This is a genomic window from Geojedonia litorea, from assembly GCF_042654525.1.
In the GTDB taxonomy this organism is placed as follows: Bacteria; Bacteroidota; Bacteroidia; order Flavobacteriales; family Flavobacteriaceae; genus Geojedonia; species Geojedonia litorea.
In genome coordinates this window covers 57,672-115,342 of the sequence record NZ_JBHSGP010000005.1, presented here as the reverse complement: position 1 = coordinate 115,342, position 57,671 = coordinate 57,672, and the positions used below count along the sequence as shown (strand labels likewise).

Here is a 57,671-nt window from a genome sequence, read left to right as displayed (position 1 = left end):
CTGGAGCACGAGAAAGTGCAACAATATCTCTAGCCACTAATGTAAAGAGTACAATTAGAGTATTGTATTACAACTTTAGCCCAGAATGGATCATTTATTTTTTAACCTTTATTATTTCGTTTTTTATAATTAGGAAGAGTCAGAGGTCAGTATTCTTATTTTTTATATGCCTTACACCAATAATACAAGTGGTATCTCAAATTTATTCTAATTCGAAATATCATATTGATTTAATTAATCCAAGATATTTTATTGTTCTTACCCCTTTATTAGTTTTGTTGATAATTCTAATTTTTAAAGAGACAAATAAGGGAAAAAATGTCATCTATCGATCCTACTTTTTATTTATAACTCTTATCTTAAGCAACCTTTTTCTATTAAAAAAGCGAGATGCTTTCATAAATAACGAACCTCAAGCTTCTTATAGTAAAATTAAGCTTTTAGTTTCTGATTTACCTGAAAAATCGAAAATTGGTGTGTTTGTAAAAAATACAGTGTTTCTACAATCTGAATTAATTTTGGCTTCCAAAATTATTCCTGATAATCACTGTCAAAGTTATGCAATTAAAAATGATGTTAATTCTAAAGATACAAGTTTCATTCCTAAATGTACTCGTTTAAATGGTCACACTTACATACCAATCAAGTATAATACTAATAACAAGCCGGACTATGTATTAATTGATAAAAATGGATTAAATGAAGATTGGAAAAAATATTTTATCAATTATAACATAATAGATCTTAATTCTCATTATGTTTTAATCAAAAATTCAATAAAATAATAAATGAAAATATTTTACAATTTATTGAATATTATTCCACCTATAAATAACAGGATATAACCAAATATTCCTTTTTTGTGTACTCAAAAAACTTCTTGTTTTAGATCTGGGCTAAAATAACAATATTAAATAAAGAATAGTTTCCAAAAATAGTCTTTTGGATAATCGAAAAAAGCGAAAAATTGTAGAAATAAAAAGTCGTACTAACTAGTGCGATAGTAGTAGCATGATAGTAAATGGATAGACCTATAGACCATCTTTAGTAAAATAATAATTAAGCCTAGTGCTCAATTGCATATGGAACCTTGTTAATCATATTAAATACCTCTTCATAAGGTAATCCTTCATAGTCACAAAATTCTTTGATAGTGACCAGCTGACGCTTAGATTTGCCATGGGCGTCCTTGATCAGGCGAATCAAAGCTCGCGATGAACTCAAACTTTTGCCTGTAATAGTGGCCACTTCTTTAGGGTAAATGCATAATCTGTTCATTTAAATGTAAAATTAAAGTCCGTGATCGGGGTCGAAATCTGTAGTTGGTGTTCATTGTTTTCATATTGTGTTCATTAAGGTTATTTTTCAGTGTTGATTAAAACGAATTTATATCAAATCGTTCGTTCATCGATAAAAAACTTATAAACATTGTCAACAAGTTTTTAACAATAAAAACCCCACAGTTTGATCTATAAAGTCGTTAAAACGCAAGGTTTTAAGTTAAAATGGTAAAATTTGTAGGAAGAAGTAAAGAGCAGTATAATGATATCAGGATTAATTTAATTTCCTGTATAGTTGTTTCAGGACGGGTCACAAAAAACTTTTAAGCCCTAGATAAGCCCAACATACGTCCAACATACTCCCAACACTGCCCAATATCAATTCCAACATAAAAAACACATAAGTGTTGCCAAAAACAGCAAAAACAGCAATTTCAACAAAAACAGGAGTTAAAATAAAAATGTCAAAAAAACAGAAGGAAACGATGGAATAGCATAAACTGGTCTTAAACTGTAAAGTAGTGACAAAGAATCAGTAGTAGTATCCAAAATGCCAAAAATGAAAACACCTCGAAAACCCTAGTAATACATTTGGCTCATCAAGTTTAAACCACGCATTCGGTTTTGAGAGTTTACAAGGGCCCGTGTAAAAAGGACTCAAATAAGAATATTGGGCTTAAACTGATAAAATGTAATTGTTTAACCGTATGGTGATTTTCATAAAAACGTCGAAAACCCATACATAATCTTTTAAAAACATGGCAAAGTATAGTAGCCTTTTTAAAGTAGAGGGGACACTGGGAGAAGTGAACTTCTACAAAAGTGAAGACGGATATCACATGCGCACCAAAGGAGGTGTAAGCAAGAACCGAATTTTAAATGATCCTGCATTTGTAAGAACTCGCGAAAACAATAGCGAGTTCGGCTCAAGTGCAAAAAGCGCAAAAGTGCTAAGGCAGGCGATTGTTAATTTAGTGGCCGATGCTAAAGACTCTAAACTATCCGCAAGACTCACGACGCAGATGACCTTGGTCAAAAATGCCGACTTAACGTCTGTACGAGGTGAGAGAAGCGTAAATGTAGGCATCCAAACTCCAGATGGGAAAGCACCTTTGAAAGGCTTTAATTTTAATCGCCTTGCTATTTTAAATGCGGTATTACAAAGTGATTTCACGCTTAATACCTCAACAGGAGAAATAGTAATCGCTGATTTCACACCTAGCCTTAAACTGCAAATCCCCGAAGGAGCAACGCACGTTAGCTTTACGGCAGGATTTTTGAATCTTGACTTTGATTCAGGAGACAAAGATTTACAGTTAAGTCCAGTTTTGAACCTCCCTATCAATGGAACCTCCTCAACGGTGACTTTAACACCTAGCGGAGTACCAACTGGATCAGGAAATCAGCTTTACTTTTTAAAAGTGGCTTTTTTCCAGCAGGTCAATGGCATACAATACGCCTTAAACAATGGGGCCTACAACGCTCTTCAGTTGATAGACCTAGTGTAAGTCCATTTCAAATTAAACTCGTTTAATTTTTAAAACAGCGTCCCTACTTAGATAAAGTCTGTATTCAGCTTTGTTGAAGTATGGGGTGTCTGCATTTAAAGAAGACATGGAGTTCAAGACTAAAAGCTCACCTCTTTAGATAAAGCCTGTACTGAGTTCCGTCAAAGTAAGGGGTGTCTGCTTTACAAGCAGACGGGGAGTTGGACGCCAACTATTATTCCATGCCAATTTTAACGCGAGTTACTCATGAATTTTGCATGGTAAACCTGCCTTATCCCATCTTGCAAAGCTATCTTATGCTGCCATCCAAGAGCGTGTATTCGAGAAACATCCAATAATTTTCTAGGTGTTCCATCGGGTTTAGAAGTATCAAAAACGAGATTGCCTTCATACCCCACTATAGTCTTAATTAATAAGCCTAAATCCTTTATTGTAATTTCCTCACCTGTACCAATATTGATAGGATCTAAAATGTCATCCTTTTGCATTAAGAATACACACGCCTCTGCCAGATCATCAACATGCAAAAACTCACGTAACGGACGTCCAGTACCCCAAAGTTTTACTATTGGGCTTCCTTTTATTTTAGCGTCATGGAATTTTTGAAGTAAGGCAGGAAGCACATGAGAAGTTTCCGGATCATAATTATCATTAGGTCCATAAAGATTGGTAGGCATTACCGAAATAAAATGATGTCCATATTGTCGTTGGTAGCTCTCACACAACTTAAGACCCGCTATTTTGGCAACAGCATAGGGCTCGTTAGTGGGCTCTAGCAATCCGCTTAATAGTTGAGATTCTTTTATAGGCTGTTCAGCCATTTTTGGATATATACAAGAGGAGCCTAAAAACATCAGCTTTTTAACATTATAAGAATGTGAAGCATGAATAACGTTAGATTGTATCATCAAATTATCGTACAAAAAATCAGCGCGATAGGTATTATTGGCTACTATACCTCCTACTTTCGCGGCCGCCAAAAACACATAATCTGGTCGCTCTGATTCAAAAAAGGACCTCACCTGTTCTTGGCATCTTAGATCTAAATTCGAAGACTCCCTAAATAATAAATTGGTATACCCTTGCTGGTTTAGCAGTCTCACTAGTGCCGAGCCTACCATGCCCGTGTGTCCAGACACATATATTTTGCCGTCTTTATTCATTGTTATTCATTACATCAAAGCCATTATCGGTTAATAATTGTTCTTGCTTAACCAAATTAAGATCACTCGCCATCATATCGTGAATCAGGGCATCCAAATCATACTTAGGCGTCCACTTTAATTTCGTTTTGCACTTGGTAGCATCCCCTACCAGGAGATCTACTTCTGTCGGTCTGAAATAATTATGATCAACCTTAACTAAAGTTGTTCCTATAGGCAGTTGATAATTAGGTTGAGTGCAGGATACCACACGGCCTTCTTCATTGGATCCCAAACCAGAAAATTCTATAGCTATGCCTACATAACGAAACGCAAGTTCTACAAATCTTCGTACGCTGGTTGTAACTCCAGTTGCAATAACATAATCTTCAGCTTCGTCTTGTTGTAACATGAGCCACATGGCTTCAACATAATCTTTAGCATGGCCCCAATCTCTTTGTGCATCTAAATTTCCTAAATAAAGCACGTCTTGTTGACCTAAAGCAATTCTACTCACGGCACGTGTAATCTTTCTAGAAACAAAGGTCTCACCTCGTACAGGGGATTCGTGATTAAACAAAATACCATTACATGCAAACATACCATAGGCTTCTCTATAGTTTACCGTAATCCAATAGGCATATAGTTTGGCAACGCCATAGGGTGAACGAGGATAAAAAGGGGTGCGTTCATTTTGAGGTGTTTCTTGCACCAACCCATACAATTCGGATGTAGATGCTTGATATACTTTGGTCTTATCGGTAAGCCCCAATAATCGAACCGCTTCTAATATTCGCAATGTCCCTAATCCATCTACGTTGGCGGTATACTCTGGAGTATCAAAGCTCACTTTTACATGTGACATGGCACCAAGATTATAAATCTCATCTGGCTGTACTTCCTGAATTATCCGCGTAATATTCATGGCATCACTCAAATCTCCATAATGCAAGCTAAATAACACATCCTTTTCATGAGGATCTTGATACAGATGATCCACGCGCTGGGTATTAAATAAAGAGGAACGTCTTTTGATTCCGTGAACCCGGTACCCTTTCCCCAAAAGTAGTTGTGCCAAATAAGCACCATCTTGACCGGTAATCCCTGTGATTAAGGCAGTTTTCATATACTTATACTCAATTTATTGGTAGTTACCAATTGCTGATAAAACTATAAAATTACAAATTCAAATTAACTAAATCCCTACAAATTGTGCTGCTCCATGTTAATGAGTTGCATTCCAAAATGCACGCTTATTACTAACAAATTTAATAAAATCAATCGGTTAATGTGAGCTCAATATAGGCAATAAGCTAAAGACTCCAAGACTCCAATTATATAAAATACTTAAATGGGAGAATAAATGTATTATTCGAAACTATCAAAACTTAATAGGCGACAACCCTCATTCTATCTAGTGAGGTCGTATTGTGATGGACAAGCCCATTTAGACTAGGTAGTAATGGCTAATTAGAATGAGACTCATAACATTTTAAGAGCTGAAGTCGTTCCAAGCCATTTTTAATCCCTCTTTAACGGTTACTTCTGGTTGATACCCCAACAAGGCTTTTGCTTTAGATACATTCGCCAAACTATCCCTCACATCACCTTGTCTGGCAGGACCATACAGGGCCTCCAAATCAGATCCGGCTACCTGTTTCAAATGCCCCCAAAGGGCATTTAAAGACAAGCGTTCCCCACAGGCCACATTAAACACTTGATTTCCAGCTTCATTGGAAGCAAAAAAAGCTCTCACATTGGCTTGTACCGCATTAGCGACATAGGTAAAATCGCGCGTCTGTTCCCCATCACCGTTAATAGTCGGTGGCTCATTAACCTTTAGCGCTTGCATAAATAAAGGAATCACTGCCGCATAAGCGCCATTCGGGCTTTGTTTAGGACCAAACACATTAAAATAACGTAGGCCAATAGCATCGGTGCCATAGGTCTTGCCAAACACATCGGCATAGAGTTCGTTCACATACTTGGTCACCGCATAAGGTGACAAGGGCTTACCAATAGTCTCTTCTATTTTAGGCAGGTTCTTACTATCACCATAGGTAGAACTGGAGGCTGCATACACCATGCGCTTCACATTAGAGTGCGCTTTTAAGGCCAACAACATATTTAAAAAACCCGTTATATTCACGGCATGCGTGGTAGCCGGGTCTTTTATAGAACGCGGCACCGAGCCTAAGGCCGCCTGATGCGACACATAATCCATCCCTTCCATAGCCTTCATACAGGTCTCCAAATCACGAATATCCCCCTCAATAAGTTCAAAGGCTGGATGATCCATAAATTCGGTTAGATTATGACGATAGCCATTAGAGAAATCGTCGAGTACCCGTACTTTCTTGGCTCCATTTTGTAAAAGATAGCCAACAAGGTTGGAACCAATAAAACCGGCGCCTCCGGTGACGAGAAAGTTAAACTTTGAAAGATCTTGGGTATGGTACATGCAGTAGAATTTAATTAAAGTGCAAATGTAAGGTTTTTGCTTTTATTAATAGGCAATGAAAACTCCTCTGAATTGATTATCCTTTGTTATGCTAGTCCTTTGTCATGCTTATCCTTTGTCATGCTGAATTTAGTTCAGCATCTATCTTCAAAAAAACCTAAAACAACAAAACAAGTCAACGAGATCCTGAACCAAGTTCAGGATGACATCTCTTTTAATTTGAGAACCTCCTTGTCATGCTGAATTTAGTTCAGCATCTATCCTCAAACAAATCTAAAAACACCAACAAAAATCAACGAGATCCTGAACCAAGTTCAGGATGACATCCCTTTTAATTTGAGAACCTCCTTCTCATGCTGAACCTCCTTCTCATGCTGAACCTCCTTGTCATGCTGAATTTAGTTCAGCATCTATCTTCAAACAAATCTAAACATCTAAACAAATCAACGAGATCCTGAACCAAGTTCAGGATGACAGTTCGTTTATTCAAAGAGTCCTATTTGTCATGCCGAATCCCTTTGTCATGCTGAATTTAGTTCAGCATCTATCTTCAAACAAATCTAAAAACACCAACAAAAATCAACGATATCCTAAACCAAGTTTAGGCTGGCAATGAGTTTTTCATCTATCTTTACAAAACAGGACTACAACATAGCATAATAGTTCAAGTATGGCAAGTCGAAAGCATCATAAGTATTGGGTTTATATTATAACAAATAAACCGAAAGGCGTCTTATACATTGGTGTCACTAGCAATCTTGATCAACGCATGGAAATGCACATTGAAGGAAAAGGAAGCTATTTTACTTCAAAGTATAAACTAAAGTTACTCGTCTATTATGAAGAATTTCAATACATCAAAGAGGCCATTTATCGAGAAAAACAATTAAAAAATTGGCATAGAGATTGGAAAATCAATCTCATCGAAACAGTAAATCCCAATTGGGTGTATCTGTGGGATCCAATAAATAGTAATCATATACAAAAAGATCCTGAAACAAGTTCAGGATGACATTTCGTTGGTCATGTGGAACTCACTTGTCATGCTATCCTTTGTCATGCTGAATTTAGTTCAGCATCTATCTTCAAATAAACCTAAAACAACAAAACAAGTCAACGAGATCCTGAACCAAGTTCAGGATGACATCTCTTTTAATTTGAGAACCTCCTTCTCATGCTGAATCTCCTTGTCATGCTGAATTTAGTTCAGCATCTATCTTCAAGTAAATCTAAAATACAACTTGACAAATTAATGAAATCCTGAACCGAGTTCAGGATGACATCCCTTTTAATTTGAGAACCTCCTTGTCATGCTATCCTTTGTCATGCTGAATTTAGTTCAGCATCTAACCGCAACTAATAGCGATTTTACAACCTTGCATCCACCAATTCCTTTGGTAACACAGACTTCACATCAAAAATCACTCCAATATCCGACTTCAATTTAGAGACATCAAGGGTTTTAAAGGCCTCATGGGATACCGCCAAAACGATCGCATCATAGTCGGAATGCAAAAGCGCATCAGAACACATCAAATCCAAACCGTATTCCTCAAACACCTCTTCTTTTGATGCCCAAGGGTCATACACATCCACCTTAACCTGATAAGTTTGAAACTCCTTGATGATATCAATCACCCGTGAATTACGAATATCTGGACAGTTCTCCTTAAAGGTAATGCCTAACACCAGAACACGGGCATCCCTAATGGTCGCGCCCTTTTTGATCATCATCTTAACGGTTTCCTGTGCCACATAATGCCCCATACTGTCATTCATTTTTCGTCCTGCTAAAATAATCTCTGGTGTATAACCACTCTCAATGGCCTTTTGTGCCAGATAGTAAGGATCCACTCCAATACAGTGACCGCCAACAAGGCCCGGCGTGAAATTGATAAAATTCCACTTGGTGCCTGCAGCTTCCAGCACGGCTTTGGTGTCAATATCTAAAATGCGAAAGATCTTCGACAATTCATTGATGAAAGCAATATTGATATCACGTTGCGCATTTTCAATAACCTTAGCAGCCTCGGCCACTTTGATCGATGGTGCCATATGGGTCCCAGCGGTAATAATGGTTTTATACAGGGCATCTACACGCCTGGCCACTTCGGGTGTAGACCCTGAAGTGACTTTTAAAATTTTAGTAACCGTATGGGTTTTATCCCCAGGGTTAATGCGCTCTGGTGAATAGCCGGCAAAGAAATCGGTATTGAATGTTAGTCCTGATTGCCGTTCGAGAATAGGCACACAAATATCCTCGGTAACCCCAGGATAGACTGTAGACTCATAAATAACGAGATTGCCAGGCTGTAACACCTGCCCCACGGCTTCACTGGCTTTAATCAAATAAGTGAAAACTGGCTTATTAAGCTCATCGGTTGGGGTAGGCACAGTGACAATATAGATAGCGGAATCGGCAATAGCATCTAGGGCATCACTAATCAACAAGCCACGTTCAGCTTTAGGATCGCTGGTCAATACACTCTGCAAGACCTCGGCATCTACTTCTAGGGTGCGATCCTTTCCAGCCTGCAGTTCGGCAACCCGTTTGGGATTGGTATCAAAACCTACTACTAAAAAATGTTTGGCAAATTCTACGGCTAAGGGCAAACCCACATAACCTAATCCAATTATACTGATTGATGTACCTTGCGTCATATTAAGCGGCTTAAAGATCTATAAATAAAGGTCAAATCTAAAGAAAATCGATAACTCTGCACATAGTTTTTATTGATTTCAACCTTATCAGGCCAAATCACCCTGCGATTATAGGCTTCAGGATCACTTTGTTGTGCCAAGACCTGCGCTTCCTGGGCATATTTAAGGCTGGCGGGTCCCGTGAGTCCGGGCTTAACCTTTAAAAGGACACGGTCCTCCCCCTCTAACATGTCGGCAAAACCAGGGAGATCGGGTCGTGGCCCTACAAAACTCATCTGCCCAAACACAATATTAAACAGTTGTGGTAGTTCATCCCAACGGTGCGCTCTTAAAAACTGTCCAAATGGACTTATGATTTCAGCGCCTAAACCTTGCCCTTTTTTGGCCTGACGCAGCGTTCGTATTTTATAAATGTGAAACAAACGGGCATGCTGACCCACTCGTACTTGCTTAAACAGACCCCACTGTTGAGTGTCTACACTAGCAAAAAGCACTAATAAAAGCAGCGGTATAAAGAGAAACAACAGCAAAATCAGACTGAAACTAAAATCAAAAAGGCGTTTATAGAGCAGTTGTTGGCTAGTAATCAAAAGCTAAAGGTTGAAAAATTAAAAGCGTCTTAAAAAACGGCGTACTTTTTTAACTAAATTAGGCTTGTCATCTTCGTGATAGGCATTGCCATAAACCCCGTAACCATAGCCGTAACCATAGCCATAACCATAACCGTAACCATAATTATGATTGGTTTTATGCTTGTAGAAGTTGAGTACAAAACTGATGTTTTTAACCTCCCCAACGCGGTATTTGGCATTCACCAGGGCCAACATACCTTTTTTGGTATAGTCCAAACGGATCATAAAAATGGTGGCATCTGAATACTGAGTAAGTTCTAGTGCATCAGTCACCAGCCCCAGAGGCGGCGTATCCAAAATAATCATATCATACTTTTCTCGGAGCTGGGCTATCAAGGTTTTGATAGAATCACTCATCAATAATTCCGACGGATTAGGAGGCACAGGCCCAGAAGGAATCACGTCCAGATTTTCAATATGTGTCTTGTAGGTCACTTCATCAATAGAACTTTCTCCAATGAGATAATTAACCACCCCTTGATCGTTATTAATATTAAAATCTCCAAAAATTTTAGGTTTACGTAAGTCTAGCCCTAACAGCATAGTTTTTTTACCAGAGAGCGCATATACAGTGGCCACATTAATGGAGCAAAAGGTCTTCCCTTCCCCACTCACTGAAGAAGTAATCATTAAAGTACGGCCTTGTTTAACATCTTTGTCCTGTTTCTTATATATAAACTGCAAACTGGAACGAATGGAACGAAAGGACTCGGAGACCGCCGACTTGGGCTTTTCAAAAACCACGAGATTGTTAGGGTAGTTGTATTTCCCAACTAGACCTAAAATGGGAATTTTAGACAGGCGTTCCACCTCATCAGAGCCATGAATGGTATTGTCTAATAAAAAGATGACAAAAATAAAAAACATGGGGGTAAAAAAGCCGACCATCAAGGCCATCATATAATTAAGGCTCTTATTAGGCCCTATAGGCCCATTGCCAATATCTTTCGCCGCATCTACTACTGTAATATCCGAAACATTGGCTGCTTTCACAATGGCAGCCTCACCACGCTTCGCCTGATACACGTCATAAGCCTCTTGGCTAATGTCCATTTTGCGCTGTATCTTGAGATATTGCTGCTGATCTTCTGGTAAATTACTCAATTGGCCTTCATAAATAGCTATGGATTTATTAAGCGTATTAAGTTGGATACCGATGGTTTTTTTAGTGGCATCAATAGTCTCTAATAATACATTCTTTTCCGAATTAATTCGACGATCGATATCTTCAAACAAGACCGAACCTTCTTTGGCCGTATGCTCCAAGTTTTGACGCTCAATGGCTAAACTAATAATTTTGGCCACACTGCCTAAAATATTCCCTTCGGTTATACCCACCGACGTTGGCGCGGCAATTCGACTATAATCAGTTTTTGTGTTTAAGTACTGCTCTAACGAATTAAGATAATTAAGTTTAGATTGTTCTTCCTCTTTCTTAAGATCAAACTCTTTAAGTTTGGCGGACACCTGCGCCATTTCTTCACTCACATCGAACACCTTATTTTGTTTCCTAAAGGCATTCATCTCCTCAATAATATTCTTTAAATTACCATCAACAGAGGCCAGACTACTATCTATAAATCGTATGGTATTGGTGGCATATAAATTCTTACGCTCTAACTCTGTTTTGCTTAAAATGGCTGCCGTGGCATTTAAATAATCCACAATCTTGGCTTTGTTAGTCCCCGACAAGGTTAACTGTAGCACGGCTGAAGAACCCGCAAACGGTTTAATACCCACGGCAAACTGAAACGAGCGCACCACCCCATCAAAATTTAAAAATTGGATAAAAAACTCCGAATTGGGAAGAAGACGCTTGCCTGGTCGCTGTGTGATTACTGCATTAAAAAAGGGCAATTGAATAGAATCGCCTAACCTATAGCGCTTTACAAAGGGTCCATTAGGCACAGGAACGGCGTAGGTAGATTTGTCGCTATAGCGTTGTACGGTTTGACTCGTGCCTTCAAACGTGGTAAAAAGTTCAAATTCCTTATCATTGATAAAACGTATACCCAATTGTTTCCCGAGAATCTGACCTTCTGCTCGATTAATTTTAACTTCATAAGGTGAACTTTTGTAGATATCCACCATTCGGTATTTGCCCTGAACTAAATAACGCATAAAAAAGTCTAGAGAATCCACCACCTTTTCATTATGGGTGCGCGTACGAATCGTGGTCATAATCTTACCTACCTTACCAGAAACCCCACCCCAATTAAAGGAGATACTGGTATTGGCCGTAAAAAAGGGATTCTGTTCACTCTCCACAGAAATAAGAGAGTCCAACCTATAAATATTCTCTTTACGGATATTGATGAGATAAGCAATAATCAAGGCTACTCCTATACTCACCAAAACCAACTTCCATAAGTTAAGGGCTTTAAATAAAAAGCCTCTAAAATCAAAGGTAGTGCCCTGCGGTTCGGAAGTGTCTATATCTTGAAATTCGGAATTTGACATAAATTTAGCTCATCCATTAACGTTTTGCAATTAATATAATACTGGTTAATAAGGTCAACACCGAAGCAATTCTCGTGATATTTTCTAATACCGTAGTCCCTGTACCCAAAGCCTTTTGCTTTAAGGGTTTTACATAGATCATGTCATTGGGTTGTATATAGTAATAGGGCGACTGCATTATAGCAATATCGGTGAGATCCAGATGATGGATCTCCTGGCCTTGGGGGTATTGCCGTATGAGTAAGACATCCTTTTTATCGCCTGTTACGGGAATATCACCAGAATTGGCCAGAGCCTCAAAAATATTGACGCGTTCCTGATATAGTGTCTGTGTTCCTGTATTGTTAATTTCTCCACTGGTCGTGTAACGCAGCCCTGCAAGTTTTACCGTCACAAAAATGCGCGCTGTTTCTTTAAATTGTTCCTTTAGAAGCAATGCCTCCACTTTACTTTGGATTTCTACAGTGGTATATCCCAAAACTTGGAGCTCTCCTAAAACCGGAATACGAATATTGCCATGAAGATCCACCGTAAAGCCATTCATATAAGCGTTTTCGGCTGAAGTGGCATTAAGATCACCACTATCACCTATGGGGTTAAAAATAGCCACATTGTCCTGATCCAGCACTTTAATACGTATACTTAAGATGTCGTTGATCTGTACACGATAAGGTTGCTGTATCTGTTGTAATACTTGTGTGGAATCTATGGCAGTTCCTTTTTGCTGATAATACAAAGTATCTTTATACGGAATGCAGGAGGTAAAAAAACTACACAATAAAACTCCAATAACTAGCAAAGGGTATTTCATACAAATAGAGGCCATGATCCTCACAAATATAGCGCATCACTAGGAATATCAAAACTATTCTGTATTTTTTTGTTTTATTCCCGTTATTTGCAAAAAACTTACTGTGAATTACATTACTGTTGAACAGATTTCAAAAGCTTATGGAGAGCTCCAACTCTTCACAGACCTTTCCTTTAGCATTCATAAAGATCAAAAGATTGCCTTTATCGCTAAAAACGGAAGCGGGAAGACCTCTATATTAAATATCCTCTGTGGCACCGATACGCCAGATGCTGGACAAGTGGTGATGCGCAACGGACTTCGTCTGGCCTTTTTATCACAGTCCCCCCAATTTGATGAGTCCCAAACCGTTGAAAGTACCATTTTCAATTCTGACTTGCCCATCCTCAAGATTGTAGCAAATTATGAAAAGGCCCTGCTACATCCAGAGGACACCGAAGCTTACCAAAAAGCCTTTGAGCAAATGGATATCCACAATGCCTGGGAATACGAGTTGCAATGCAAACAAATCTTGTTTCAACTTAAACTCGATCAGCTTAACCAAAAGGTCAGTACGCTTTCTGGAGGACAAAAAAAGCGATTAGCACTGGCCAAAGCCCTGATCATCAACCCCGATGTATTGGTGCTGGATGAACCCACCAACCACCTAGACCTCGAAATGATTGAATGGCTAGAACAGTATTTTGCCAAAGCCCAGTTTACACTCTTTATGGTCACCCACGACCGTTATTTTCTAGAACGGGTCTGCAATGAGATTATTGAACTAGACCATGGGCAACTCTATACCTACAAAGGCAACTATTCCTATTATTTGGAGCAAAAGGAAGCGCGCGTAGTTCAAGAACAGGTGGAAACAGGCAAAGCCAAACAACTGTTTAAAAAAGAACTGGAATGGATGCGCCGACAGCCTAAAGCCCGAACCACAAAGTCTAAATCTCGGATTGATGACTTTCAAGACATCAAAACACGTGCACAGCAACGCCGTAAGGACCACACCATCCAATTAGAATTGAATATTGAACGGCTGGGTAGTAAGGTTGTCGAATTCCATAAGGTATCCAAAGCTTTTACAAACAAAACCATCCTAAACGGATTTGATTATGTCTTTAAAAAAGGCGAACGCATTGGCATTATTGGTAAAAATGGAACAGGTAAATCCACCTTTTTAAATCTGCTCACCAAAACGGTGCAACCCGATGCCGGAAAGATTGTGATTGGTGAAACCGTAAAATTTGGGTACTATACCCAATCTGGGATACAGGTGCAGCCGGGGCAAAAAGTGATTGAGGTTATCAAAGCCTTTGGAGAATACATCCCCTTAACCAAAGGACGACAAATCTCGGCCAAGCAACTTTTGGAACGCTTTCTATTTGACAGTAAAAAACAATACGATTATGTTGAAAAGTTAAGCGGTGGTGAGCAAAAACGACTCTACCTCTGCACAGTGCTTATACAAAATCCCAATTTCCTGATTTTAGATGAGCCTACCAACGATCTCGATATTGTCACCTTAAATGTCTTGGAGGAATTTCTATTGGATTTCCCAGGCTGCTTGTTAGTGGTCTCTCACGATCGTTATTTTATGGATAAGATTGTAGACCATTTATTTGTGTTTAAGGGTGATGGCGAGGTGCAGGATTTTCCAGGCAATTATAGCGATTATCGCGACTATGAAGCCAGTGCTCCTGAAGAAGACAAAGCAAAACACGAGGCTCCAGATCCTAGTCGACTTGAACAAAACGAAGCGCAAAAACTTAACTATAATGAACAAAAAGAACTCAAAAATTTAGAGACTAAGATTAGGGCTTTGGAATTGGATAAAAAGGCTTTGGAAGCCAAATTTCATGATAGTGGTTTGACTCAAGATCAAATCAATGCCCTCTCCAAAGACTTGCAGAAACTCATAACTGAAATCGAAACCAAGGAAGCACGTTGGTTTGAACTTTCGGAAAAACTGGAAAATTAAAATCAACTAGAATTATTGTCACAATGAACCTGCCTGCTCCGAGCCAGTTGAAGGGGTCGAAGTGTGACTAAATCCATATTCTATTGTCACACTGAGCCTGTCGAAGTGTTACCCAAACCATATTCTATTGTCACACTGAGCCTGTCGAAGTGGTATCTAAATCTATCTCTATTGTCACACTGAGCCCATCGAAGTGTTATCCAAATCTACTTCTATTGTCACATTGACTTAGTTAAAGGTTGTCTAATTTTGGGTTTCCATATTCAGAATAATTTTTAGAAAACTTCACAAGATCCTCCCACTTACCTTCGATTAGAGCTTGTTTCTTTTTTCTTGACCAGCCCTTAAGTTGTTTTTCTATGGCGATGGCATCTTTCGGATCTGTACATTGTAAATGCCATTCCAAACGTATTGGAAGCCGTTTCGCAGTATAGGCAGATGCCAATCCGTTTTGATGTTGTATAAGACGATATTCTAAATTATTAGTTATACCAGTATAGTAGCTTTTATCGGCACAAAGTAGGATATAAACAAAATAGAATTTCATAGATTGAATATATGTTTTTCAATTGCACTTCGACAAGCTCAGTGTGACATACTTTTATAGGAAACACCTCGAATCTTCGACCTGATTTGGGTAGGCAAACTCAATATGACAAAACTAATACTATTCCATAATACTCTCACTGGAACAATATGAGTTCTTTTGTATAGTTTTGCAAACATTATGTATCAAAGTATTCAATACATTAAATTCCTACTAACATCTACCAACCAGCACGGTGTGCACTCCCCCTTTGTTTATGATTTAATAACGAAGTGTTTTTACGATAAGGTTTCCTATCCCGCCTATAAGTCCCTAAAGACATACAGAAATTCACTACTTAAAAATTCAGACACCATTCAAATCACCGATTATGGTGCAGGCTCTAAACGTTTTAAATCCTCAAAGCGACGAGTAGGTCATATTGCAAAAACTTCTGGAACCACACTACATCGTGCACAACTACTTTTCAGACTCGCACACTACTTAAAACCAAAACGGAGCTTGGAACTTGGCACCTCTTTAGGAATAGGCACACAGGCGATTGCCCTTGGCAACCTTGAAGGTCAGGTCAGCAGCATTGAAGGTAGTCCAGAAATCGCAGCCATTGCTGCTCAACAACTTCAAGACTTTGGCATACAAAATCAGCAGCTAAAAATAGGCCGATTTGAAGAGCAACTCCCACAATTAAACCAACAGCAATGGGATCTAATTTTTATAGATGGTCATCATCAAAAAAAACCCACACTACAGTATTTTGAAACCCTACTCCCTTCTGTTCATAATAACACCATTATGATCTTTGATGATATCTATTGGTCTAAAGGCATGACGCAAGCTTGGGAAAACATTAAACAACATCCTAAAGTCTCGGTGACCATTGACAGCTTTTTTTGGGGCCTCGTGCTATTCAGAAAAGAACAGGTTAAAGAAAATTTTAAAATAAGAATGTAACATCCTTTAGTCTTTAACGTCATACTAAACGTATGTCTCTAGCTCACATACATGAAAACAACTATTAAACTTGGACAGCTGATATGGCTTCAAACTTCATAAATTTAACTTTTACCAATGGCTAACATTATAAAAATTCGAGACATTATCAGGGATTTTAAATTAGGACAGGAAACCGTTCATGTTTTAAAAGGAATCGATTTAGATATTAATAAGGGTGAATATGTAGCCATTATGGGGCCTTCGGGCTCTGGAAAATCGACATTGATGAACCTATTGGGATGTTTAGATACACCTACAGCGGGCTCTTACATCTTAAATGGAAAAGATGTGAGTAAGATGAGTGATGACGAATTGGCCGAAATACGTAACAAGGAAATTGGATTTGTATTCCAAACCTTTAATCTATTGCCACGTACCACCGCTTTAGATAATGTTGCCCTCCCTATGGTCTATGGTGGCGCCTCCAAACGCGACCGCACCGAACGTGCAGAACAGGTACTTACCGATGTTGGCTTGGCCGACCGCATGGATCACCGCCCCAATCAGCTTTCTGGAGGACAGCGTCAGCGTGTTGCGGTAGCGAGAGCCTTGGTGAACAATCCTTCTATTATTCTTGCTGATGAACCTACCGGGAACTTAGACTCAAAAACAGGCGTTGAAATTATGAATTTGTTTGATGCCATACACAAAGCTGGAAATACCGTAATCATGGTCACTCATGAAGAAGAAATCGCTGCGCACGCCGAGCGGGTAATTCGCCTGCGTGATGGACTTATTGAAAGCGATACTAAAAAGTAGTTTTCAGTTTCCCTCCTTGAGGAGGGTGTCTCGAAGAGACGGGAGGTGTTCACATGTCCCAAATAAAGCTAACACACCAGAATTAAAGTCCATTCCTATTCAATCAATAACACGAATTTCCAGAAAAATTCTTTTAACTTCTTATTTCTAATACCTGCCTTTTAAACTTTGCAAATTCCCTCCTTGAGGAGGGTGTCTCGAAGAGACGGGAGGTGTTCACATGTCCCAAATAAAGCTAACACACCAAAATTAAAGTCCATTCCTATTCAATCCATAACACGAATTTCCAGAAAAATACTTTTAACTTCTTATTTCTAATATCTACCTTTGAATTATGAAGATCTACACCAAAACCGGCGATAAAGGCACCACAGCACTCTTTGGAGGCACACGTGTCCCTAAACATCATATACGAATAGACAGTTATGGAACCGTTGACGAACTCAATTCGTATTTAGGTCTCATCCGAGATCAGGATATTCACCAAGAATACAAGTCCTTTTTAATACATATTCAAGACAAACTGTTTACCGTTGGTGCGGTATTAGCGACCGATCCTGAAAAAGCCATTCTAAAAAGTGGGAAGGAGCGTTTAAACATTCCAAAACTCGCTTCTGAAGATATTCAGGCATTAGAGGACGAAATGGACCGCATGAATGAAGCTTTACCACCAATGACCCACTTCGTTTTACCTGGTGGACATCAAACTGTGTCATTCTGTCATATCGCACGTTGCGTATGCCGTAGAGCCGAACGTTTAGCGGTGGCACTCAACGACGTTGAGCCTTTTCAGGCTGAAACTTTGATGTATTTGAATCGCTTATCCGACTACCTTTTTGTCTTGGCACGGAAGTTGTCTTATGACTTGCAAGCCGAAGAAATTAAATGGATTCCTAAAAAAGAATCCTAATCCCTTAAGCTTATTGTAACTTTTGCTCATCTTTGGATAATTAAAATCCAGAACAAAAAATTACACGTTCTTTGTAGTAATGTAACATCCAGAACGCGTTTGTAATCTGCTGCGAAACAGGGATTTTAATCCTTTTGAGCGACTGAAATATCGCTGTAAAAAAAGATACAGAAAAATAATTGGATTTTTCCTTGACTTTTTCAACTAAAAATTTATTTTTGCACAAAATTAAAACACATTATAACATGTATTGGACACTAGAATTAGCATCGTATTTAAGTGATGCGCCTTGGCCAGCAACTAAAGATGAATTAATTGATTATGCCATCCGTACAGGAGCGCCATTAGAAGTTGTTGAAAATTTACAGGCCATTGAAGATGAAGGAGATTCTTACGATTCTATCGAAGAAATCTGGTCAGATTATCCAACAGATGAAGACTACCTCTGGAATGAGGACGAATATTAACAACCTTTACCTAAAAGGTTGATACATAAAAAGAAAAGTTAAAAAGTCTCATTACGAGACTTTTTTTGTGCGCTTTGTTTTAATAAACCTCGCACAAACCCTATCTTTGTTTGCCTTTTTTAAGGCTAAAGCAAAAACAAACGAGATTAATCAATATACCTCCTATTAAAATCACCAAAAAGCAAACGGTGGTTAATTAGGACAGAACATAAAATAATATACACATGAGTTTTTTAAATTCAGTATTAAAGGTATTTGTGGGAGACAAATCCAAACAGGACGTCAAAGCCATAATGCCAATAGTAGCACAAGTAAAAACCTTTGAACAGGCACTTGAACAACTTTCACATGACGAATTAAGAGCTAAAACCGCAAGTTTTAAAGCAAAAATCGCTGAAGCACGACAACCCTTAAACGATAAAATTGAAGCTCTACTCAAAGATGCTGAAGCTACAGAAGACATCGACCAACGTGAAGACATCTACCAAGAAATTGATGGCATTAAAGACGAAATATACACCATCACCGAAGGCGTATTAAATGAAATTTTACCAGAAGCCTTTGCGGTTGTAAAAGAAACGGCAAAACGGTTTGTAGCCAATACGACCATTGAAGTTTCAGCCAGTACTTTTGACCGAGAAATTTCAGGAAGCAAAGACTATGTCTCTCTTGAAGATGACAAAGCCATTTGGTCCAATTCGTGGGATGCCGCTGGAAAACCTATTACCTGGGATATGGTGCACTATGATGTACAACTTATAGGTGGTATCGCCATGCATCAAGGTAAAATTGCCGAGATGCAAACTGGTGAAGGTAAAACTTTGGTTGCTACGCTTCCAATGTACCTTAATGCCTTATCAGGTCGTGGTGTGCATTTGGTAACCGTTAACGATTATTTGGCCAAGCGTGATAGTGCTTGGATGGCACCTATATTTGAGTTCCATGGTTTGAGTGTGGATTGTATAGATTACCATCAGCCTAATTCGGCGGCACGTAAAAAAGCATACAACGCCGACATCACTTATGGTACCAATAACGAATTTGGTTTTGATTATCTGCGTGATAATATGGCACATTCACCTGATGATTTGGTGCAACGCCCACATCACTTTGCGATTGTGGATGAGGTGGATTCGGTATTGGTCGATGATGCCCGTACGCCATTAATTATTTCTGGTCCTATACCTCAAGGTGACCGCCACGAGTTTACCGAGTTAAAACCAAAAGTAGACGATATTGTAAACGTACAACGTAAATACTTAACAGGTGTCCTTGCTGAAGCTAAAAAATTAATTGCTGAAGGTGACACCAAAGAAGGTGGTTTTAAATTATTACGCGTATACCGCGGGATGCCTAAAAATAAGGCCTTAATTAAGTTTTTAAGTGAAGAAGGAATTAAACAATTGCTTCAAAAGACTGAAAACTTCTACATGCAGGACAATAACCGTGAAATGCCAAAGGTTGATGCCGAACTGTACTATGTGATTGATGAAAAAAACAATCAAATTGAGCTATCGGATAAAGGTGTCGATTTTCTTTCTGGTAAAGATGATCCCAACTTCTTTGTAATGCCTGAAATTGGTGTAGAAATCGCCAAAATTGAAGCTAAAGGACTTTCAAAAGAAGAAGAAGCCAACGAAAAAGAAGAACTGTTTAAAGAGTTCGGCATCAAGTCTGAACGCATTCATACCCTTAACCAATTATTGAAGGCTTATGCCCTATTTGAAAAGGATATTCAATACGTCGTGATTGACAATAAGGTCATGATTGTTGATGAGCAAACGGGACGTATTATGGATGGTCGTCGTTATAGCGACGGACTTCACCAAGCCATTGAAGCCAAAGAAAATGTAAAAATTGAAGATGCCACACAAACTTTTGCGACTGTAACACTTCAAAATTACTTTAGAATGTACCGTAAGTTATCGGGTATGACGGGTACTGCGGTTACCGAAGCAGGTGAGTTCTGGGAAATTTACAAATTAGATGTAGTAGAAATCCCAACTAATAGACCAATTGCCAGAGATGACCGTGAAGATTTGGTGTATAAAACCAAACGGGAAAAATACAATGCCGTTATTGACGAAGTTACCCAACTTTCGCAAGCTGGTCGCCCAGTATTGATTGGTACCACTTCAGTTGAAATCAGTGAGTTGTTAGGAAAGATGTTGGATATTCGAAAAATTCCACATAACGTCTTAAACGCCAAACTTCATAAAAAAGAGGCCGATATTGTAGCACAAGCTGGACAATCGGGTCAGGTCACCATCGCTACCAACATGGCAGGTCGTGGTACCGACATTAAATTAAGTGATGACGTTAAGAAAGCAGGCGGTTTAGCTATTATTGGTACAGAGCGCCATGATTCTAGACGTGTTGACCGTCAGTTACGTGGTCGAGCAGGTCGTCAAGGTGATCCTGGAAGTTCACAGTTTTATGTGTCTTTAGAAGATAATTTAATGCGTCTCTTTGGTAGTGAACGTATTGCCAAAATGATGGATAGAATGGGATTGAAGGAAGGTGAAGTGATTCAGCATTCCATGATTTCAAAATCTATAGAACGCGCCCAGAAGAAAGTGGAAGAAAACAACTTTGGCGTTAGAAAGCGTCTATTGGAATATGATGACGTGATGAATGCCCAACGTGAAGTGGTATACAAACGTCGTCGTCATGCTCTTCATGGTGAACGTTTACGTGTAGATTTAGCTAACATGATTTACGATACTTCTGAAGGCATTGCGCTTTCAAATAAAGAAGCCAATGACTTTAAAAACTTTGAGTTTGAACTTATCCGATTCTTCTCAATGAGTTCACCAATTACTGAAGCTGAATTTGCAAAATTAACAGCTCAAGAGATTGCAGGTAAAATTTATAAGGCTGCATTTACCCATTACAGAGAAAAAATGGAACGTAATGCTGAATTAGCCTACCCTGTTATCAAAAATGTATATGAAACCCAGCGTGATAAATTTAAACGCATCGTGGTTCCTTTTACTGATGGTGTCAAAAACCTTCAAGTGGTTACCGATTTGGAGAAAGCCTATGAATCTCAAGGAAAGCAACTTATTAATGACTTTGAGAAGAATATCACACTGGCCATTGTAGATGATTCCTGGAAAACCCATTTGCGTAAAATGGATGAACTAAAACAATCGGTACAGTTGGCGGTTCACGAACAAAAAGATCCTTTATTGATCTATAAATTTGAAGCATTTGAGTTGTTCAAATCGATGATTGACCAGGTGAACAAAGATGTGATTTCCTTCTTGTTTAAAGGAGAATTGCCTACTGAAACACAGAACACTATTAGAGAGGCCAGAGCGCGTAAACAAGAAAAATTGAATACCCAAAAGGATGAAATTCCAAATATGGATGAACGTGCCGCACAAAGCAGAGCTGCTGGAAACACACAGCGTCAACCCGAAGTAGTAGAAACCATTGTTAGGGATCGACCAAAGATTGGACGTAATGACCGTGTGACCATAAAACATGTCATCAGTGGTGAAAATAAAACTCTTAAATACAAGCAAGCCGAACCGCTTATCACCAAAGGTGAATGGGTTTTGGTAGACGAATAAATCGTTTTAAAAATCAAGATTTACATTAAAACTCCTAACAGCCCACTGTTAGGAGTTTTTTTTCTATTTTTATTCCAAATCCACGTTTAATGAAGCACCAACTAAATTTGTTTTGGAAACTACGAACGCTTTTCATAGTAGTTACATTCACCATGTCACTTATTGGATGTCAGAACAAAAAAAAACAAGAATTACCCTCTGAAACTGTGAACACACTTAAAAATAAGGCTATACTTGAATACAATATTAAAGCGCAATTAGGTGAAGGTGCCTTTTGGAATCATCAAACCCAAGAATTCTATTGGATTGATATTGAGGCGAAGCAATTGCATATTTATAACCCTAAAACAAAAACCAATCGAACGTTAGAAACCCCTTCTCGTATTGGCACCGTTGTTCCTATTGATACCATTTCTGCTTTAGTTGCACTTGAAGATGGGATTTATAAAATGAATATTACAACTGGAGAGACCACATTACTTTCGGATGTAGAACAGAATATACCTACCAATAGATTTAATGACGGGAAATGCGACCCCTCTGGTCGACTTTGGGTAGGTTCCATGGGGCTGAAACAACGTCCTCATGTGGCCAATCTCTATATGATAGATGCAAAAGGACAAGCACACTTAAAATTGGATAGTATTACTATTTCTAATGGTATTGTCTGGACTAAAGACAAAGCTACTATGTATTATATAGACACCCCAACTTTGGAAATCAAGGCCTTTGATTATGATGATGTCACAGGAACTATCTCCAACCCAAGAATTGCGGTAAAAGTTGCAGATTCGTTGGGCTATCCTGATGGTATGACCATTGACGAACATGACAATTTATGGGTAGGTATGTGGAATGGTAATGCGGTACTTTGCTTTGACCCAAAAACAGGCGAAGTGATTTCTAGAATTGAAGTACCGGCACATAATGTAACGTCCTGCGCTTTTGGCGGCACTACATTAGACACTTTGTTTATAACAACAGCGAGTATAGATATGTCAGAAGAAGAGCAACATCGCTATCCCTTGGCCGGTTCGGTATTTAAGGCAGTTCCAGGAGTAAAGGGAGTTAAAAATACCTTCTTTAAAACAGAATAAGTGAAAGACATGATTATTGTAATGGGTGTAAGTGGCTGTGGAAAAACGACAATTGGTGAACAATTGGCTAAAGCTTTAAATCTGCCATTTTACGATGCCGATGATTTTCATCCACAAGCGAATATTGATAAAATGAAACAAAACATTGCCTTAACCGATGTAGACCGTCATCCTTGGTTACTAACACTAGCCAACCATATAGCGGATTGGGACACCCGCGGAGGTGCAGTACTTTCTTGTTCAGCATTAAAAGAATCCTACCGAACAGTATTAGCTTCAACATCAAAATCTGTCACCTGGGTGTATTTAAAAGGCAGTTTTGAGCTTATAAAATCGCGCATTGAAGAACGTACAGGTCATTATATGGCATCCCATTTATTGCAATCGCAATTTGATGCTCTAGAAGAACCAAATTATGGTTATCACATTACCATTGATCAATCACCAGAGCGCATTATAGAAACACTTGTATCAAATTTAAAAACACATGAGTAAATCACAATTTGGCGTCATTGGCCTGGGCGTTATGGGAAAGAGCTTAAGTCTCAACTTGGCCGAAAATGGTATTGACACTTCCGTCTATAATCGAAGTGAAGGTAATGAAGCACATGTCGTGTCATCTTTTTTAGAACACAATTCCTCCTTTAAAAACATTCAAGGCTTTACAAACATTGACCAATTTGTGGCCTCATTAGCAACTCCAAGAAAAATTCTTATTATGGTTAAAGCTGGTGCTATAATAGATCTAGTGATTGACCAATTACTACCCTATTTATCGGCAAATGATATTATTATCGATGGCGGAAATTCTCATTACAATGATACGCAAAGACGCTATTCAGATTTAAATAAAAACGGGATTCATTTTATAGGTTGTGGTGTTTCTGGCGGTGAAGAAGGTGCTAGAAAAGGACCGTCACTTATGCCCGGAGGTCATCCTCAAAGTTATAAATTAGTCGCCCCTATTTTGGAGTCTATAGCCGCCAAAGATACTAAAGGTAATCCCTGTTGTACGTTTATTGGCAAGGATGGCGCTGGACATTTTGTTAAAATGATTCACAACGGGATGGAGTATGCAGAAATGCAGCTGCTTGCTGAACTCTATGCGTTACTCTCAACATCTATGACCAATGAAGTCATTGCGGAATTATTTACTTCATGGAACAACAGCGATTTATCCAGTTATTTATTGGAAATCACTATTGATATCCTCCGTAAGAAAGAAGGTGACGACTACCTTTTGGACAAAGTACTGGATAAGGCTGGAAATAAGGGCACTGGCAATTGGTCGAGTAAAACCGCTTTAGATCTTGGGGTTCCAGCCAATATTATGACTTCGGCTCTGTTTGCGAGGTATCTATCCGCTTTTAAAACCTCTCGCGAACAACTTGCAAAACAGTTAAATCATAAAAAATCAAAAGGGTTAACACCCGATTTAAAAGCTTTGGAGAACGCCTATAGGATGGCTCGAATTTTAAATCATCATCAAGGTTTTCAACTTATGCAGCAAGCCTCTGACGTCAATTCTTGGGAGCTAAATCTTTCTGAAATTGCACGTATTTGGACCAATGGCTGTATTATCCGATCTCAATTTATGGAGGATTCTATTTTATATTTAAAATCCTCTAATGATCTTTTATCCCATCCTTCCATATTTAAAACTTTGGAAACTACAGAACCTGACATCATCCATCTTATACAATCGGGCATGATCAATCGGGTGGCTGTAGACACTTTTTGGTCGGCCTATAATTATTGGATTAGTATGACAACCGATCGATTACCTGCAAACCTAATTCAGGCCCAACGCGATTATTTTGGAGCCCATACTTTTGAACGTACTGATGCGCCATTAAATCAATTTTTTCACGCCAATTGGGATTCAGCATGATCGACTTTAACCTAGTAGCAGCCGTTCTAATTGGAATTGCAGTCCTTCTGACTCTTATCTTAAAATTAAGAATCCAAGCCTTTATCGCTCTATTAGTATCGAGTATTATTGTTGGCATCCTTGCTGGTATGGCTCCAATGGCTATTATAAGTACTATGCAAGAAGGCATGGGCGACACTTTAGGATTTGTGGCTATGGTGGTTGGCTTGGGCGCAATGTTTGGAGCCATTTTGGAGCATAGTGGTGGCGCCGAGGCCTTGGCCAAATATTTACTAAACACATTTGGTGAAAAACGTGCCTCCTGGGCATTAATGCTTACCGGTTTTTTTGTGGCCATCCCCGTATTTTTTGATGTGGCCTTTATCATTTTAGTGCCATTAATTTATTCCCTACAACGAAAAACCAAAAAGTCATTATTAATCTATGGCATTCCCCTGTTGGCAGGTTTGGCTATCACACATGCCTTCATTCCACCGACGCCAGGTCCAGTTGCTGTGGCAGATATTTTAAAGGCTGATCTCGGCTGGGTAATAACTTTTGGATTTTTAGCAGGCATTCCAGCAGCAATCATTAGTGGGCCTTTATTTGCAAATTATATCGCAAAAAAGATTCACATTGATGCCCCTCCATTAGATGACAATCCTACGGAAGTCACCAAATACCCTGCCGTTGGGTTGATTTTAACCATCATTGGAATTCCCATAATACTGATTGTAAGCAATACGCTTTTAAACAGCCCTATGGCAAGCAATTTACAGCTCTCCAACACTACTAAATCTTGGCTTCAGATGCTTGGACACCCGTTTTCGGCATTGATTTTAGCCAATCTTATTGCTTGGTATGTACTTGGCGTTGCCAGAGGCGTTGCGAGCGCTACGCTCTTAAAGATTACTAGTAAATCCATGGCTCCAGCAGGTATAATTATTTTGTTGACCGGTGCTGGTGGCGTATTCAAGCAAATGTTGGTGAATACCAAAACAGGAGAAATGCTTGCTAATTATTTTGCAGAACAAGGTGTAAGCATCTTATTATTCGCCTTTTTAGCTGCCGTTATTGTAAGAGTGCTTCAGGGTTCAGCGACTGTGGCTATGATAACCGCCGCCGGGCTCACTGCCCCTTTATTAGCCATTGATGTTAGTGCCATTGACAAAGCGCTATTAGTCATCGCCATTGCTTCAGGGGCCTCCATTTTATCGCATGTGAATGACAGTGGTTTCTGGTTAGTGAGTAAATATTTAGGACTAAACGAAAAACAAACTTTTAGAAGCTGGACGATGATGACTACAATTCTGGCACTTGTTGGATTTGGAGCCGTTTGCATCATGTCATTAGTCTTTTAACTCTTAAAAGCAAGCCCATTGGTTTGTATCTCAACCATTAGGAACCCGCAGTTAATTTTAAAAGCAGATTTGGGTCTGGGCAATTACCTAGATAAAATTCTAAATCCTGTTGTGAACATACACCTGGATAATCACCTTCAAATCCCTGAAGATCCCTTATGATTTGAAAATGTAAATGCGGTGGATAATCCCCATTAACAGAAGCTTCTCCCAAAGTTGCTATTTCCTCCCCTTGTTTAAACTGTTGCCCTTTTTTTAAATTAGATATGGAAGCAAGACTTAAATGCCCATAGAGTGTATAAAATTTAACCCCATTAACATTATGTTTTAAAATAAGTGTAGGGCCATAATCACCATAATTTTCATTGTTTTTAAAACTGTGAATGGTTCCTTCCAAGGGTGCATATATAGGTGTGTCTACTTCAATCCATAAATCTAGCCCCAAATGTATATTACGCTCGGTGGCATCATCATTCTGATTAAAATAGGTGCTGCGTTGGTATATGTTTCTCACTTCATTATAACCTCCAAATGCTACTTGAGCATTATTAGAAGTGATATAGCTAAACACAAAATTCCCCAGAGCTTCAGAACTGGAAGTATCAATAGCTTTCAATGCTAAATTATTTTTTGAAAGATCTAATGAAATATAGTCTTTTAAAGGAATATTAGAATCTAGAACCCTTAAAGATTTTGAGCTGATATGGGCAATAAAGTCAGAAAATTGGATGTTGGTCATGCACGAATATATTTCCTCAAAAATAGGAAACTATTGCATAACAACTTGGCTAAATTTAGCATTAACCACAATGGTTTTTGGGCTGCTTAAATTTCCTGTAGAAAAGGTAGAAACAGATTCTGAAGACTTCTTTTTAGGGTGGCTTAATCGCGAACGACTACCTTTATATTGCAGATTATAATCAGTAGCAGGTAAATGTATAAGGGCATCACTATTCTCCAAAACAATATTGAGATTTGAAAAACTATTGGCAATATGGTTTACAGACAAATCACCAAAGCTTCCATCAATTACTGCATTACCCGTTAAGGTATCAATTCCAATGTTTGAAGAATTGGAGTTAAGCACCAATCTATTCACGGTTTTAATTTGAGCTTTATCCACAAAATTTAATTTTAACTCTCCTAAATCCCAGGTGCTAATTAACACTGGAGAGTAGGACACATTGATGGAAGTCTCGCTTCCACCAATGTGATTTGCTACTAATGTAGAATGTGATATATCTGCTTTCAAGTTATTGATGATTGACGAAAATTTTAATTCACCATGCCTTACATTCATTTTCAATTTGGCATCCTTTGGCATTTTAATTTTTATCGTCCTGATAACTTTACTGTTTCGATTTTCGATTGATTGTTCTAATTCTGATTGTCTGTTTTCCAAACGCTTTTGACGCTCTTCCATACGTTTAGCGAGTTCTTTGTCGCGTTGCTCCATACGTTTTTCAAACTCTTTAGAACGCTTTTCAATAGCTTCAGCACGTTTTTCCATTTCTTTGCCATGCTTTTCTTCCCAAACTTTCATTTTCTCCTCAAACTCCTTGCCCCATTGTTCGCCAAATTTTTCACCCCATGCTTCCATTTTAGCTTCGTATTCCTTCCCGAAATTTTTACCAAACTCTTCACCCCAGGCTTCCATTTCCTTTTCGTAGCTTTTCCAATCGACTTTACTAAACTCTTTAGCCCAAGCTTTCATTTTGTCCTTGTAAGCCTTTCCGTATTTGGCTTCGTACTCTGCACTCCATCTTTCCAAATATGCTTCTCCATCCTTTTTATAGGCTTCGGTATCAAAATTCACATTATGGATCCCTTCTGGTAATTTTGGTAATGCGGGCATCTTTGGCATCTTTGGCATTTTCATTTCAGGTAGAACTGGCATTTCAGGCATTTCTGGAAGCACTGGCATTTCTGGCAAGTCGGCCAAGTGGATTTCCAAATCCCTTAAGGCATCAAAATTGAAATTGAAATCGAAATCATGATCACCCCATGACCCTCGATTACCTTGAGCCGAAATGGTCACATTATTTCCTGAACCTTCTACCTTAACATTCCAAGCATCTAGTGCTTTTTTGAGCTCTTCTTTACTCAACTTGTCACTACCAATGTAGGCTTCAATCTCTAAAGTGTTTTTGTTCCAGGTGTCTACTTCAATTTGTACATAACTGGTGTTAAGATTGATGTTCACATCTTTAGTGACGTCTACTGATTTTGACAATTTAGTCATCTTCTGTTGTGCCGACATACTAAATGTACCACAACATAAGAGTAGTGTCATTATTAATTTTATGTGTTTCATTTTTATTGTTTTTAACTTGTTTGTTGATCTAAATCTGACTCGTTTAAATCCTGTAATTGTTCTTTAAGACGATATAATAAATTAAGACGAAGTTTAAGATTATCAATTAGAGCACTTACTGTAAGTTCGTTTGGACCATTCTCGGTCAACTCAACCGAAAGTTTCGTGTATTCGTCATTTAACTCTTCAAGTTTCAGCACGTAACCATCAAAAAGCTCTTTATTCTCTGGCGTTAATTTTACTTTAGACAATTCTAAATTGATGTTCGCCAGATAATAATCTTCAACTTTTTTTAAGTCTGGGGAAATATCTCCTAAGGACTTAAGTTGTGTAGCCACTTCTGTTTTTGGCTGTTCAACAGGGGTTTCAAATACTTTATACGCTCCAAAACTCAAACCAATTAGCACCACTACGCTTGCCGCAATATTTATAAAATTAAATATTGACCTCTTTTTAGTCTCAACCGGCAAGGCCTGATCTAGTTTATCTAAAAATCGAGCTTCGTGACCATCTGGCATTTTAAGCTTGGATAGTTGAGTCTCTTGCTCCAATAATTTTCTAATGTCCTGCGCCATGATGTTTGTGTGTTAAAAGTTCTTTTAATTGTGTTTTTCCTCGAGATAACTGTGTTCGCGAAGCAACTTCTGAAATATTTAAAATTTCGGCTATTTCCTGATGGTCATAACCTTCAATTAAATACAGCATCACTACGTATTGATACTTGTCAGGAAGCTTATTAATCGCGTGTTTAACCTCGTCTAGAGTTATACTATCGTCTACCAACCATTCGTTATCATAATTATCATCAACTACTTTAAGGTGCACCTCATCCAATTGCAGCATTTGCTGTTTTTTAGATTTAAGTAAATCAATGCTTTTATTGATTACGATACGTTTTAACCAGGCTCCAAAAGTAACTTCGGCCTTATATTGATGTAATTTGGAAAAAGCTTTTATAAAAGCTTCTTGTACTACATCTTCGGCCTCCATAGTATCTTTAACAAAACGCATAGCTACAGCAAACATGCCATCGCAATATTGATTATACAATTGCAATTGTGCTATTCGGTTGTTTTGCTTGCATTTTTCAATAATATCAACTTGAAACATGCGTTATTAGATCTTTTGGTTAATGGTTGAGTTCGTTATAAGGACGATACAAAAAAACAAGTGTTGCAAAATGCGATGCTTTTTTTTTAAATTCATACAAAATGTAATAAAATTCCGTTAAGTATTTTACACCTATGGTATTTAAATTATATTTATCATAAATTACAAAACACATAAAATTGCTTATGAATACGTTTTTAAAACGACTGTTGGTCTTGTTGACTATTGTGACTTTAGGTCTTTTTTTATACTCTATTTTTGTTGAAAACATTTTTGCTTCTAGATTAAGCCCTAAAGATTCGGTGGAGTTTAAGCTTAACGACTTAAAATTAGAAGTGTTTTATAATAGGCCTTCCAAAAAAGGGCGCGTTATTTTTGGAGGATTGGTGCCATTTAATGAAGTATGGCGAACAGGAGCCAATGAAGCTACAACTTTTATAACCAATAAAGATCTGTTCATTAAAGGCTATGTTGTGCCAAAAGGCGAATATACTTTATGGACCGTGCCCAATGACAGTGTTTGGAAAGTTATGTTTAATACCAAAAAGTACAAATGGGGGGTAGATGAGCAAATGAAACCCATGTGGGATCCAAATTATGACCTACTAGAAATTGATGTTCCTGTAGAACAATTAGACTCTGTAGTAGAACAGTTTACTATTGCTTTTAATAATACTACCGGACATTTAAAGCTTACTATGGCTTGGGATACTACAAAAATTGAAGTACCTTTAGAAGAGGCAACTCCTCAAGGTGACTAAAACCAATAGCATCTATTGTGAACAAAAAAAGCAAATCTTCTTCAGCATTAAATGAACGGCAAGGAATAGCTGATACAGATCTTACTAATTCATCATCTATTGATGCCTTAAAAAAAAGACGACAAATACAACCATCAGCTGATGAGTTGGTCAAAGGTATCATCTCTGGTGATATTACAGCATTGAGTCGTGCCATTACCCTATTAGAAAGCTCTAATCCTAGTCATTTAGAAAAGGCAAATGGTATATTAAAGGCATGTTTGGCCTACTCCAATCCATCTATACGGCTAGGAATCACAGGTGTTCCAGGGGTAGGGAAAAGCACCTTTATTGAAGCTTTTGGTCTACATCTTATATCTCAAGGTAAAAAAGTGGCAGTTTTAGCAGTTGACCCTAGTAGTTCCATCACAAAAGGTAGTATCCTTGGTGATAAAACTCGCATGGAAGATTTGGTTAAAAGTCCGAATGCTTTTATTAGGCCTTCACCTTCGGGAAGCTCTTTAGGTGGAGTTGCACGAAAAACTAGAGAATCTATTATCCTATGTGAAGCAGCAGGTTTTGATACCATTATTATAGAAACGGTAGGTGTTGGTCAAAGCGAAACGGCCGTTCATAGTATGGTTGATTTCTTTTTATTATTAAAATTGGCTGGTGCTGGAGATGAACTCCAAGGCATAAAGCGAGGCATTATGGAAATGGCAGACGCTATTGCCATAAATAAAGCCGATGGAAAGAATATGAAACAGGCAAAACTTGCCAAAGTTGAATTTAGTAGGGCGTTGCATCTCTATCCTGCTAAAGCGTCTGGGTGGCAACCCAAAGTACGTCTCTGTAGTGCCCTTCACAATGAAGGCATTGATGAATTATGGAATATGATTGAGGACTTTTTAAAGTTTACCAAGAAAAACAAATGGTTTGAAACTCATCGAACCGAACAAAATAAATTTTGGCTATTGCAAACCATTGAAGACCGCCTGAAATCGGATTTTTATGCCCTTCCAAAAGTCAAAAAAGCACTAGAAATACAATTACAACAAATTCAAGCTGGTAAAACTACGCCATTTGCTGCCGCAGAATTTCTTTTAGGGCTCCAAATAAAATAATTTCTGAAGCACTGATTTTTTACAATAATTTTAGCAAATAATAAGTTGATACTTCTCTACATTTGCTCAAAACATTTAATAAAATCAATTATGTTGAAGTTGTTTTGTCTTGACTGTTTTGCATTACCAAAAGTGTTTGTTAGTGCATTTACTTTATTATCTCGTTTTTGCGTCTTATCTTAATGGATTACAATGATATGACAAAAGCCATTCACATACACTTTATTATTAACCCAGTCGCTGGATCTGGCAACAATGATTTACGTCTTGAAGATGTGTATGACATCTTTGATCCTGAACACTATGAGGTGTCTATAAAATATTCAGAATATCCAACACATTCCACAATACTTACCAAGGATTCTCTAAAAGAACAAGCTTCAATTATAGTGGCTTGTGGTGGCGATGGCACCATCAATGAAATTGCCCGGTGTATTGTTAATACGCCTGTAATTTTAGGGATTATTCCTATGGGGTCTGGAAATGGCCTTGCCTCCCATCTTAATATCCCCAAGAATAAAAAACAGGCCTTAATGGTGATAAAAAAACAAGCCATTAAAAAAATAGATGTCGGACGGTTTAATGATAATTATTTTTTTAGCAATGCAGGATTTGGTATTGCGGCTAAAGTGATTAAACACTACCAAGCTTCCAAAAAAAGAAGATTTTATAGTTATTTAAAAGCTTCTATAAAATCACTTTTGGAATCTAAAGATGACCATTTGATTCAAATTTCAACAAACAATGAAAAGCTGTCCATTAATCCATTGCTGCTTTTTATTTCTAATTCTAATGAAATGGGCTATAAGGTTAGTTTAACCCCAAAAGCTTCACTACAAGATGGTTTATTAGATATAGTCATGGTGCCTAAAACAAATAAGTTAAGGACCCTTTTGTTTGGATTTTTAATGCTTTTTAAAAAGCATCATATCTTAAAAGAAGTCAAAAGTTTTCAGATTAAAAATGCAGAACTTTCGCAATCCCATGAAAAGCTATTTCACTCCCAAATTGATGGCGAGTATTTTCCTATAAATAAAAAATCTATTTCGATATCTGTAATGGAGAAGTCGTTACAGGTTATTACTTAATCGCATTGAAATTTGACTTAAACCAATCAACTTGATGTTTAACCGCTTGTAGCAGAGTGGTCTTTGGATTGTAATTCAGTAACTTTCTAGCCTTATCAATATTGGCTTTAGTGCGCAATTGATCTCCCGGACGTTTTGGAATGACATGAAGCATAATTGACCTTCCTAATACCTGCTCTACGGCTTCAATGCCTTCTTGAGTAGTATGTTCAACTTCAGTTCCTAGATTAATTATTTCACCATTAACTTTTTCTTCATTACCAATAACACTAACCACACCATCAACAATATCTCCAACATAAGTAAAGCTGCGTAAATGTACATCACTACCTTCAAAAAGTGGAAAGGCTTCACCTTTCAACCCTAAATCAATAAGTTTTGTATACATTTTTTCAGGGCGTTCTCTTGGGCCAATAACCGAATACAATCGCAATGAACAGGCTTTAAACTGGTTTTCGCGACTTTTTTGTAGTACTAGTTGCTCCGCAGCCAATTTAGTCACTCCATAATGTGATGCAGGTTCTGGTGCCACATCTTCGGGAAAGGTGGCTTCTAGACCGTAAATGGAAGAGGTCCCGATATTCACAAAAAGTTTTAACCGCTTACAACCCAAAGCATAATCTATTAATTGCTTTGTGGCAATTACATTATTACTAAAATAATCTTCAAATGTAGACGTGGATGAAATTCCAGGTTGTGCTGCAAAATGAAAAATATAATCTACATCTTCAGGCAACATACTATTTAAGTTTTCGGCCCTCAAATCGGCTTTAATAATTTTAATGCCTTTCGCCTCTAATGCTTTAGCATTTAACTGTTTCAATTCAAGACTGTAATAAGGTGAAAAATTATCCACACCTATCACTTCATGGCCTTCTTTTTTTAGACGTTCAGCGGTATGTGACCCTATAAATCCAACCGCTCCGGTAACAAGTATTTTCATCATAAAATGGCTATCCCGTGCAAAATAACGATTTTTATATCAATAAGAATCATTATATATTAACATAAAAAGAATATTTTTGCCAGAACAAAGCACTAATAAATGCACTATAAATTCACCATTATTGTTCCTGTTTATAATGAAGAAGAAAATTTAGAGCGAGTTGAACAAGAACTCTTGGCGTATACCAAAATAGCCACTTTTCCCACGAAAATAATGTTTGTGAATGATGGCTCTAAAGACGGTAGCCAACTTTTAATTGAAAATATTTGTGAACGGCACTCTAATTTTTCATACATCGCGTTCAAAGAGAATCGAGGATTAAGTGCAGCTATAAAAGCAGGTTTTGACTATGCCGAAACTGAGCTCGTAGGTTACATCGATTCTGATCTTCAAACGGCACCATCCGATTTCAACCTGCTTTTGGAGTACATTGGAGACTATGATTTGGTCACTGGAGTTCGCGCCAATAGAAAAGATTCGTTTGTTAAAAATATGTCTTCCAAAATTGCCAATGGAATTCGCAGGACGTTTACACATGATGGTATGGATGACACTGGCTGTCCTTTAAAAGTAATCAAGACTGAGTATGCCAAACGTATTCCCATGTTTAAAGGATTACACCGCTTTTTGCCAGCCATGATTTTATTACAGCATGGTAAAGTAATTCAAGTACCCGTACAACATTTCCCGAGGGTAGCTGGAACCGCAAAATTTGGGTTATGGAATCGTTTATTGGGGCCGCTTATGGATTGTTTTGCCTATTTGTGGATGAAGAAAAAGTACATCAATTATACGGTAGCAAAACAAAGTAAATGAGCAATTGGATCATCTATAGCATAGGGTTTATTGCTCAAATCTTATTTTCTTCTAGGCTTGTTGTACAGTGGATTACTTCGGAAAAGCAAAAGAAGGTCATTACACCTACCCTATTTTGGACCTTAAGTTTATTTGCGTCTTTTTTACTCTTTATTTATGGGTATTTAAGAAGCGATTTTGCTATTATGCTTGGGCAAGGCTTAACATATTTTATATACATTCGAAATTTACAGCTTCAAGGCGAATGGTCTAAATTTCCAAAAATCATACGCTATCTATTATTAGGTGTACCAACTTTTATTGTCATTTACTACTTTAATAATAATGTAATTGATAGAGATATTCTATTTAAAAATGAGGCTATCCCATTATGGCTTTTAGTTTTAGGAATCATCTCGCAAGTTGTTTTTACCTTTCGATTTGTATATCAATGGTTATATTCAGAATACAAAAAACAATCTACTTTACCATTTGGATTTTGGTTATTAAGTTTAGTAGGTTCGTTATTAATTTTAATCTATGCTATTTTTAGACGTGACCCTGTACTATTTTTAGGTCACGGCCTTGGACTAATTATTTATGCCAGAAATCTTATATTAATAAAAAAAGAAGATGCTAGAAACGATTGAACGTAAGCCTATTTTATCCATCTTTTTGATTGTAGTAACCATGCTTGGTTTTAGTATAGACTATCTACCGGTAAGCATTATGGAAGCACGTAATTTTATTACTGCAAGAGAAATGGTAATCGATGGCAATTGGCTTTTAACCACTATGAATGGTTTGGCCCGATATGAAAAACCTCCTTTACCAACATGGCTTACGGCATGTTTTGGTATGTTATGCGGTATTAAAAATCTGCTGGCATTGCGATTACCTGCCATTTTATGTGTTGCTTTAGCAGGTATAGGGATTTATAAAGTTTCATTTAACATCCTGGAACACAAATTACACAGTTTTTACAACGCCTTAATTGGGGTAACGTCATTTTATGTAATTGGCATTGTTATAGAAGCACCTTGGGATATATATACACATGCCTTCATGCTTATTTCAATTTATTATCTTTTTCAATTATTTAGAACAGAACAAAACTTAAAATATAGTGTATTAGCTGGAAGTTTCATGGGGTTATCCATTTTATGCAAAGGTCCCATTTCCATTTACGCTTTATTATTACCTTTTTTAATAGCCTATGGCTTTGTTTATGGTTATCGACTCAACAGGACCAAAATAGGTTCTATTTTTATGAGCATTATTATTGCATTATGTATTGGCGGATGGTGGTATTTTTACGTAAGAATAAATGACCCCGAAACCTTTTTGGCCATAGCACAAAAAGAAACTGGCAACTGGTCCAGTTATAATGTAAAGCCTTTTTACTATTACTGGAGCTTCTTTACCCAAAGCGGGATTTGGACTATTCCTGCATTTATCGCCCTACTCTATCCTTATATGAAATCTAGAGTTAGCAATTTAAGAGCTTATCATTTTAGCCTCCTTTGGACGCTTACTGCCGTTGTTTTATTGTCTTTAATTCCTGAAAAAAAATCGAGATATCTTATGCCAGTACTTATTCCAATGGCGATCAACACTGGGTTTTATATAGAATATTTGATACGTTCATTCAAAACATTAAATGACAAAAGGGAAACCTTTCCTGTTTATTTTAATTTTGGCTTAATTGCTTTGATTGGACTTGCTTTTCCTCTCGTTGGTTTTTTTATTGCACCACAATTGAATGGTGTGTTGCTATTTTGGTTTGCTCTGGCTTCGTTGGCTTTATTCGGCATTGGCCTTTTCATTCTAATCCAATTAAAGTCTAAAAACATTAAACTTGTGTTCTATTCTTGTATTGGTTTTATAGCTGCTATTCTTATTGCTGTTTTACCACTGACTAAAACCCAAGTTGCATCAAACTATCACCCAATTTCTAGCCTCAGCGAAGAGGCATCTCAACAAGGGTTAAAGGTTTATAGCTTTAGTACTGTTGCACCAGAAATGATTTGGCAATTTGGAGATAAGATTCCTGAATTAAAAAATGAAGACAACCAAATTCATCTTCCTAACGAAACCAAGTTTGGGATGTTAGCAACTAGTATTAGTCCAGAAGATCAAAATCTTTTGAATGCCAATTATCACATTGAATTAATTACAACCTACGATTTAAATAGAGCTGATCAAGATTCAAGACAATATAATGGACGATTATTTGCCGACTATTATATCTTAATCAAAAAATAGTTTCAGGCAAGTATAAACTTTGAGTGTAAATACTTATCGAGTCTATAAAATGCATACCCTGATAGGGCACCAAATATCAGACCGCTAACCACATCTAAAGGATAATGTGCACCAACATAAATTCTACTATACCCCATAACTATTGACCAAAAAATCAAGATATGAATGAGGTATTTAAATCTAGAACGTAACATAGATCCAACAAAAATTGCTACTGCCATTGAATTGCTAGCATGCCCTGAAAAATAACCATACTGTCCACCACAGGTAGCTCTAACCAAACGCATAAATTCTGATACACCGTCTTCATGACATGGTCGTAATCGTTGCACCGTATGCTTAAACAAATTGGTCACTTGATCAGTGAATGAAATCATGAGTACAATCACTAATAATGTAAGAATAAACATTCTAGTATTCAATTTTTTATACATCCAATAAGCCAATAAAGCATATAAAGGAATCCAAAATACTTTGGTAGTATAGGTAAGCCAAAACGCATCCCAGTATACATTTCCAAGACCATTGAGGTATAAAAATAATTCTTTATCAAAAGCTACCAATTGATCGATCATAGTCTATAGAATTATATTAGTCTTCGTAGTTTTTAATTTCGCGGTCGTAAAAATCATTCGCCAATTGAATTAGGTTTTCCATTTCATTCTCGAGTTCCTTTTCATCTTCAGCATCAAACTCCTCAAACCATTCTACCTCATCATCTTCTAGGTTAATAATAAACCTAGGAAACTCGGTATGAATAATAAAAATGGCGTTGGGATAATCAGTATTATCACCTAGAATAAATTTAGGAAGTTGCATGCGCTTGGTTTTCTTTTTGTAAAATTAACTTTTTTGTTAAGTAATTAAATCTAAAATACAATAAAATTGCAGCAGATGATAATCCTGCCAAAAGTCCTAGCCAAATTCCAAAACTTCCTAACTGCTCTTCCTTTCCGAAGTAAAAACTCACTGGGAAGCCAATCACCCAATACGAAATAAAGGTAATAATAGTGGGTATTTTTACGTCTTGTAAGCCGCGTAAGGCCCCTAATACTACCACTTGTATACTATCACTGATTTGAAAAATAGCCGCTGCGATTAACAAAGTGGAGGCAATTTTGACTACTTCGGTATTGTCGATTAGATTTTTGGTATCAGCAAAATCAACATATAATTTTGGCAACTGCTCATGGAACGCAAAGAAAATTAGTCCGAAACAAATAGCCAGCAAAATGGCCAACAGAAAAATTGAAAAAGCAATGCGTCGCAGTTCCAAATAATCCCTTAACCCTTTTTGGTTTCCTACTCGAATCATAGCTGCTACACTCAATCCCATAGCGACCATAAATGTCATGGACGACAAGTTCAAGGCAATTTGATTTGCTGCCTGCGGATTTTTTCCTAATAAGCCACTTAACCATATTGCTGCTGTAAAAATGGCCACTTCAAAGAACATTTGCATGGCACTCGGAGCCCCTAAACTCATAAGTTTTTTGAGCATGGGTCGTTGTAGAGTTAACAACTTAATATTAGTGACGTAGGCTTTTGATTTTTCCTTGTTTTTAAGTAAAAGCCACATATACCACACCATTATAAAGCGCGAAATTAATGTGCCAAGTGCCGCACCAACAATGCCCATTTCTGGAAAACCGAACTTTCCAAAAATGAGGAGGTAATTCAAAATTAAATTGATAATATTCGCAACAACAGTGGCGTACATTGGATATCTTGTCATGGACAGACCATCACTGAACTGTTTAAAAGCTTGAAAAACAACTAGTGGAATTAGTGATAGTGCTACCAAATCTAGATAAGGTATGGCCAACTTTACTACTTCTTCAGGTTGTTTCATCAAATACATTAATGGCTTGGCCAAAATCACCATTAAAAACAAAGAAATACCCAAAACACTGCATAAAAACAAACCATGTTTAAATGAAGATTTTCCTTTATTGAATTTCTGTTCGGCATCAGCTTCTGCAATTAAAGGGGTAATGGCGGTTGAAAATCCAATCCCCAGTGACATTGCAATAAACATAAAACTATTCCCTAAAGAGACAGCAGCGAGCTCGGCAGTACCTAATTGTCCTACCATGATATTATCGACAAAACTCACAAAGGTATGCCCTAACATACCCAACATTACGGGAGCAGCTAGTTTCCAATTGTATTTAAATTCTTTTGTGTAGTTTGATAAAATCACTTGAAGTTTTTACTGGGCCAAAGGTAAGTTTTAGAATTTTATATTTAAATTAATTAATAACAATATTGAAATCTTAAACCCAACAAATTGACAATTATGCTTTTAAAAAATATTATTGTTGATAACTAAACCTTGTTTTTCTTTACAAGAATCCTTAAAATTTTTATTTTTACTATTAGTTATTTAGTATCGATTGCTAGATTGATACCATTCAAATTACTTAGAGACTTTTAGCTATTATTTTAGAGGGATTTAAAAATTATGTTGTTAAAAAGTTTCACATTAAAGAGGGGCCATTTTTGCCCCTTTTTTGTTGTTTACTACTTAAGAAATTAACATTTCTTTTAAGCAAAGCATCGCTGTGATTACTAAATTGCTACTCAAAATCATCTTATAATGAAGCCCTTTACTATTATTTTGATCTTCTTATGTCAGTTTGGATTTGCACAATCAAATGAACTTGAGGTTCAACCCTTTTTAAAAGAAATTGTATCGCAGTTTCCAAATGTTAGGGATCTTGCTATTGCTCCTAACGGTAATGAAATTATGTTTACAGCACAAAGTATCATGGGCAACTTGTCGGCCATTGTCGTGGTCAAAAAAGTAGGAAAAGATTGGGGCAAACCTCAAGTTGCGCCATTTTCGGGACAGCACTTTGATCTCGAACCCTTCTTTTCACAGGATGGTTTACGATTATATTTTGTTTCTACACGACCTCTAAGTCCTACTGAAACCGAACCCAAAGACTTTGATATCTGGTTTGTTGAACGTACTTCATTACAATCTCCTTGGTCTGAAGCTAAAAATATGGGCAGCCCAATTAATACCGAGCATGGCGAATTTTACCCTTCAATCGCCAATAATGGTAATTTTTACTTTACAAGAGATCAACCAGAATTAAAACGCAAAGACGATATTTATGTGAGTACTTTTGAAAACGGAAACTATAGCCCTCCCAAAGTACTTCCAGATACTGTTAACTCTGACGGTTACGAATATAATGCCTTTATTGCACCCGATGAATCCTATCTTATTTTTGGAGCCTATGCTCGAGAAGATGGTTTAGGAAGTGGCGATTTGTATATAAGTTTTAAAACACAAACAGGATGGACACAAGCCAAAAACCTAGCTATTGCCAACTCTGATAAAATGGACTATTGCCCATTTGTAGATACCAATAGCTTATATTTTACCAGTAAATTAGACCGAACACGAACGAAACACTCAACACCGTTGGATATGCCTGCACTCTTACAGGAATTCAACAGTTATGAAAATGGATTGAGCAGATTGTATAAAATTCCGTTTGATGCTAATATATATAAGAATTAAAGCGAGCATTATAAATTTGAAATCGCTTGTTTTGCATCTTCAAACTCCAGCATTAAATCATTCACAATTTGTGCTACTGGTTTTATATCATGTATCAAGCCCGCAATTTGCCCAATTTCCAACTCTCCTTCTTCCAAATCGCCTTCGAACATTCCTTTTTTTGCTCGGGCTCTGCCTAATAACTCCTTTAATTGTTCAATATTAGGTGAGGTTTTATAAAGTTTTTGGACGTCTTCATAAAATTTATTTTTTATGAGACGAACTGGAGCTAATTCTTTAAGTGTCAATACGGTATCGCCTTCTTTGGCATCAACTACCACCTTTTTAAAAGCTTGATGTGCAGAACTTTCTTCGCTAGCCACAAAACGACTTCCTACTTGTACAGCATCGGCACCTAAAACCATAGCGGCTAACATACCTCGACCAGAAGCAATACCACCTGCTGCGATCAATGGAATTTGTATCTGCTCTTTTACCATGGGAATAAGCGTAAATGTGGTTGTTTCTTCCCTCCCATTATGTCCACCAGCTTCAACGCCTTCAGCAACAACAGCATCTACACCAGCCTCTTGAGCCTTAAGTGCGAACTTGACACTACTTACCACATGTACAACCGTAATCCCTTTTTCTTTGAGATATGAGGTCCATGTTTTTGGGTTTCCGGCTGAAGTGAACACAATTTTCACATCTTCTTCAACAATTATATCCATGATTTTTTCAATATCCGGATACAGCATGGGTACATTAACCCCAAAAGGCTTTTGAGTAGCCTGTTTACATTTTTGAATGTGTTCACGAAGCACTTCTGGATACATGGAACCTGCACCAATAAGCCCCAAAACTCCAGCGTTACTTGCAGCTGAAGCTAATCTCCAGCCACTATTCCAAACCATACCTGCTTGAATTATAGGATATTTAATTTGAAAAAGGTCGGTTATTTTATTAGTCATTTAAGATTTGATAAGTTTATAAGTCTTTGATGTGTTTTTATTTTGAAGTCTAACCATATACCATCCAGAAGACAGCTCTGAAACATCAATACTGGTTTTAGATTTAGATAGTTGTTGTTGGATTATGGCCTTGCCGAGTACATCATAAATGATCAATTTAATTTCTTCAATAGTACTAGGAATATGAATAAACAAATCCTGCCAAACTGGATTAGGAAATAGTTTAAATTCAAACACTTCTTCTTCGGCCTCAAAGCCTAATTCAAATGCTAGAGCTAAATCTGGTATGCCATAACCTAGAAAATAATCTGGAGTTTCATACTGTGATGCCGATCGTCTAACGACATCCATAATTTCAAAATTTGAAGCATCTGGTAAAGCTTGCCATAATGAGGCAATCCCTCCGGCCATAATTGGTGAACTAAAAGATGTACCATTGGCGCTCGCAATAGCATTTCCACTTGTAATAACTGCTGCAGCTAATCCTTTGGCGACAACATCTGGTTTTTGCGTGGGCTGGATCTCACTTCCTCTTGAACTAAAAAACGCATACTGTCCATTGGCATCCACAGCGCCAATACTTAACACACCTGCAGCATCTGCTGGAGCACCTACGCCTTTATAGCTTGAGCTATTGCCTGCATTTCCTGCAGAGGTCACGACCAATATGCCTTTTTCTGAAGCTATATTGGCTCCTTTACTAATAAATGCCGTTTGACCATTCATATTAGCTGCGGTATATGAATAATTTGGATTGTCATATCCAAAGTAACCTAAAGATGTATTAATGATATCAACCCCTAAACTATCAGCACGTTCAGCGGCTTCGACCCAATAACTTTCTTCAACCGGAGTTTCGCTAAATACGTCTTCTGTTCTAAAGACATAATAGGAAGCGTCGGGTGCTGTACCCACATATTGATCTTGTATAAATCCTGCCATAGTACTTAAAACATTAGTACCGTGACTATTGCCTGAAAAGGCATAAACATTAGGCGTTCGATCTACAAAATCATAGCCGCCTAATAAATCTCCATTGTTCCTTAAACGTTGAAATGCCCCCATGGTATTGACATTTGGAAACCCTGCATCTAAGACTGCGATAGTTATCCCTTCGCCAGTAAAATCATCAATGTGCAAGGAATTTACATTGATCATCTCAACCTGATTTTGAGTACTTCCATAAGCAAAATCCACTTGAATATCTTCAATTACAAATTTATCATTAGGCTGTGAGACTCTACTAGTATTCAAGCTTTTATCAGCAAAATCAACTCGAGATACAAAACTCAAATTTTTAAGCGCGTTGATGTCGGTTTCACTACCTCTCACATGTACCGCATTAAACCATTTTGATTTTGCCATTACCGTAATTCCTGTTTGAGATTTGAGTTGTGAAATATAATTTTCATTAACAGGCACATCGCGTTCGTCTATGGCCACATTATGTCTGTTCTTTCTATTTAACGCTTTTTGAGTAAGTATAGTAGTAGGATTAGCTAATGAGGCCGAAACATTTTCCTTGTCGCTTAAATAGACCCAAGCATCTTGCTGGGAAAGCGCAGGAAATGACCCTGCAAAAAAAATAAAAACAACGAATAGATGTTTCATAGCACAACAATTTGGGATAATTGTAATGCAATTTAAGAAATAACTCCCGAACCCACTAATTCATCATTGAGATACCAAGCCACAAACTGACCCTCTGTGATTGCAGACTGGGCAGATTCAAAGGCTACATATAAGCCTCCTTCAATTTTGTGCAGTGTTGCTTTTTGCAAAGGTTGGCGGTATCTAATGCGTGCCATCACCTCCATAGTTTCATCAGGTTTTAAGGCTAGGTCTTCCCGTATCCAGTGCAATTCAGCATCAGTAACAAACAAGGCTTTTTTTAACAATCCTGGGTGGTTTTTACCCTGTCCCGTATATATAATATTTTCGTCCACGTCGGTTTCAATCACAAACAAAGGTTCCACGGTACCACCTACAGCCAAACCTTTTCGTTGTCCTTTGGTAAAATAGTGGGCACCTTGATGTTTACCAACTACTTTCCCATCAGTGGCCTTATAATTAATTTTTCGTGAAAGGAAAGCCAGCTTTTCAGATTCTGAATTAAATTTTGGTACATCCTCTGAATAAATTTCCTTTTGCTCTGAAATTTCAATAATAATCCCTTCTTTGGGTTTCAGTTTTTGCTGAAGAAATTCTGGCAACCTCACTTTACCAATAAAACATAGCCCTTGAGAATCTTTTTTCTCGGCAGTAACCAAATTCAATTTTGAAGCTATTTCTCTAACCTGTGGTTTTGTCAATTCACCAATAGGAAATAGCGATTTGGACAATTGTTCTTGGGATAGTTGGCATAAAAAATACGACTGATCTTTATTGGTATCAACCCCAGATAGGAGTTGATAAATAGCTTTCCCGTTTTTTTGAATCACTCCTTTTCTGCAATAATGCCCTGTAGCAACAAAATCGGCTCCAAGGTCTAAAGCAATTTTCATAAAGACATCAAACTTAATCTCTCTATTACAAAGTACATCTGGGTTTGGGGTTCTCCCTTTTTGGTACTCATCAAACATATAATCTACAATACGTGCTTTGTATTGCTCACTTAAATCTACAGTTTGAAAAGGAATTCCCAATTTATCGGCCACGAGCATGGCGTCATTACTATCGTCGAGCCAAGGGCACTCGTCAGAAATGGTCACCGAGTCATCATGCCAATTTTTCATAAATAAGCCTATCACTTCATAGCCTTGCTCCTTTAATAAATAGGCTGCAACACTAGAATCTACACCTCCCGAAAGTCCTACAATAACTCGTTTCAAAATTGCCTTAATGATTTAATTTTGCAAAATTACAAAATAAAAAATGGCAAGCTATTCAACTTGCCATTTAAATTAGTTATGTAATGTATTACTGTTTTCTATTGTTTTTTAGGATTTTTACTAGTCACTGTAAAATCTTTCTCTTCAGTTAATTTGCCATTGGTATAATACTTCCAAATGCCGTGTTTTTGTCCGCGCTTATAAGCACCTTCCGCAATGAGTTGTCCTTTATTGTCGTAGTACTTTGATAGACCATGTAGTTCATCATTTTCATACATAAATTCCTTAATCAGAACGCCTTTTTCTGAATACCAAGTTGCCTTGCCTTCTTGTTTCCCGTTAATAAAGTTTGACGTTTCGGCAATCTGTCCCAATTCATAAAACACTATCTTTTCACCATGCAATTGCCCCTTATCATTATAATGTTCAATAGACATCACTGTGGGGACCTTTTTATGATAGTAGGTCCATTTATCAATAAAGAGTTTACCATCCATTTTACCCTCACTAATTAGTTTCCCTGTGGAGGAAAAAAACTTGACGATGGCAATTTCATTATCGGCATTAAACTCTTTAGTGGCACTTAAAACGCTCTTGCCGTTTACTAATTTATAGAATTTAAAAAGCCCTATTTCTTTTCCATGAGCAAACTGACCTTCATAACGAGGTTGATTGGTTTTATCAAAATTCTTTCTCCACATTCCATGACGCTCACCGTTTATATCCATCTGATTGATGTCTTGAGCCTTAACTGTATAAGAAACTAGAACTAAAAATAACAAACTAATAGTTTTCATAAATCCACTAACGTTAATTTTAATTTGAAATTGTATTACCAAAAAAGCCACCCATAAGGTAGCTTTTAATTTATTTTCGTTTTTGTTGTGCTTTCTTTTGTTGTTCAGCTTGCTCCATCATTTCCTGCATTTTCTTTTGAAAACGGTTTTGCTTTTTAGGCTTCTTTTTGTTTTCTTGAATACGTGCATGGATCTTATCCTCATCGATAATATAATTTTTTATCACTAACATAATACCAATGGTAATCATGTTAGACACAAAATAATATAAACTCAATCCAGAGGCATAGTTGTTAAAGAAGAACAACATCATAATGGGTGAGAAATAAATCATATATTTCATCATTTTGCCCATATCTGGCATGCCTTCTTGGGTTGGTTGTGATGCCATTTGTTGGCCTGTTGTCATTTTCATGTAGATAAAAATGGCGATCGATGCCAAAATTGGAAATAAACTTACGTGATCTCCATAAAACGGAATATGAAACGGAAGTTTCGCAATGGTATCATAAGACGATAAATCTTCGGCCCACAAGAAACTTTTTTGACGTAAATCAAATGCTGAAGGAAAAAACTGAAAAAGGGCATAGAACACCGGAAGTTGCATCAAAGCAGGTAAACAACCTGCCATTGGGCTAGCTCCAGCTTTACTATAAAGCGCCATGGTTTCTTGTTGTCTCTTCATTGGATTGTCCTTATACTTCTCTGAAATTTCAGTGATTTCAGGTTTTAACACCTTCATTTTGGCCTGAGAAACATACGATTTATAAGTAACCGGAGACATGAGAATTCTAACTAATATGGTCATGAAAACGATGGCCAATCCGTAAGGTAAAAATGAACTTAAAAACCCAAATAATGGAATGAAGACGTAGCGGTTAATCCAGCCAAAAATACCCCAACCTAAAGGCACTATTTCATCTAAATTTCTGTTGTAACCATTAAGAATTTTGTAATCACTAGGACCATAATACCAGTCCATTGATTTGTTCAGCTCACCACCTTGAAGCTCTAAAGGTAATTTAGTAGCAAATGTTTTGGTAAATACTGTATCTATTTCTTCATCTTCTACCAAGTTTCTTGATTCTAAACTTGCCGTTTTAAACGGTGAATCAGCTAATAAAATTGAAGTAAAGAAGTGCTGTTTATAAGCCACGTAAGTAACATCATTTGCTTGGTCGTCAGTTACTGCTTGCTGACCTAAATAATCATCTTTACCATCTTCATATTCAAATACTACTTCGGTGTATCTGTTTTCGTACGAAATACTTTTGGCATTACGATACGTTTTCAATCTCCAATCTAAAGTAACTTCTTGAGAGCCATTAATGATATCATTTAAGCCTTGTGATCGAATTGTAAAATCGAACATGTAATCATCGGGCTTAAGCTCATAGCGGTATTCCAAAAATTTAGATTCTGACACCTTCAATTTCATGGAAACTATGGTTAGGTCTCCGTTTTTGGTAATCGTAGGCTGAAAATATAAATCTTGAGTATTTAGTATTCTGTTGTCTGTAGTTGCAAAATTAATATTGAAAAGTGCATTACCATCTTTTATTATATAGATAGGAATCGAATCGTAATTCACATAATTCTTCAATTTAACTTCTGACAGATAACCGCCCTTGTTACTGAATTTAAGTGACAGTACATCGGTTTCTATTAAAGTTTCTGTATCTGTTGCAGAAGGCAAGGTTGATGCATAAGCAAAAGCACCCAATTTGTTTTGCAAACTAACTAATTGCGTAGAATCAGACACCGAAGCATTACTAAAATCTTCACTAGAGCTTACAAAAGTCTCTTCTTGATTTTTACTAGTATCTGCTTTTTTTTCAGCCTCTACCTGCTCTTGTTTCGCCTTTTCCTGTTCTGCTAATTGTTCTGGCGTGGGTTGATTTTGCCAAAACATGTATAAAATAATTCCAAAAATAAGGACAAAGCCTATAGTGGAATTCAGATCAAATTTTTTTTCTTCCATGTGTTTAAGTGTCCCTTTTATGTAGGGCGTAAATACGTTAATTTATCAAAATGCTCTCCATTATTGATTTTGTGCCATACTGACACTATTTTTATTTTTTTTAAAATTCAATGCGGCTTGTACAAATGCCACAAACAAAGGGTGCGGATTAGATACCGTACTTTTATACTCTGGATGGTATTGTACACCAACGAACCAATTGTGAGTTGGAATTTCGATAATCTCAACCAGTTTTGTATCAGGGTTGATCCCTGTAGCAATCATTCCAGCGTCTTCAATTTGAGTTTTATAATGATTGTTGAACTCATAACGGTGACGGTGACGCTCTGCGATGGTAGATGTATTATAAACAGATTTTACAATACTATCCTCTTTTAAATCACAATCCCATGCACCAAGTCTCATAGTACCACCTTTATCTGTGATAGTCTTTTGAGATTCCATAAGGTCTATTACAGGATGTTCAGTATTGGGATTCATTTCGGTTGAATTGGCTTCAGAAAGACCTAGCACATTTCTAGAATATTCAATAACTGCCATTTGCATCCCTAAACAAATTCCAAAAAATGGAATATTTTGTTCACGTACAAAACGTACCGCTTCAATTTTACCTTCAATTCCACGTTCTCCAAAGCCGGGTGCCACTACAACGCCATGAAGGTGTTGCAACTTTTTGGCCGCATTTTTTTCAGTTAAATATTCAGAATGAATAGATTCTACTTTAACTTTCACTTCGTTTTCGGCACCTGCATGAATAAAGGCTTCCAAAATAGATTTATAGGAATCTTGCAATTCTACATACTTCCCAATTAAACCAATTGTTACTTCTCCTTTAGGGTTCTTGTGACGTCCTAAAAACTGGTTCCATTGGGTTAAATCAGGTTCTGAACTTTCCAAATTCAACTTTTTAAGCACCACTTTATCCAATCCTTGAGAAAGCATTAGGTTTGGTACGTCATAGATGGTTGAAGCATCAATGGCTTGAATAACGGCTTCTTCTCTAACATTACAAAACAATGCCAATTTAGATCGTAAATCTTCTGGTAGTTCGTGCTCTGTTCTACACACTAAAATATCGGCCTGTACTCCACTTTCCATTAATGTTTTTACACTGTGCTGTGTAGGTTTAGTCTTCAGTTCACCTGCTGCCGATAAAAACGGAATTAGGGTTAAATGAATAACCAAGGCATTATGTTTGCCCAAATCCCAGCGCATTTGACGTACAGCCTCTACATAAGGCAAGGATTCGATATCACCAACAGTACCTCCTATCTCTGTGATTACAATATCAAATTCTCCAGATTTACCTAATATTTGTATGCGTTCTTTGATTTCATCGGTAATATGTGGAATGACCTGAACTGTTTTCCCTAAAAATTCACCACGACGTTCCTTCTCAATAACACTTTGATAAATGCGCCCAGTAGTAACATTATTAGATTGACTTGTTGGAACGTTTAAAAAACGCTCGTAATGCCCTAAATCCAAATCGGTTTCAGCGCCATCATCTGTTACATAACATTCTCCATGTTCGTAAGGGTTTAAGGTTCCTGGATCCACATTGATATAGGGATCTAATTTTTGAATTGTAGTCTTATAGCCTTGTGCTTGTAGAAGTTTTGCCAGAGAAGCTGCAATAATCCCTTTCCCTAGTGACGATGTTACCCCACCGGTAACAAAAATATATTTTGTGGTCGTACTCATGATGCGCTGTTAAACGCAGGCAAATTTACAAAATTTAAATAGTTATCATTGCATTGTTTCAAGTTAATTCGTTTCGTTTTTTTAAGACCGAATTAAATTCAGCAAAAGCCTATTCATTTTGAATTTAAACTTGAAAAAGCCTAATTTCGTTTCCTGCCATTTTAATTTCAATGTCTTATGAAAAAATATTCCTCATTCTGTTTCATCATATTGATATTAATGATCCTAATGAGCTGTAAGCGTGATGCAACATCAAACTTCGAAACTTTAAGCACTCAAAGCCCATCAATAGTTGGCAAGCCCGAGTATTTAAATTCACCTTATGTAACTGCGGGAAATAGAGTATATATGGTAGGACATCAGGATGGTAGTTTTCCAGATTTGGGTTGGCATATTAAAGGCGAAATGGGCGGTATATGGAATCATCCCATAAAACTTATGGATGGGTTTGACATTGAAGTATTTGATACCTTGGATACATTAAAACTTAATAAAGCCAACCGTTTTACCAATTATCCATTTGTTAACAAGCACAGTTTTTCATGGGATGAGAAACGCATTGAAATTGAGCGTTGGCAATTTGTACCTGACAATGATCAAGGCATAGTGATTCAACTTATCATTAAAAATCTGGGAGACAAAAGAAAAATGAAGCTAAAATTTACTGGTCATTCCGATTTACGTCCAACTTGGCTTGGTGAACGCACTCAAATGTTTGATGGAAAAGATAAAGGCATCTTCGATGACCTTAACCAAGTTTGGATAATAAAAGACAGCTTAAATCCTTGGTTTACGGTTTTTGGTGGAGGTTTAGAGTTTAGTGATAAATCTAAAACAAAGCAGCTACAAACAGAAAAAAACACCTCATCCAATAGTTTAGAACATGAAATTTTACTAGCTACTGGTGAAACCCATGTGGTAAATTATGTTATTGCCGGTTCATATACATCAGAATCTGATGCCATAAATACTTTTAAAACTATAAAAGATAGTATTGCATCTAAATTTATTTCAAAACAAGAACGCTACAAAACATTAGCAAAACAATCCAAATTGACTATTCCAGATAAAAACATTCAACAAGCATTTGAATGGCTAAAGTACAATTGTGATTGGTTGGTAAGAACCGTTCCAGAAATTGGAACTGGTATCGCAGCCGGAATTCCTGACTACCCTTGGTGGTTTGGTGTAGACAGTGAATATGCTCTCAAAGGTTACATGGCCATTGGTCAGAAAGATGCCGTTTATAGTACCATACAGTTATTGGACAGCGTATCCAATGCCGTTAATGGTAATGGCCGAATTATCCATGAAATGTCAAGCAATGGAGCAGTTTTTAATCCAGGCAACATCAATGAAACGCCTCAATTTGCTTCGTTAATTTGGGAAATCTACAAATGGAATGGCGACATCAATTTTTTAAACACATATTTTCCAACGATTCAAAAAGGACTGGAATGGCTGATGAATGAAAATGACGAAAATCGAAATCTATTTCCTGACGGATTTGGTATGATGGAAATTCATGGTTTGGATTCTGAAATGATTGATGTGGCTGTTTATACCCAGCGAGCTTTTGATGATGCTTCAAAAATGGCTTCTGAATTAGGTAAAACTCAACTTTCAAAAACCTATAAAGATTTGGCCAATCAACTTAAAGCTAAAATAAATACTGAATTTTGGTCGGAAGACTTTAATTCCTACGCCGATTTTATAGGAACAGATACACAAGCACTTCATTTAATTGATGACGCTATAATTCGAGCAGACACCCTTAATAAACCTTGGGCGGTTAAAGAATTACGTCAAACCAAACAAGGTATTTTAGCTAATCCTTCAAAAACATTAAAGCCATTTGTATTACACCATAATTGGGTAGTCAACACACCTATGGAAATGGGAATTGCCGAACCTGAAAAAGCAAAAAAAGCATTAAAAACAGCCGAATCGTTTGTAAATCCTTTTGGCGTTTTTGTAACAGGAATTGACCGAGATGAATCAGCCGGAACTGATGAAGGTTCGTTTAAAGGCAGTAAATCCTTCTCATATACTGGGGCTGTTATGACATTACCAACTAGTGTTTTAACTATTGCAGAAAACAATTATGGCAATCCAGATAAAGCTTTGGAATACCTAAAGCGTATGACCAAAAGTTTTAGTTATGCTTTTCCAGGAAGTATGTACGAAGTATCACCAGATTACGGCATGATTACGCAAGCGTGGACCATTTATGGTTATGCCATCCCAATTATACAGCAGTTTTTCGGGATTCAGCCTATGGCTTCAAAAAAACTGGTAACCATTCAACCCCAAATGCCAAACTCTTGGGATTCTGCAGCTATTGAAAATGTTAGTATTGCTGACAATTTGGTATCAGTATTCTATAATCGTTCTAAAACCGTCACAGAATTAAAAGTAATGCAGGACAATACCAACTGGACACTCGAGATTGTTATTCCTAAAACTGATTTTAAAACTTTTGAAATTGACAAAACCCAAATCAGCGTTGAAGAAAATGACGATTCTTTTACTTTTAAAACCAAATCTAAATCTGCTATTTTAAAGCTGAAAAACTAAAACGCTACTATACCAATGGAAAATAATGTAGAAATATTGGAAACCGAAGTTTTATCAAATAATTGGTATACACTACTAAAAGTTACCTATAACTATTTAAAGCGTGATAACACTTGGCAAACTCAGGTTAGGGAAGCTTATGATCGTGGCAATGGAGCTGCAATTCTACTTTACAACACAAAAAAGAAAACTATAATTCTTACCAAACAATTTAGGTTACCAACATTTATTAATGGAAACAAAAACGGGATGATGATCGAATGCTGCGCCGGTTTGCTCGACAAGGATCATCCTGAAGATTGTATTAAAAAAGAAGCTTTGGAAGAAACGGGTTATCAAATCAAAAACGCTAAAAAAATATTTGAAGCCTATATGTCGCCAGGTGCCGTGACCGAGATCCTTCATTTTTTTATTGCTGAATATGATGACAGCATGAAAATCACTGAAGGTGGTGGTTTAACGCAAGAACAAGAAGACATTGAAGTAATTGAGTTAAATTTTGAAATGGCTTATGATATGATTGCCAAAGGAGACATTAAAGACGCAAAAACCATAATGCTTTTACAGCATACCAAAATTCATATGTTTTATTCCTAACCTCACTGTCGAGTTGAATTTAGAAATTTTAAATTGGTTTATTTCTTTAGAGAGAAATAAAATGTAGAACCTAGGCCTTCAGTACTTTCTAGCCAAATACGACCATCGTAAAAGCTTACTAGTTTTTTAACTATTGACAAACCAACCCCAGACGAAACTTTTTTAGTACTCAAGGATTGAAATATTTCAAATATTTTATGATGATACTTTTCATTAATGCCAACACCATTGTCTTTTATTGAGAACACATGATGTTTTGGTGCTTCATTTACATTGATATTAATGGTGCCCTTGGGTTTATCTATAAACTTAATAGCATTTTCAATTAAATTTTGGAAAATTTGGGTAAATTTAGTTCTATCCCCAATGCATATAGGAAGTTTTGAATCTATATTAACCTTAATATGTTCTGGAATATAAATTGTTTTAATTAATTCTTGCACAAGGATTTGGCAATCTACTTTTTCCTCTGAAGAATTTTCATAATCTAGTTTAGAATAATTTAATGTTCTCGCAATTAAATTATCCATATGCATTAAAATACCATCAATTAAATTTAAATTTTTTAAAGTTTCAACATCTAGTGATGACTCATTATCTTCTTTGATCCAATGCACCAGAGCATTAATCGATCGTAATGGCGATTTTAAATCATGTGAGACAATGTGCACATATTCTTCTAACTGCGATTGATACCTTTCAATTTTCTCAAAATGTTGTGTTTGAATAATTTTTGTTGCAGCAATTGCAGCTATAGTTGATAACGTTTTGATTTGGGATTCTTGAAAAAAATCGTGTATTGTGTGCTCAAAAACCATTACCCCAATGACTTCCTCCTCATGATGCAACATGGGTATTCCGATTTTAGAATAAGTAGTACCAAAACCATGTTCAGAATTATCACTATTTGATATTGTTTTATACTTTTCTGGAGATTTTGATGTAGCAACTTTATCAACAATGGGTTCTATATCCCCAAAGGGAACTTTTTGGCAAAACAACTCTTGATCGTTAGTTTCATTCCCTTTTACTTTATAAAAAGCTTGAATTTCATGCTCTTCTTTAGACAAATAAATATTGCAATTATTAAAACCGAAGTGTGATTTAAAATACTTATAAAGATTTAGTACAATATCATTGGTAGACTTACTTTCATGAATTAATGTAGCAAAAGTATTGATGAGTTTTAACTCTCTATTAGTTGAGGTCAATTCTTCAATTAATCTATTTTGAATTTCAATACTTAAGTAATTATTATCCATTCTGCTATTAAGAAAAATTGAAGTAACTAAATCAATGCCCCTGAGAGACAAGAGTCGGCATACAAGGGAAATATATTGTCAAAAAAGAAATCCTTCTCAAACACTGTTCGACTCGAAATACAATCTGATAACATTGTAACTTTAAATCCTCTTTCTACCGCAGACCTGCCCGTAGAATCAATGCAAATGGAAGCTACTGTACCTGCCAAATAAATATGCTCAATTCCGTGATCAATTAAGGTTTGTTCTAAATCTGTATTAATAAAGGCATTTAACCCTAATTTACCAGGAATCTCAATTATTTGGTCACCAAATGATTTAATTTCATCTATAGTTTCTGATCCCTTACATCCAGCTTTAAATGCCCCAACCTCCTTTATGGTCTTTAAAATTCCTACGGGTTCAGACAATTCGGTGTAATTCTCAGAAAAGATTATTGGGGTTGAAATAATTAAAAAATCATCAGCCTTTTTTACTAGATTAACTGTGTTTTCAATAATATTAGAAAATTTAGAAGATTCTTCTACAACACTTCTGAGTATACCATCTTTAGCGAAGTAATCATTTTGGTAGCCAATTAAAATGATAGCCTTTTTCATTCTTGTTTAATTTTTAAGCGATTAATAAATATAGCTGCAATATATCCCTAATAATTACTTAAACTTTTGAAGATAATTTGAATGGGCGATTACTGTCGATAAAACAACATTATGTGTAGACCAATGGTATTTGGGTTCGATTACTTCAAACGTAAAATTACTTTAACTCTATTTTAATTTAAGGCAAAGGATATTTTAGTTTAATGGTTCTAACCAATTCTTCTAAACCATTTAGCTTAAGTTCATAAACCGTTTGCAGCATCATTCCTAAAGCTCCTTTAGGAAACCCTTTGGTATGATACCAGACAATGTAATATTCGGGCAAGTCTATTAAATAACGATCCTTGTATTTGCCATAAGGCATTTTGGTATGCGCTAATTTGATCAGAAAATTTTTATCAGGTTGTAACAAGAACTAGTCTTTTGATTTATAAGGTTCGTATTTTCTTAATTCTTCTGCTACAAAAACCATCCATTTTGCTTGAGCAATTTTATCAATAGAGTTATTGCTTTCTTTGTCATACTGGTTTTGCATTTCAGCAAGTTCTTTATTTATTTGGGCATGTAACCTATTAAGTGTTGTATTTAATTGTTCTGAAATTTTCACTTCACTTATACGCTTTCTAAACTTTCTTACATGTAATTCAGTGATGTCAAAATGCAATTGTTCATGAGCTAAAATATAGTCATTAGCTAATTCCTTTTTTACCCATGACTTGTCAGGATAAAAATGAGCTTCTACATTGGCACTAAAATCAATAATTTTTGAATCTGTTCGTTGTACCGAATAACCAAATGTTATTCCAGAAGCTGTTACGGCTACCGCACCCGATTGATTCTTGGCCGGGCCTCTAAAATCATTCCAGCTCAATTTAATATCATCCCGCCAGGACATTGTGGTATCGTTGCTGGGTACCACAAAAAAAAAGATAAGGCTATATATAAATATCTTTAACTGCATTATTTCTGTAACGCCTTAATATTTAGAAAAGTATATAAACTGTGAAAAGTCCTAAAGTTTAGCCTCAACAATGGTTAAATCATCATATTTTACAACATAAACAGCTTCGTTATAAAAACCTCCAAATAACTTTTTGGCATATCTAAATTTATTTTCGACATACTCGGTTTCGATATCGCTGGATGAAGCTTTATACAAATCGTCATTTGAAGCTAAACGCAGTAAAATATCCATGGTTAAGTCAAATCCTCTTGTGGCATATTTACTAGGTTCTACATTGTAAATAGATTTGTATTTGCTCACAAAGCTATTTGGTATTGAGGCATCAAAGCTTTTATTTGGAGATGGATAATGGAATTTAAGGTTTGATAAATGGATATTTGAAACATTGGCTTCATCATCAAATGCTGAAGACTTATTTGTTGTGAACAATACAATATCATAGACCTGAATTTGGTCTTCAGAAACTTTTTGACCGTTAAGGCCATTAAGCATACTAGTGGCATTTGAAATGAATCCACTGTTTTTTGTTTCTATAAATACTAGGTTTTGCCCTGGTCTGAAGGCACGTTTTAAATCATCTAGCACTAAATAGTAAAGATCTTTACCATCCTTGTCTTTTTTAGAAAATAATTGTTTGGCACCTGGAAATTCAGCTTTCAAGCGATTGCTTTTTGAACGGTGTTTCTCATCAGCAATAATGATGATGTTCTTCCTAACTGAATCTGATTTTACATAGTTAACAATGGCTTTTTCAAGCATTTCTTCTGTAGGAATGGTTTGAAACACATTATCATATAAATGTTCTGGTATCGTAAACGGTGAAACTACTGGTGTATGGTTTGATTTTAATTGCGAAGCCACGCGTTCAAAATTGGGAGCCATTAATGGTCCAATTACTGCATCGTAATCTGAAAAATCATCAGAGTTTAATATTTTACTTACTTCAGAAATTTGATTTCGGGTATCATATACTTTTAAATGTGAGGAAATTCCTAATTGCTTGGCAGAGTCTAAAGCCAACAACACACCCGAATGAAAATCTAATGACAACGATAAATAACCATCATTTTTAATAGCACTTTTAGCTTCAGCAACAGAATCAATATCTATTCTATTCAATCTAAATGGCAACATTAAAGCTAATTTTTTAGTGCCATAATTTTTAATGGATTTGGATAAATTAGTATTGGCTACATCTTCAACTGTGTAGTCTAATTTGGAATTAGAAGGAATCTTCAAAATCATTCCTAGTTTTAATCCACTTTCAGCTAATCCAGGATTTAAAGCTTCGAGTTCTTGTTGAGTCACCCCAAATTTCCGGTTTAAAGCCATAAATCCTTCGCTTTTTAAAACCGTATAATAATTATAACGATCATCTACTTGAGTTTCTTCAACATTAGATATATTTGGAACGATAAGTTGATCACCTGGCTGAAGCACTTCGCTCATTGTTGGATTTAAAGCCTCCAACTGCGGAATCGTCAAACCAAATTTGTACGCTACTCGCCATTTACCCTCTTTAGGTTGAACGGTATAGGTTTTAAGTGTATTGGTTAAAGTGACTTCAGAAACTATAGTCTTGTACCTAGGTAATTTAAGCTTATCTCCTTTTTTCAAGGTTTCAGAATACAGAAAAGAATTGTGTTTTTTTATATCGTCTATTGGAATATCGTACTCCTTTGAAATATTATATAGTGTTTCTTTACGTCCTACTTTTATAGTTTTGAAACCAATTAACTCTTTTACATCACCAACAGGACCGTTTTTATCAATTTTTGTTATAGGAATAACCAAAGTAGTCCCTTGAGAAATCCCTCTCTTTGCATCTGGATTAAGGGCATAAATATCAAAAGGCGTCACTAAATATAGTTTTGAAATATCTTCTATGCTTTCACCTGCTTGAACATTGTGTTTTACAAAGGATTGAGCATTCGACACCACATTAAATAGTAATGTGATCAGTGTTATTAAGATAATTTTTTTCATTTCAACTATATTTATACTAACTAATTTACTCCCACTCAATAGTAGCAGGCGGTTTAGAACTAATATCATATACTACTCTATTAACGCCTTTTACCTTATTTATTATTTCGTTAGAGGTTTTTTGTAAAAATTCATAGGGTAAATTTACCCAATCAGCGGTCATTCCGTCAGTACTTTCTACTGCTCTCAAGGCCACACATTTTTCGTAAGTACGCTCATCACCCATCACTCCTACACTATTTACTGGTAACAAAATTGCACCAGCCTGCCATACTTTATCGTATAAATTCCAAGATTTTAAGTTGCTTATAAATATAGCATCAACCTCTTGTAATATACGAACATTTTCTCTAGTTAGACTACCTAAAATTCGTATCGCCAAACCAGGTCCTGGAAATGGATGACGTCCTAAAATATTGGGATCCATCCCCATGGAAGCACCAACACGACGTACTTCATCCTTAAATAAAGCCTTTAAAGGTTCCACAACTTTAAGCTTCATAAAATCAGGCAAACCTCCAACATTGTGATGACTTTTAATAGTGGCACTTGGACCACCAGTGGCCGAAACACTTTCAATCACATCTGGATAAATAGTGCCTTGTGCCAACCATTTCACATTTTCAATAGCATGGGCTTCATCGTCAAAAACCTCAATGAACACGCGACCAATTGCTTTACGTTTTAACTCTGGGTCGCTTATGCCTTCCAAGGCATCCAAAAAGCGTGCCGAAGCATCAACTCCTTTAACATTAAGCCCCATGCCTTCATACTGATTTAGGACACTATCAAATTCATTTTTACGAAGCAACCCATTATTTACAAAAATGCAATACAGGTTTTTTCCTATAGCTTTGTGCAATAAAATTGCGGCTACAGAAGAATCAACACCACCCGATAATCCTAAAACCACACGATCATTACCTAGTTTTTCTTTTAACTCATCAACTGTTTCCTCTACAAATGATTGAGGCGTCCAGTCTTGTTCTATACCTGCAATGTC

General features: G+C 36.8%; 51 protein-coding genes (2 of these 51 cut by a window edge). 22 read left to right on the top strand and 29 right to left on the bottom strand.

Features of this window, described 5'->3' with window-relative positions:
* Nucleotides 1-785: the 3' portion of a hypothetical protein gene (locus ACFO5O_RS02495; RefSeq protein ID WP_387960634.1), read on the top strand. The gene continues 664 nt to the left of window position 1, outside the view; only the last 785 of its 1,449 coding nucleotides appear in the window; its start codon lies beyond the left edge, outside the window; the stop codon is at nucleotides 783-785.
* A gap of 280 nt (nucleotides 786-1,065) precedes the next feature.
* On the opposite strand, the gene ACFO5O_RS02490 is transcribed toward ACFO5O_RS02495, so the two are convergent.
* Complete coding sequence (locus ACFO5O_RS02490) at nucleotides 1,066-1,278, bottom strand: hypothetical protein (RefSeq protein WP_387960632.1); 213 nt, start codon at nucleotides 1,276-1,278, stop codon at nucleotides 1,066-1,068.
* Between the two features lie 760 nt (nucleotides 1,279-2,038).
* Between ACFO5O_RS02490 and ACFO5O_RS02485 the strand changes: the two genes are divergently transcribed.
* Complete coding sequence (locus ACFO5O_RS02485) at nucleotides 2,039-2,788, top strand: hypothetical protein (protein ID WP_387960630.1); 750 nt, start codon at nucleotides 2,039-2,041, stop codon at nucleotides 2,786-2,788.
* Between the two features lie 230 nt (nucleotides 2,789-3,018).
* Here the strand turns inward: ACFO5O_RS02485 and ACFO5O_RS02480 are convergent, their stop codons facing one another.
* The 3 genes from ACFO5O_RS02480 to ACFO5O_RS02470 form a co-directional block, all read right to left on the bottom strand.
* Nucleotides 3,019-3,951 (bottom strand): GDP-L-fucose synthase family protein, encoded by a 933-nt coding sequence (locus tag ACFO5O_RS02480; RefSeq protein ID WP_387960628.1) that lies wholly within the window; start codon nucleotides 3,949-3,951, stop codon nucleotides 3,019-3,021.
* Nucleotides 3,944-5,056, bottom strand: coding sequence for a GDP-mannose 4,6-dehydratase (gmd, locus tag ACFO5O_RS02475; RefSeq protein WP_387960626.1), 1,113 nt, complete (start codon nucleotides 5,054-5,056; stop codon nucleotides 3,944-3,946). Before gmd ends, ACFO5O_RS02480 begins: the two co-directional genes overlap by 8 nt.
* 366 nt (nucleotides 5,057-5,422) lie before the next feature.
* Nucleotides 5,423-6,391: an SDR family oxidoreductase gene (locus tag ACFO5O_RS02470; RefSeq protein ID WP_387960624.1), complete on the bottom strand. Its 969-nt coding sequence runs from the start codon at nucleotides 6,389-6,391 to the stop codon at nucleotides 5,423-5,425.
* A 670-nt stretch (nucleotides 6,392-7,061) separates the two neighbouring features.
* On the opposite strand from ACFO5O_RS02470, the gene ACFO5O_RS02465 reads away from it, so the two are divergent.
* On the top strand, nucleotides 7,062-7,403 hold the full coding sequence (locus ACFO5O_RS02465) for a GIY-YIG nuclease family protein (protein ID WP_387960622.1): 342 nt from the start codon (nucleotides 7,062-7,064) through the stop codon (nucleotides 7,401-7,403).
* A 356-nt stretch (nucleotides 7,404-7,759) separates the two neighbouring features.
* On the opposite strand, the gene ACFO5O_RS02460 is transcribed toward ACFO5O_RS02465, so the two are convergent.
* Genes ACFO5O_RS02460 through ACFO5O_RS02445 form a run of 4 tightly spaced genes read right to left on the bottom strand, consistent with a single transcriptional unit; the run spans nucleotide 7,760 to nucleotide 12,955 of the window.
* Nucleotides 7,760-9,052: a nucleotide sugar dehydrogenase gene (locus tag ACFO5O_RS02460; RefSeq protein WP_387960620.1), complete on the bottom strand. Its 1,293-nt coding sequence runs from the start codon at nucleotides 9,050-9,052 to the stop codon at nucleotides 7,760-7,762.
* Nucleotides 9,049-9,642, bottom strand: coding sequence for a sugar transferase (locus tag ACFO5O_RS02455; protein ID WP_387960618.1), 594 nt, complete (start codon nucleotides 9,640-9,642; stop codon nucleotides 9,049-9,051). The genes ACFO5O_RS02460 and ACFO5O_RS02455 overlap by 4 nt, the downstream gene beginning before the upstream one ends.
* A gap of 18 nt (nucleotides 9,643-9,660) precedes the next feature.
* Nucleotides 9,661-12,144: a polysaccharide biosynthesis tyrosine autokinase gene (locus tag ACFO5O_RS02450; protein WP_387960616.1), complete on the bottom strand. Its 2,484-nt coding sequence runs from the start codon at nucleotides 12,142-12,144 to the stop codon at nucleotides 9,661-9,663.
* A 16-nt stretch (nucleotides 12,145-12,160) separates the two neighbouring features.
* Nucleotides 12,161-12,955, bottom strand: a complete 795-nt coding sequence (locus tag ACFO5O_RS02445; RefSeq protein ID WP_387960614.1) for a polysaccharide biosynthesis/export family protein — start codon at nucleotides 12,953-12,955, stop codon at nucleotides 12,161-12,163.
* Between the two features lie 103 nt (nucleotides 12,956-13,058).
* Between ACFO5O_RS02445 and ACFO5O_RS02440 the strand changes: the two genes are divergently transcribed.
* Complete coding sequence (locus ACFO5O_RS02440; protein ID WP_387960612.1) at nucleotides 13,059-14,921, top strand: ABC-F family ATP-binding cassette domain-containing protein; 1,863 nt, start codon at nucleotides 13,059-13,061, stop codon at nucleotides 14,919-14,921.
* A gap of 232 nt (nucleotides 14,922-15,153) precedes the next feature.
* Here ACFO5O_RS02440 and ACFO5O_RS02435 read toward each other — a convergent pair whose 3' ends face one another.
* Nucleotides 15,154-15,468: a GIY-YIG nuclease family protein gene (locus ACFO5O_RS02435; RefSeq protein ID WP_387960610.1), complete on the bottom strand. Its 315-nt coding sequence runs from the start codon at nucleotides 15,466-15,468 to the stop codon at nucleotides 15,154-15,156.
* A gap of 180 nt (nucleotides 15,469-15,648) precedes the next feature.
* Between ACFO5O_RS02435 and ACFO5O_RS02430 the strand changes: the two genes are divergently transcribed.
* The 9 genes from ACFO5O_RS02430 to ACFO5O_RS02390 all read left to right on the top strand — a co-directional run bounded on the left by ACFO5O_RS02430 (nucleotide 15,649) and on the right by ACFO5O_RS02390 (nucleotide 26,503).
* Nucleotides 15,649-16,419 carry an O-methyltransferase gene (locus ACFO5O_RS02430; protein WP_387960608.1) on the top strand — a complete coding sequence of 257 codons (771 nt, stop codon included), beginning with the start codon at nucleotides 15,649-15,651 and terminating at the stop codon, nucleotides 16,417-16,419.
* Between the two features lie 117 nt (nucleotides 16,420-16,536).
* Nucleotides 16,537-17,220, top strand: a complete 684-nt coding sequence (locus ACFO5O_RS02425; RefSeq protein WP_387960606.1) for an ABC transporter ATP-binding protein — start codon at nucleotides 16,537-16,539, stop codon at nucleotides 17,218-17,220.
* A 334-nt stretch (nucleotides 17,221-17,554) separates the two neighbouring features.
* Nucleotides 17,555-18,130 (top strand): cob(I)yrinic acid a,c-diamide adenosyltransferase, encoded by a 576-nt coding sequence (locus tag ACFO5O_RS02420; protein WP_387960604.1) that lies wholly within the window; start codon nucleotides 17,555-17,557, stop codon nucleotides 18,128-18,130.
* 245 nt (nucleotides 18,131-18,375) lie between these two features.
* Nucleotides 18,376-18,597 carry a DUF2795 domain-containing protein gene (locus tag ACFO5O_RS02415; protein ID WP_010177336.1) on the top strand — a complete coding sequence of 74 codons (222 nt, stop codon included), beginning with the start codon at nucleotides 18,376-18,378 and terminating at the stop codon, nucleotides 18,595-18,597.
* A gap of 224 nt (nucleotides 18,598-18,821) precedes the next feature.
* Nucleotides 18,822-22,175, top strand: coding sequence for a preprotein translocase subunit SecA (secA, locus tag ACFO5O_RS02410; RefSeq protein ID WP_387960601.1), 3,354 nt, complete (start codon nucleotides 18,822-18,824; stop codon nucleotides 22,173-22,175).
* A gap of 89 nt (nucleotides 22,176-22,264) precedes the next feature.
* Nucleotides 22,265-23,272, top strand: a complete 1,008-nt coding sequence (locus tag ACFO5O_RS02405) for an SMP-30/gluconolactonase/LRE family protein (protein WP_387960599.1) — start codon at nucleotides 22,265-22,267, stop codon at nucleotides 23,270-23,272.
* Nucleotides 23,273-23,281: 9 nt separating this feature from the next.
* On the top strand, nucleotides 23,282-23,767 hold the full coding sequence (locus ACFO5O_RS02400) for a gluconokinase (protein ID WP_387960988.1): 486 nt from the start codon (nucleotides 23,282-23,284) through the stop codon (nucleotides 23,765-23,767).
* On the top strand, nucleotides 23,760-25,163 hold the full coding sequence (gndA, locus tag ACFO5O_RS02395) for an NADP-dependent phosphogluconate dehydrogenase (RefSeq protein ID WP_387960597.1): 1,404 nt from the start codon (nucleotides 23,760-23,762) through the stop codon (nucleotides 25,161-25,163). Before ACFO5O_RS02400 ends, gndA begins: the two co-directional genes overlap by 8 nt.
* Complete coding sequence (locus tag ACFO5O_RS02390) at nucleotides 25,160-26,503, top strand: GntP family permease (RefSeq protein ID WP_387960595.1); 1,344 nt, start codon at nucleotides 25,160-25,162, stop codon at nucleotides 26,501-26,503. Before gndA ends, ACFO5O_RS02390 begins: the two co-directional genes overlap by 4 nt.
* 37 nt (nucleotides 26,504-26,540) lie before the next feature.
* Here the strand turns inward: ACFO5O_RS02390 and ACFO5O_RS02385 are convergent, their stop codons facing one another.
* From ACFO5O_RS02385 to ACFO5O_RS02370, 4 genes are read right to left on the bottom strand one after another with little or no spacing between them, the layout of a single operon-like run.
* Nucleotides 26,541-27,242, bottom strand: a complete 702-nt coding sequence (locus ACFO5O_RS02385) for a peptidoglycan DD-metalloendopeptidase family protein (protein ID WP_387960593.1) — start codon at nucleotides 27,240-27,242, stop codon at nucleotides 26,541-26,543.
* Nucleotides 27,243-27,272: 30 nt separating this feature from the next.
* On the bottom strand, nucleotides 27,273-28,817 hold the full coding sequence (locus tag ACFO5O_RS02380) for a hypothetical protein (RefSeq protein ID WP_387960591.1): 1,545 nt from the start codon (nucleotides 28,815-28,817) through the stop codon (nucleotides 27,273-27,275).
* An 11-nt stretch (nucleotides 28,818-28,828) separates the two neighbouring features.
* Nucleotides 28,829-29,392: a hypothetical protein gene (locus tag ACFO5O_RS02375; RefSeq protein ID WP_387960589.1), complete on the bottom strand. Its 564-nt coding sequence runs from the start codon at nucleotides 29,390-29,392 to the stop codon at nucleotides 28,829-28,831.
* Nucleotides 29,376-29,927 carry an RNA polymerase sigma factor gene (locus tag ACFO5O_RS02370; protein WP_387960587.1) on the bottom strand — a complete coding sequence of 184 codons (552 nt, stop codon included), beginning with the start codon at nucleotides 29,925-29,927 and terminating at the stop codon, nucleotides 29,376-29,378. The genes ACFO5O_RS02375 and ACFO5O_RS02370 overlap by 17 nt, the downstream gene beginning before the upstream one ends.
* 185 nt (nucleotides 29,928-30,112) lie before the next feature.
* Between ACFO5O_RS02370 and ACFO5O_RS02365 the strand changes: the two genes are divergently transcribed.
* From ACFO5O_RS02365 to ACFO5O_RS02355, 3 genes are all read left to right on the top strand, one after another.
* Nucleotides 30,113-30,688, top strand: coding sequence for a DUF2911 domain-containing protein (locus ACFO5O_RS02365; protein ID WP_387960585.1), 576 nt, complete (start codon nucleotides 30,113-30,115; stop codon nucleotides 30,686-30,688).
* A gap of 17 nt (nucleotides 30,689-30,705) precedes the next feature.
* Entirely contained in the window at nucleotides 30,706-31,791 is a 1,086-nt protein-coding gene (gene meaB, locus ACFO5O_RS02360; protein ID WP_387960583.1) for a methylmalonyl Co-A mutase-associated GTPase MeaB, read from the top strand.
* A 197-nt stretch (nucleotides 31,792-31,988) separates the two neighbouring features.
* On the top strand, nucleotides 31,989-32,879 hold the full coding sequence (locus ACFO5O_RS02355) for a diacylglycerol/lipid kinase family protein (RefSeq protein WP_387960581.1): 891 nt from the start codon (nucleotides 31,989-31,991) through the stop codon (nucleotides 32,877-32,879).
* On the opposite strand, the gene ACFO5O_RS02350 is transcribed toward ACFO5O_RS02355, so the two are convergent.
* Complete coding sequence (locus ACFO5O_RS02350) at nucleotides 32,872-33,822, bottom strand: NAD-dependent epimerase/dehydratase family protein (protein WP_387960986.1); 951 nt, start codon at nucleotides 33,820-33,822, stop codon at nucleotides 32,872-32,874. The genes ACFO5O_RS02355 and ACFO5O_RS02350 overlap by 8 nt on opposite strands.
* Nucleotides 33,823-33,924: 102 nt before the next feature.
* Between ACFO5O_RS02350 and ACFO5O_RS02345 the strand changes: the two genes are divergently transcribed.
* Genes ACFO5O_RS02345 through ACFO5O_RS02335 form a run of 3 tightly spaced genes read left to right on the top strand, consistent with a single transcriptional unit; the run spans nucleotide 33,925 to nucleotide 36,885 of the window.
* Entirely contained in the window at nucleotides 33,925-34,641 is a 717-nt protein-coding gene (locus ACFO5O_RS02345) for a glycosyltransferase family 2 protein (RefSeq protein ID WP_387960579.1), read from the top strand.
* On the top strand, nucleotides 34,638-35,270 hold the full coding sequence (locus ACFO5O_RS02340) for a lipid-A-disaccharide synthase N-terminal domain-containing protein (RefSeq protein ID WP_387960577.1): 633 nt from the start codon (nucleotides 34,638-34,640) through the stop codon (nucleotides 35,268-35,270). The genes ACFO5O_RS02345 and ACFO5O_RS02340 overlap by 4 nt, the downstream gene beginning before the upstream one ends.
* Nucleotides 35,254-36,885 carry an ArnT family glycosyltransferase gene (locus tag ACFO5O_RS02335; RefSeq protein WP_387960575.1) on the top strand — a complete coding sequence of 544 codons (1,632 nt, stop codon included), beginning with the start codon at nucleotides 35,254-35,256 and terminating at the stop codon, nucleotides 36,883-36,885. The genes ACFO5O_RS02340 and ACFO5O_RS02335 overlap by 17 nt, the downstream gene beginning before the upstream one ends.
* A 2-nt stretch (nucleotides 36,886-36,887) precedes the next feature.
* Here the strand turns inward: ACFO5O_RS02335 and ACFO5O_RS02330 are convergent, their stop codons facing one another.
* From ACFO5O_RS02330 to ACFO5O_RS02320, 3 genes are read right to left on the bottom strand one after another with little or no spacing between them, the layout of a single operon-like run.
* The gene (locus ACFO5O_RS02330; protein WP_387960573.1) at nucleotides 36,888-37,460 is read right to left on the bottom strand and encodes a phosphatase PAP2 family protein; all 573 of its coding nucleotides are present in this window, start codon (nucleotides 37,458-37,460) and stop codon (nucleotides 36,888-36,890) included.
* 16 nt (nucleotides 37,461-37,476) lie between these two features.
* A complete protein-coding gene (locus ACFO5O_RS02325) occupies nucleotides 37,477-37,704 on the bottom strand; it encodes a hypothetical protein (RefSeq protein WP_387960571.1) in 228 nt (75 codons plus the stop codon).
* The gene (locus ACFO5O_RS02320; RefSeq protein WP_387960569.1) at nucleotides 37,691-39,088 is read right to left on the bottom strand and encodes an MATE family efflux transporter; all 1,398 of its coding nucleotides are present in this window, start codon (nucleotides 39,086-39,088) and stop codon (nucleotides 37,691-37,693) included. Before ACFO5O_RS02320 ends, ACFO5O_RS02325 begins: the two co-directional genes overlap by 14 nt.
* 396 nt (nucleotides 39,089-39,484) lie before the next feature.
* Here ACFO5O_RS02320 and ACFO5O_RS02315 point away from each other — a divergent pair, with 396 nt between their 5' ends.
* The gene (locus tag ACFO5O_RS02315) at nucleotides 39,485-40,420 is read left to right on the top strand and encodes a TolB family protein (protein ID WP_387960567.1); all 936 of its coding nucleotides are present in this window, start codon (nucleotides 39,485-39,487) and stop codon (nucleotides 40,418-40,420) included.
* Between the two features lie 8 nt (nucleotides 40,421-40,428).
* Here ACFO5O_RS02315 and ACFO5O_RS02310 read toward each other — a convergent pair whose 3' ends face one another.
* The 6 genes from ACFO5O_RS02310 to ACFO5O_RS02285 all read right to left on the bottom strand — a co-directional run bounded on the left by ACFO5O_RS02310 (nucleotide 40,429) and on the right by ACFO5O_RS02285 (nucleotide 48,683).
* A complete protein-coding gene (locus ACFO5O_RS02310; RefSeq protein WP_387960565.1) occupies nucleotides 40,429-41,370 on the bottom strand; it encodes an NAD(P)H-dependent flavin oxidoreductase in 942 nt (313 codons plus the stop codon).
* Nucleotides 41,371-42,981 carry a S8 family serine peptidase gene (locus ACFO5O_RS02305; RefSeq protein ID WP_387960563.1) on the bottom strand — a complete coding sequence of 537 codons (1,611 nt, stop codon included), beginning with the start codon at nucleotides 42,979-42,981 and terminating at the stop codon, nucleotides 41,371-41,373.
* Between the two features lie 32 nt (nucleotides 42,982-43,013).
* A complete protein-coding gene (gene mnmA / locus ACFO5O_RS02300) occupies nucleotides 43,014-44,201 on the bottom strand; it encodes a tRNA 2-thiouridine(34) synthase MnmA (protein ID WP_387960561.1) in 1,188 nt (395 codons plus the stop codon).
* 98 nt (nucleotides 44,202-44,299) lie between these two features.
* Nucleotides 44,300-44,998: a toxin-antitoxin system YwqK family antitoxin gene (locus ACFO5O_RS02295; protein ID WP_387960559.1), complete on the bottom strand. Its 699-nt coding sequence runs from the start codon at nucleotides 44,996-44,998 to the stop codon at nucleotides 44,300-44,302.
* A 70-nt stretch (nucleotides 44,999-45,068) separates the two neighbouring features.
* Nucleotides 45,069-46,979 (bottom strand): membrane protein insertase YidC, encoded by a 1,911-nt coding sequence (gene yidC, locus ACFO5O_RS02290; protein WP_387960557.1) that lies wholly within the window; start codon nucleotides 46,977-46,979, stop codon nucleotides 45,069-45,071.
* 60 nt (nucleotides 46,980-47,039) lie between these two features.
* Entirely contained in the window at nucleotides 47,040-48,683 is a 1,644-nt protein-coding gene (locus tag ACFO5O_RS02285; RefSeq protein WP_387960555.1) for a CTP synthase, read from the bottom strand.
* Between the two features lie 177 nt (nucleotides 48,684-48,860).
* Here ACFO5O_RS02285 and ACFO5O_RS02280 point away from each other — a divergent pair, with 177 nt between their 5' ends.
* Nucleotides 48,861-51,260: an alpha-L-rhamnosidase-related protein gene (locus ACFO5O_RS02280; RefSeq protein ID WP_387960553.1), complete on the top strand. Its 2,400-nt coding sequence runs from the start codon at nucleotides 48,861-48,863 to the stop codon at nucleotides 51,258-51,260.
* Nucleotides 51,261-51,275: 15 nt separating this feature from the next.
* Entirely contained in the window at nucleotides 51,276-51,857 is a 582-nt protein-coding gene (gene nudK / locus ACFO5O_RS02275) for a GDP-mannose pyrophosphatase NudK (protein ID WP_387960551.1), read from the top strand.
* Nucleotides 51,858-51,895: 38 nt separating this feature from the next.
* Here the strand turns inward: nudK and ACFO5O_RS02270 are convergent, their stop codons facing one another.
* The 6 genes from ACFO5O_RS02270 to guaA all read right to left on the bottom strand — a co-directional run.
* Entirely contained in the window at nucleotides 51,896-53,119 is a 1,224-nt protein-coding gene (locus ACFO5O_RS02270; RefSeq protein ID WP_387960549.1) for an ATP-binding protein, read from the bottom strand.
* A gap of 26 nt (nucleotides 53,120-53,145) precedes the next feature.
* On the bottom strand, nucleotides 53,146-53,718 hold the full coding sequence (locus ACFO5O_RS02265; protein ID WP_387960547.1) for a cysteine hydrolase family protein: 573 nt from the start codon (nucleotides 53,716-53,718) through the stop codon (nucleotides 53,146-53,148).
* Nucleotides 53,719-53,896: 178 nt separating this feature from the next.
* The gene (locus tag ACFO5O_RS02260; RefSeq protein WP_387960545.1) at nucleotides 53,897-54,130 is read right to left on the bottom strand and encodes a DUF3820 family protein; all 234 of its coding nucleotides are present in this window, start codon (nucleotides 54,128-54,130) and stop codon (nucleotides 53,897-53,899) included.
* Nucleotides 54,131-54,133: 3 nt separating this feature from the next.
* The gene (locus ACFO5O_RS02255; protein WP_387960543.1) at nucleotides 54,134-54,613 is read right to left on the bottom strand and encodes a DUF922 domain-containing protein; all 480 of its coding nucleotides are present in this window, start codon (nucleotides 54,611-54,613) and stop codon (nucleotides 54,134-54,136) included.
* Between the two features lie 117 nt (nucleotides 54,614-54,730).
* Nucleotides 54,731-56,668 (bottom strand): LysM peptidoglycan-binding domain-containing protein, encoded by a 1,938-nt coding sequence (locus ACFO5O_RS02250; RefSeq protein WP_387960541.1) that lies wholly within the window; start codon nucleotides 56,666-56,668, stop codon nucleotides 54,731-54,733.
* A gap of 25 nt (nucleotides 56,669-56,693) precedes the next feature.
* A protein-coding gene (guaA, locus tag ACFO5O_RS02245; RefSeq protein WP_387960539.1) for a glutamine-hydrolyzing GMP synthase crosses the window boundary here: on the bottom strand, nucleotides 56,694-57,671 show its 3' portion. 558 nt of this gene lie beyond the right edge of the window; 978 of the gene's 1,536 nt are visible here — the last part of the coding sequence; its start codon lies beyond the right edge, outside the window; its stop codon occupies nucleotides 56,694-56,696.

Excerpts from the sequence above, each read along its gene's own strand:
- ACFO5O_RS02490 (WP_387960632.1), bottom strand. The coding sequence starts at position 1,278 with ATGAACAGATTATGCATTTACCCTAAAGAAGTGGCCACTATTACAGGC.
- ACFO5O_RS02485 (WP_387960630.1), top strand. The coding sequence starts at position 2,039 with ATGGCAAAGTATAGTAGCCTTTTTAAAGTAGAGGGGACACTGGGAGAA.
- ACFO5O_RS02480 (WP_387960628.1), bottom strand. The coding sequence starts at position 3,951 with ATGAATAAAGACGGCAAAATATATGTGTCTGGACACACGGGCATGGTA.
- gmd (WP_387960626.1), bottom strand. The coding sequence starts at position 5,056 with ATGAAAACTGCCTTAATCACAGGGATTACCGGTCAAGATGGTGCTTAT.
- ACFO5O_RS02470 (WP_387960624.1), bottom strand. The coding sequence starts at position 6,391 with ATGTACCATACCCAAGATCTTTCAAAGTTTAACTTTCTCGTCACCGGA.
- ACFO5O_RS02465 (WP_387960622.1), top strand. The coding sequence starts at position 7,062 with ATGGCAAGTCGAAAGCATCATAAGTATTGGGTTTATATTATAACAAAT.
- ACFO5O_RS02460 (WP_387960620.1), bottom strand. The coding sequence starts at position 9,052 with ATGACGCAAGGTACATCAATCAGTATAATTGGATTAGGTTATGTGGGT.
- ACFO5O_RS02450 (WP_387960616.1), bottom strand. The coding sequence starts at position 12,144 with ATGTCAAATTCCGAATTTCAAGATATAGACACTTCCGAACCGCAGGGC.
- ACFO5O_RS02445 (WP_387960614.1), bottom strand. The coding sequence starts at position 12,955 with ATGAAATACCCTTTGCTAGTTATTGGAGTTTTATTGTGTAGTTTTTTT.
- ACFO5O_RS02435 (WP_387960610.1), bottom strand. The coding sequence starts at position 15,468 with ATGAAATTCTATTTTGTTTATATCCTACTTTGTGCCGATAAAAGCTAC.
- ACFO5O_RS02430 (WP_387960608.1), top strand. The coding sequence starts at position 15,649 with ATGTATCAAAGTATTCAATACATTAAATTCCTACTAACATCTACCAAC.
- ACFO5O_RS02425 (WP_387960606.1), top strand. The coding sequence starts at position 16,537 with ATGGCTAACATTATAAAAATTCGAGACATTATCAGGGATTTTAAATTA.
- ACFO5O_RS02420 (WP_387960604.1), top strand. The coding sequence starts at position 17,555 with ATGAAGATCTACACCAAAACCGGCGATAAAGGCACCACAGCACTCTTT.
- ACFO5O_RS02415 (WP_010177336.1), top strand. The coding sequence starts at position 18,376 with ATGTATTGGACACTAGAATTAGCATCGTATTTAAGTGATGCGCCTTGG.
- secA (WP_387960601.1), top strand. The coding sequence starts at position 18,822 with ATGAGTTTTTTAAATTCAGTATTAAAGGTATTTGTGGGAGACAAATCC.
- ACFO5O_RS02405 (WP_387960599.1), top strand. The coding sequence starts at position 22,265 with ATGAAGCACCAACTAAATTTGTTTTGGAAACTACGAACGCTTTTCATA.
- ACFO5O_RS02400 (WP_387960988.1), top strand. The coding sequence starts at position 23,282 with ATGATTATTGTAATGGGTGTAAGTGGCTGTGGAAAAACGACAATTGGT.
- gndA (WP_387960597.1), top strand. The coding sequence starts at position 23,760 with ATGAGTAAATCACAATTTGGCGTCATTGGCCTGGGCGTTATGGGAAAG.
- ACFO5O_RS02390 (WP_387960595.1), top strand. The coding sequence starts at position 25,160 with ATGATCGACTTTAACCTAGTAGCAGCCGTTCTAATTGGAATTGCAGTC.
- ACFO5O_RS02385 (WP_387960593.1), bottom strand. The coding sequence starts at position 27,242 with ATGACCAACATCCAATTTTCTGACTTTATTGCCCATATCAGCTCAAAA.
- ACFO5O_RS02380 (WP_387960591.1), bottom strand. The coding sequence starts at position 28,817 with ATGAAACACATAAAATTAATAATGACACTACTCTTATGTTGTGGTACA.
- ACFO5O_RS02375 (WP_387960589.1), bottom strand. The coding sequence starts at position 29,392 with ATGGCGCAGGACATTAGAAAATTATTGGAGCAAGAGACTCAACTATCC.
- ACFO5O_RS02370 (WP_387960587.1), bottom strand. The coding sequence starts at position 29,927 with ATGTTTCAAGTTGATATTATTGAAAAATGCAAGCAAAACAACCGAATA.
- ACFO5O_RS02365 (WP_387960585.1), top strand. The coding sequence starts at position 30,113 with ATGAATACGTTTTTAAAACGACTGTTGGTCTTGTTGACTATTGTGACT.
- ACFO5O_RS02355 (WP_387960581.1), top strand. The coding sequence starts at position 31,989 with ATGACAAAAGCCATTCACATACACTTTATTATTAACCCAGTCGCTGGA.
- ACFO5O_RS02350 (WP_387960986.1), bottom strand. The coding sequence starts at position 33,822 with ATGAAAATACTTGTTACCGGAGCGGTTGGATTTATAGGGTCACATACC.
- ACFO5O_RS02345 (WP_387960579.1), top strand. The coding sequence starts at position 33,925 with ATGCACTATAAATTCACCATTATTGTTCCTGTTTATAATGAAGAAGAA.
- ACFO5O_RS02340 (WP_387960577.1), top strand. The coding sequence starts at position 34,638 with ATGAGCAATTGGATCATCTATAGCATAGGGTTTATTGCTCAAATCTTA.
- ACFO5O_RS02335 (WP_387960575.1), top strand. The coding sequence starts at position 35,254 with ATGCTAGAAACGATTGAACGTAAGCCTATTTTATCCATCTTTTTGATT.
- ACFO5O_RS02330 (WP_387960573.1), bottom strand. The coding sequence starts at position 37,460 with ATGATCGATCAATTGGTAGCTTTTGATAAAGAATTATTTTTATACCTC.
- ACFO5O_RS02325 (WP_387960571.1), bottom strand. The coding sequence starts at position 37,704 with ATGCAACTTCCTAAATTTATTCTAGGTGATAATACTGATTATCCCAAC.
- ACFO5O_RS02315 (WP_387960567.1), top strand. The coding sequence starts at position 39,485 with ATGAAGCCCTTTACTATTATTTTGATCTTCTTATGTCAGTTTGGATTT.
- ACFO5O_RS02310 (WP_387960565.1), bottom strand. The coding sequence starts at position 41,370 with ATGACTAATAAAATAACCGACCTTTTTCAAATTAAATATCCTATAATT.
- ACFO5O_RS02305 (WP_387960563.1), bottom strand. The coding sequence starts at position 42,981 with ATGAAACATCTATTCGTTGTTTTTATTTTTTTTGCAGGGTCATTTCCT.
- ACFO5O_RS02295 (WP_387960559.1), bottom strand. The coding sequence starts at position 44,998 with ATGAAAACTATTAGTTTGTTATTTTTAGTTCTAGTTTCTTATACAGTT.
- yidC (WP_387960557.1), bottom strand. The coding sequence starts at position 46,979 with ATGGAAGAAAAAAAATTTGATCTGAATTCCACTATAGGCTTTGTCCTT.
- ACFO5O_RS02285 (WP_387960555.1), bottom strand. The coding sequence starts at position 48,683 with ATGAGTACGACCACAAAATATATTTTTGTTACCGGTGGGGTAACATCG.
- ACFO5O_RS02280 (WP_387960553.1), top strand. The coding sequence starts at position 48,861 with ATGAAAAAATATTCCTCATTCTGTTTCATCATATTGATATTAATGATC.
- nudK (WP_387960551.1), top strand. The coding sequence starts at position 51,276 with ATGGAAAATAATGTAGAAATATTGGAAACCGAAGTTTTATCAAATAAT.
- ACFO5O_RS02270 (WP_387960549.1), bottom strand. The coding sequence starts at position 53,119 with ATGGATAATAATTACTTAAGTATTGAAATTCAAAATAGATTAATTGAA.
- ACFO5O_RS02265 (WP_387960547.1), bottom strand. The coding sequence starts at position 53,718 with ATGAAAAAGGCTATCATTTTAATTGGCTACCAAAATGATTACTTCGCT.
- ACFO5O_RS02255 (WP_387960543.1), bottom strand. The coding sequence starts at position 54,613 with ATGTCCTGGCGGGATGATATTAAATTGAGCTGGAATGATTTTAGAGGC.
- ACFO5O_RS02250 (WP_387960541.1), bottom strand. The coding sequence starts at position 56,668 with ATGAAAAAAATTATCTTAATAACACTGATCACATTACTATTTAATGTG.